Here is a 47,334-nt window from a genome sequence, read left to right on the forward strand (position 1 = left end):
GCATGTCGGGGTTGGCCAGGATGACGTTGGCGTGGTCCCGGATCCAGCGTCGCGACGCGGGGTCGGTATCGCCGTCGTATGTTTCCGCCCTGACAGTCGGGAGCCTCAGCGAGCGGATAGCGGCAAGCTGATCGGCGGCCAGGGCCTTGGTGGGGGAGAGATAAAGGGCCACGGCGCCGTCGTCGTGGATTTTTCCCGGCTCGGAAAGGACCCGCAGCTCGGAGCGGTGGATCGCGTCCAGCGCGGGCAGCTGATAGGCCAGCGACTTGCCGGAGGCGGTCCCCGTGGCGATCACTACATGCTCGCCACCGTGGGCAAAGTTCGCTGCCTGAATCTGGTGACGGTACGGTTCATGGATTCCCAGGGAACCGTAGGCCTTGACGAGATCGGGGTGGGTCCATTCCGGCCACGGCTCGTTCACGGCCTGCCGGGCAGGAATGATGCGCACATGACGCAGCTGCTCCGGGTCCGGGCCACGGCCCAGCAGCGGAATCAGGGAGTCATGGAGGTTCACCACAATATTGTTTCATCCGGGCCCAAATCGCCCGGCACCCGCAATGCCGTCGGTGGATGGGCGTCAGCTGACGGAAAGGTCAGCGCCCTCTTCCGACGCGGACAACATCAGCACGTGGCACAGGGTTGTCCAGCCCAGGTGGGAGTACAGCTTCTGTCCGTCCAGCGATGCCAGCAACAGGCCGTTTACCACGTCGTGCTCGAAGGCCTGCGCCGCCAAGGCCTTCATGATGAAGCTTCCCAGCCCACGCCGTTGATAGTCGGGTTCGGTGACGATCTTGTCGAAAACGGCAGTACGACCCACCACGAACACGCGACCGCTCACCGCCACCGATTCGCCGGCGTGCACTACGGCATGGTGGACGCCGTCCTTCGTGAACGTGCTCAGTTTCAGGTCATCGTCCGACAGCCACGGATCTTCGGAGTCCTGCGTCTCCATGTCCACGATCATCATGGTTTGGGAAGCGGAGGTGACGTTCAGGCCCTGCTGCTGGGCCAGGTACGTATATCGCGCGACGTCATTGGTGAGGACGGTGAGGATCCGTGCCGGGGCTTCAGCCGTTTTCGCTGCAAGTTCAGCGAATTCAGTGTCCGAGGGATCGTGGGCGAAATATTCCCATTCCTTGGTGGTGTCCGCCCGCAGCGCGGCCGGGAAGCGGCCTTCTGTCCGCGTCTCGTAGCCGCGGCAACCGGCCCATCCGGTCACCCAGATCTCGACGAGGCGGGTGATGTCTTCAACCATGGCGTCTGGACTCATGTGACGAGAGTATTCCAGCCATGCCACAAGCAACAGGGGTAGGGTCCGGGAAGTGGGCTTGCTTATTGAATTGTGACCCGGGCCGGCGGCTGCGGCCAAGGTCCCGGTCCCGGCATCTGGTTCCGGCACCTGAAGGACCAAGTACCCTTAAATGTGGCTTTGAACCGAATTGTTCTCTTTTACGGCTTTACTCCGATCTCCGACCCCGACGCCGTGCGCCTGTGGCAGCGCGCCCTTTGCGAGAAGCTCGGCCTGACCGGACGCATCCTTATCTCGAAGGACGGCATCAACGCGACCGTCGGCGGCGAGCTGAACGCCGTCAAGCAGTACGTGAAGACAACACGCGAGTACAAGGGCTTCCATGGCATTGACGTCAAATGGTCCGACGGCGGAGCAGAGGACTTCCCGCGGCTCAGCGTCAAGGTGCGCGATGAGGTTGTCTCCTTCGGTGCCCCCGGGGAGCTTAGGGTGGACGCAAACGGCGTTGTCGGCGGAGGAACGCATCTCAAGCCCGAAGAGCTTCACCAACTGGTGGACGCCAAGAAGGAGAGCGGCGAGGACGTGGTGTTCTTCGACGGCCGCAACGCGTTCGAAGCCCAGATCGGCAAGTTCAGGGATGCGATCGTCCCGGACGTGGCTACCACGCACGATTTCATCAAGGAACTCGACTCGGGCAAATACGATTCCCTCAAGGACAAACCGGTGGTCACCTACTGCACCGGCGGCATCCGCTGTGAAGTGCTCTCCAGCCTCATGGTGAACCGCGGGTTCAAAGAGGTTTACCAGCTCGACGGCGGGATCGTCCGCTACGGCGAAACGTTCAAGGATCAGGGCCTCTGGGAAGGCTCGCTCTACGTCTTCGATAAGCGCATGCACCTCGAATTCAGTGAGGATGCCAAGACCATCGGCGAGTGTGTGCGCTGTACGGCCCCCACCAGCAAGTTCGAGAACTGCTCCAACCCCAGCTGCCGCACGCTCACGCTGTACTGTGCGGAGTGCGCCTCCAGCCCCGAGACTCTCCGCTGCCCCGAAGGCTGCGCCGCCTAGTTCAGGTTCCCTGGCTCCTCGGGGTCTCGCCCGGGGTTATGCGTCCGGTCCGGCACCGGACCCACGCGGCAGCCATGTCATTCAGATCCGGCTCACCCGGTAGGCGAAGTTCGCGGCGGACTGGGCGGCCACTTCCATGCTGAGCACGGAGTCCTCGGACACATGGATCACGTTCACCCTGGATGTGCCGCACCGCAGGCTCAGGTCCACCAGCGCAAACTCGCCGTCACGCACGGTGAAGGACACTCTGCGGGCGCTCTTGCAGGCCAGGGTCAGCGAGTAGGTTCCGCTGGGCAGATGCCCGGTGCTTTCGTGGCGTGTGGTGCCCGCCTTCAGCAGGCCGAAACCCGTGTGGAAAACCTGGCCGGCCGTCTCGGGGAGTACCTGTTCCACCCAGGCGTCGAGTTCCGCACCGGACACCGGCAGGTTCCGCCGCGGGTCCTGCGGCAGCGCCGCGTCCGTGAAGGTCGGGGCGGTAGCGCTTGGCAGCGGCCCGCGGCCGTCGTCGTACACATACTCGCAGCCGCTCAGCGCCGCCCCTGCGGCCAGCAGACCGGAAAGCACGACGGCGGCCGCCGCGGCCGTCCGCCGTGGCACCAGGGGTGCCTGCACGGTGTGCATACTCTGACTTTAGGCCTGCCGCCATCCTCAAACCAGAGCACGCCTCGGCAGCTTTCCTGGCCACTGAGGGCTGTATGTCGGAAGGAAATCGGTCAGGGCTGAGCAGAGGAAGAAGCTGCTGCGTCGCTGATACGCATCACACCACCAGCGGCCCGCAGGTGACCGTCCCCTACCGCCACCAGGCGGACAGTCAGGGGTCCCGGCCGGAGCTCAACGTCGCGGCTGAATACTTCGGCGCAGGGAGTGGTGAATTCCAGTAGTGCGTTGCTGGAAGGGGACCTGACCGACAGCGTGGCATGGGGCGAACCGATGCAGACGGCGGTGATTTTGTAGGTGGCCGTCTCGGTCACGCTGGTTGTGAATTCCAACCCGCCCTCGCTGTTTCCCTGCCCGCTGATTCCCCCGGCAGCTCCGCCCAGACCGATGGGCACCTCCACCAGGGCCAGTTCCAGAGCGGCCATGTTGCGGCCCAGTTCGGCTTCACGTTCCGGATCCACGGATGGCAGCGGCACCGCTGAGGCCACGCCGCTGCCCGTCCGGCTGGCGCCGCGTGACGGGTCCGCCCCGACGTCGTCCGCGTATTCACAGCCGGCCAGGCCGGCGACCATCAGGGTACCGGCCAGCAGCAAAACTGCGCGGTTTGGTGCCCGGTCCGCCATTACTGCCCGCTCCCGGCAGCTGGCAGCAGGCTGTACGCGGCCTGGAGGGGATGGTTGTTCGAGTCCACCATGACCATGACACCCTCGGGGCCCACCGGAAAGTCGGCCGAAAAGGGCCTGCCGCAGGGAAGGCTGCTGCCCTGGAACAGATCCTCACCCTTGGGTCGGAGAACGGTGACGTCCACCGTGGCCCGTCCCTCGCAGACGAACGTGAAGGTCAGTGTTCCCGGCTCCGCCGGAGGGCCGGAATGATGCCAATTTCCTGCCCACGGATAGCCCCGGAACTCACCGGCCTGCACAGGTCCGAGTTCTCCGGCCGCCCAGGCTGTTGTTTCGGCGGCCGAGGGGCCGCGGGGCGCCGGATCCGGATCCAGCTTGACGCCTGTGAAGACGTACGGCGAGTCGGCCGGCGGCACAACTTCAGCGCTGATCCTGCCGCCCTTGTGGTCCAGGTACACCACTTTGCCCATTCCGCACCGGAACGACGTGCGTTCCGGCTCAGCGTTCCCCAGGCGCACCACCAGTTCGGCCCCCGCCGCCGCAACGCAGGCCGCCGTCAGGAAGTATTCGCCGGTGGGGACCTCCTCGGTCCACGAGGCCGCACCCCCTGAGGCGTAGGGCAGCCCGTTCCCGTCCGGGGGGCCCAGAACTTCCGCCAGCGCGTCGATATAATCCTGTGGGTCCTGTGGGTCCGACCGGTTGGGCGGCGTGCCCCGGTTGTCAGTGCTGGTGCTGGGGCTGGCGCTGGACGGCGGGCCGGACGCTGCGTCCCTCGGCGTGTCAACGTCGGTGCTGTATTCGCAGCCGCCCAGGCCCGCACCGAGTACGCACAGAACCGGCACAACCGCAGCGACGCGAACTATCCGCTTCCCCCAAAGAGCTGACATGTCCCTGAGCATACGCACCGCCGCCCACGGCGCAAGTCACAGCTAGCTTCCTGCCGCCAGATGATAGGCGTACAGGAGCGGAGCGTCCACGCTGGACGCGCTGATCTGCACGGTGCCGGCGGCAGGAACGGTGATTCTGGCGCGCTCGCGGCTGCCGTTGCAGGCGGCCCCGGCTTCCGCAATCTTGCTGCCGCCCGAGGTCACGGTAAAGAAGGCCTTGCCCCCGCCGTCGCACGTCATTGTGAGCGTGTAGGTCCCCGCCGGAACGTCGGCCGCGTCCTTCACCAGCGGCTCGCGGTTGAGGATCTTGCCGGCATCCTCAAGCACGGTTCCACTGGCCGTGGGCAGCGCCGTGGCCTTCCACTCCGGGACGTCGGCGTTTCCGATGGAAACCGCTGAGGAGCAGGCCGAGGCGGCCACTATGAGGCAGCTGCCTGCAACTGTTGTGCCGACGATGTGCCTCAGCGGAATCAGCCGTTGCGGCGCGAATAAACGTGAAAGCATACGTCCAACTTACCGGCTGGAGCCCGTGGGCTCGGACGCGTGCTTTGGCGCCCGGAGGCCTCCGGAAAAGGCTGGCCGGCTATCAGTTCCATGGGGCCACGGTGGGCCGTGGTGCACCGGCAAGGACCGGAGCCGCGACCTTCCGCAGCAGGGCTCGCCACAGCGGTGCAGCTACACGAGCTCATCCAGACGGCGCCAGAATGCTGCCCGGATGGCCTTGCGGATGTCCTGGAGGTCCGTCTTGGCTTCGCCGATCTTCGCGGCACAGTCCTTGATGAGCACCCGGTCAATGGTCGGCGGGAGGAGCGGCCGCTCGGCCAGGAGCTCGTTGAGTTCGCGCTGGGTGACGCTGCCGTGCCAGTTGTCCGCCAGGCTGACAGCCACCGCTTCTGCACTTTCCACCAGGTCGAACCAGGGGCTCTGGGCCGCCGGGGCCCCGGTTTCGGTCGAATACACAGGCTCGCGGCGAACGGAGCCGGCGTTCGGCACCGGCCGCACGTCCGGCTGGACGCGCCTGGGGCCCGGACTGGGCACCGGCCTCCCTCCCGTGCCGGCCGGACCTGCCGTGCCGGCTGGACCTGCCGTGCCGGCTGGACCTGCCGTGCCGGTTGCGGGAGGGGCGGGGGGACCGGCCGTCCCCGAAGCTTCGGACGCGCCGCCGGACAGGGCGCCGGCATTGGACGAGCCGGCTGCCGACGCTGCCCCTGCCGCAACCGGACCCGAACCCGCACCGGCACTTGCACGAATACCGGAACCGGCGCCTGCCATACCGGGGAGGGCACCCGGGCGGGGGACCGGACGCGGCCCAGGAACTGAACTGTGACCGTTGGCCACGATACTGCCCGCAACCGGCGGGGCGGCGTACGCCGCCACGTCAGCCTCAGTGGGAAAATCAGCAGCCGCTCCGGCGGCACCGGCCCGGTCGGCGGCGTCGCCAGCCGCTTCCCCCGGTTCCGCGATGGCCCAAGCCGTCATCGGCGCAGCCTTGGCAAAGCAGCGGTCCAGGAGCGACTGCGGCAGCGTGGCGATGTCGTCAACCTGCAGCGCCAGGTGCTCCGCTACCGCGGTGACTCCCAGCCGGTGACCCTGGTTTTCGATCCCCAGCAGCACCACCTTCATGCCGAGGTCCTGGGCTGCTTCCACCGCCTCGGCCAAGTCGTCGTCGCCGGACAGCAGGTAGGCGACGTCGGCCGAACGGTTCCGGGCGACACCCACCAGGTCCAGCCCGAGCTTGAGGTCAACGCCCTTCTGCTCGCCGTTGTAGGACATGCGCCCCAGCCGGACCTTGACTCCGGGAAGGAGGCCGATCCGCTTGTGTTCGTCACTGAAAAGGCCGTCCTTGGCGGCGTCATACCAATACATCCGCAGCAGGTCCCGGCTGTCCCGGTCGCTCACAAAATCCTGGATTCCGTCCACCAGGCTCTTGTACTGGACGGAAAACGCCGAACGCAGTGAGTTCCCGGTGACCCGCAGCCCGCCCGTGGCCAGGAGGAACCCTGCGTCAACGAAGATCACACTTTTGCGGCTCATGCTCAGAAGCATAAGTGGTGCAGCCGACAATCCGGCCGCAGACGGGTCACAGCATGGCCACCACAACTGGCGCCCTCCTGATAACCCAGCCAACCCGCCGCCCGAAAACTCAGCATGGAGGGCGGCGCTGGAACCATAGACTTGCACGGTGACTGAAACACCTATGCACTTCACGGCCGGCAACACTCCCGACGCCCCCCGCAGCGACCTCCCGGAGCTGCTGTCCGCCCTCGCCAGGGACCTGCGCAACGCCGGATACACCGTGGACGGTGTGGCAGAGCTGCTCGGTGAGTCCGCCAACGCTGCCCTCGGCCGCGATCAGCTCATCCCGGCGTTGATTGCCACCGAAGCCGCCGAGAAGGGTGACCGGCACGCCGCGGCGCTTGCCGCCGTCGTACGCCTTTGGCTGCTGGCTGTGCCCCAGCGCGCTGACGTGCTCGACGCCGCCCTTCCGGAGATCCGCACGGAGGGCCTCCTGGCGCTGGGGCTGGTCGAAGCGGCCGAGACCGGTTCTGATCCGGATGTGGTCAGGGCGAAGGCCGACCTGCGGCCGTACGGCTGGAGCGGTGACGCCACAGGTGACGCCACAACTGACACGGACGGCAGCGGCGGCGCCGACCTCTGGGTAGCCAGCGACCTCGCGGCGCACCAGCAGCCCGGTGTCCTCCGCCACGACCATGTCCTGGGGATCGGACAGGCCTCCACCACCCTGGTGCGGACCACGATCCGCCGGCCCGTGGCGAGGGCACTGGACCTGGGCACCGGCTGCGGCATCCAGTCCTTCCATCTGCTGCACCACGCGGAGCACGTGACAGCCACGGACATCTCCGCCCGCGCGCTGGCCTTTACCCGTTTCAACCTGCTCCTGAACGCCGAGGCACTGCACATCGATCCGGCCAGCCCCGAAAGCCGGGTCAGCCTGAGGCTGGGCTCGCTGCTGGAACCTGTGGCCGGCGAGACTTTCGACCTCGTGGTCTCCAACCCGCCGTTCGTCATCACGCCCCGGAGCCTCGGCGAGGCTGCCGCGGACCAGTTCACGTACCGCGACGGCGGCCTGCCTGGCGACGATATCGTCGCCTCGCTGGTCCGGGCACTGCCGTCGGTCCTCGCTCCGGCCGGAACAGCCCAGCTCCTGGGCAACTGGGAGGTCGCAGCGGGAACGTCCTGGTCGGAACGGCCGCAAAGCTGGGCCGGTCCGGATGTGGATGCCTGGTTCATCCAGCGCGAACTGGTGGGGCCGGAACAGTACGCCGAGACGTGGCTGCAGGACGCGTCCGAAGCCCGCGACCGTCAGCACTACCAGGATGCCTACGCCGCCTACCTTGACGACTTCGCCTCGCGGAACGTGACGGGGATCGGCTTCGGCATGATCTACCTGCGGCACCCAGCAGACGGCGCCCGGCCAGTCATCAGCCGGTTCGAGGAAATTACGTATCCCATCGAACAGCCCGTGGGCCCGCATCTGGGCGCAGCGGTGGAGCGGGCCGACTGGCTGGCTGCCAACGAGCTGCACGACGCGCACCTGCTGGTGGCAGAGGACGTCACCGAGGAACGGCATCAGCGGCCGGGAGCGGAACACCCTGGCGTGATCCTGCTGCGACAGGGCGCCGGGCTCCGCCGCACGAACCTGCTGAGCACTGAGCTGGCAGGTTTCGTGTCAGCGTGCGACGGCGACCTGTCCGTCGGGCAGATCATCGGCGCCCTCGAAGCGCTGCTGGGTGGGGGAGACGGGTTTGACGGGGACGCATTCCGTGGCGGGCTTCTCGCCGAGGTGCGGAACCTGGTCCGCGACGGATTCCTGCTGCCGGCCTGAACCGGGAGCCGCGTCGCCCGAAACCGCCGTGCCCGCTGGACTGTCCCCCTCGGGGCGGGGCCCCGCGGGGCTGGCCGCCGCGGCGCCGCTGGGAGCGGGGCCGTCCGGGTCATCGGTGTCGGAACCAGTTTGGCCGGCATCGCCCGGGCGGGCCGGTGCCAGGTCCTGGGAACCGAATCGCAATAACACGGTGATGGCGATGGCCAGCGAAACAACCGCGCCGGTTCCGCCGATCAGCAGGAAGCCGGAGCGGACGGGCAGCAGCGCGCCCAGGAGCCCGCCGAGGGCCAACGCCGCAATGGTGACCGCCCGGGTGAGGCCTCCGATCATGGACATTGCCTGGCCCCGGCCTTCTTCGGGGATCCGGAGGATCACGATCGCCCCGAAGCACGCGTTGAGGACGCCGCAGGAGACTCCCATCCCGGTGTAGGCGACAAACATTATGCCCATGCTCGGCACCAGCCCGATGCAGGCCAGAACCGCAGACGTCAGTGCCATGGATCCCAGCAGGATGCGGAGCCGGGCCGGGGGAGTTTTGATCAGGCCGGCCAAGGCGGCCCCGGCAGACATTCCCAGGGCAAAAGCGGCAACGAGCAGGCCGTATTGCGTTTCCGAGGCGCCCATCTCGCCCCGGACCAGGAACACCTCAAGGACGTTGGTCGCTTCCCCCACGGCAATGAAAAACAGGGCGCCGATCACCAGCGCCCACACCAGGCGGTCCCGCCGGATAAGTCTGAGCCCGTCCATCAGGGCGGGCCGGTTCCGGCCCGCGAGATCGGACGCTGTTCCCCTGCGCGTCCGGATGAGGAGGGCACCCAGCCCCATGGCGACATAGCAGGCGCTCGCCACGGAAAACACCAGTACAGATCCGCCCCAGCCGCTCAGCAGCCCTCCCGCCGCAGGTCCGGCCATCCCGGCGATCATGATGGTCGCCTGCATGGTGCCGACCGCGCGGGGTGTCCGCTCCTCACCGACGATCCGGGGCAACAGCGCCTGCCATGTGGGCCCTGCCACCGCCTGGCAGGCGTTGAGCACGAGAGTGAGCGTGAAGAGCGCGGAAATGTAGTTCTCCAGGTAGTGCATGCTCAGGCCCATGCCTGCCACGGCGGCGGCGCTGCCGGCGGAAGCCGCCGTCGCGAGCATCCGGGAATCCCGGGTGTCCGCCAGCCTGCCGGCCCACGGGGCGAGGACCACCAGCGGCAGGGCGGAACACAGAAGATAGAGGGCAACCAGCCAGGAGCCCGCCAAGTGAACCGTTCCGGCCGCGTCAGCCGCCTGCAAATGCAGCATCACGCTGACAAGAACCGCCCCCATGCCGGCGGCAGCCAGGAAGCGGGCGCTGCTTGCCAAAAGGAAGTCCCGGTTTCGCCAGAGCGGTGCATTTTCGCGAAGTAAGGCAGGCGATTGCCCGGACGAGTCCCCCATGTCCGCGAAACTACTCCCCGCCCCATAAGAATGTCAAGCGTTTCTTTCAGAGTTGGCCGATGATCGATAGAATAGAGGAGTGAACGCAGAAACTCCCGAGATGGAGCCAACCGCGCAAGAGGGCGCCAAACGCAGGGTGCGGCCGGAGAAGAAGGTGGAGATAACCGATCCGAAGGCCATCCGCGCGCTTGCCCATGCGGCACGGCTCGAAGTGATCTCGGAGCTGTATTCCACGCAGGTCAGCCGGACTGCCACGGAGCTTGCCGCGCAGACAGGCCTGACCCCGAGCGCCATGAGCTATCACCTGCGCGCCCTGCAGAAGTGGGGCATCGTGGAACCCGCGGCCACCGCAGGCGATGCACGGGAACGGCGATGGCGCGCTGCCGGGTCGGAGTTCACCATCAATTCCGGCGGGGGAGTGGCCAGCCCCGAGTTTGCCGTCCTCGACCTGGAGCTGGATGCCTTCAGGCGCAGGGTCAGTGCGTACGCCAAAGTTAGGGACCAGCGCAGGAAGGACAGTGAGCTGACCGAATCCACGGGCCTCGTGGTGCTGTCCAGCAACCTGCTGTACCTCACCCCGGCACAGCGCTCGGAACTGACCGCGAAGGTCTTTGGACTGCTCAAGGAATACGAGCTTGAAGATCCGGACCACGTCCCTGAAGGGGCTGAACGCATGGCCACAATGTGGTCCTTGATTCCGGACGACCGTAAGTGATTCCCGGCACCTGTTTTCCACATGAATGCGCATCATCCTCCAAAATATGGTGAACTAGGCGAGTATGGGCTCATCTGCCCGAGCCAACCTTTTTCTGTAGGAGCACCGTGCCAAGCAAGGCCAAAACCGGCAAGAAACTCGTGATTGTGGAGTCTCCGGCCAAGAGCAAGACCATCGCCAAGTACTTGGGCGAGGGCTTCATCGTTGAGGCCTCCATCGGTCACATCCGCGATCTGCCGCAGCCTTCGGAACTGCCCGCCGAGCTCAAGAAAACCTCCATCGGCAAGTTCGCCGTCGACATCGAAAACGACTTCAAGCCGTACTACGTGGTGTCCCCGGACAAGAAGAAAAAGGTGACTGAGCTCAAGGCGGCGCTCAAAGACGCCGACGAACTTTACCTCGCAACCGATGGGGACCGCGAGGGCGAAGCCATCGCGTGGCACCTGCTGGAAGTGCTCAAGCCCAAGGTTCCGGTGTACCGGATGACGTTCGGCGAAATCACCAAGGAAGCCATCCAGCGTGCCATGGGCAACCTGCGCGACGTGGATTCGGCGCTGGTGGACGCCCAGGAGACCCGCCGCGTCCTGGACCGCCTGTACGGCTACGAAATCTCCCCCGTCCTGTGGCGCAAGGTGGCGCGCGGCCTGTCCGCCGGCCGAGTCCAGTCCGTGGTCACCCGCATGGTGGTGGACCGCGAACGCGAACGCATGGCATTCAAGGCGGCCTCCTACTGGGACCTCACGGGCCAGTTCGGCGCAGACGCCGGCTCCTTCAAGGCCAAGCTGGCAGCCGTTGACGGTGCCAAGGTGGCCAGCGGCCGTGACTTCAACGACGACGGCGTCCTCACCTCGCGCAATGTCGCGCACCTGAACGAGGAACTCGCCACTTCCCTCGCGGCGGGGCTGCAGGACGCGGAGTTCCGCGTCCGCTCCGTCGACACCAAGCCGTACACCCGCCGGCCGGCCGCCCCGTTCACCACCTCGACTCTGCAGCAGGAAGCCGGGCGAAAGCTGCGGTTCTCCTCCAAGAGCACCATGCAGGTGGCCCAGCGCCTTTACGAAAACGGCTACATCACCTATATGCGTACGGACTCGTCCGCGCTGAGTGACGAAGCCGTGACGGCTGCCCGCCGTCAGGCCTCGGAACTGTACGGCCCGGAGTACGTGCCGCAGTCGCCCCGCGTCTACACCAGCAAGGCAGCCAACGCGCAGGAAGCCCACGAGGCCATCCGCCCCGCTGGTGACTCCTTCCGCACCCCCGCGCAGGTCGCCAAGCAGCTTTCCGGCGACGAATTCCGGCTCTACGAGCTCATCTGGAAGCGCACCGTCGCCTCCCAGATGGGTGACGCCAAGGGATCCACGGCCACCATCCGCCTCGGCGCTGTGGCTGTGGGTGGCACGGCTGACGGCAAGGACGCGGAGTTCTCGGCCTCCGGCACCGTCATCACCTTCCCCGGCTTCCTCGCCGCGTACGAAGAAGGCAAGGACGAAAGCCGCGGCGACGACGATTCCGAGGAAGCCCGCCGCCTCCCGAACGTGGCCAAGGGCGATTCCCTCACCGCCGCGGACATCATCGCCGTGGGCCACGAGACTTCGCCGCCGCCGCGCTACACGGAAGCGTCGCTGACGGCCGAGCTGGAAAAGAAGGGCATCGGACGCCCGTCCACGTATGCCTCCACCATCTCCACCATCCAGGACCGCGGCTATGTGCGTAAGCAGGGCTCCGCGCTGGTGCCGAGCTGGATCGCCTTCTCGGTGATCCGGTTGCTGGAGCAGCACTTCCATGACTACGTGGACTACGAGTTCACCGCAGACATGGAAGGTGATCTGGACAAGATCGCCAACGGCCAGGCCGTTGGCGCCGCCTGGCTCAAGCACTTCTACTACGGTGAAGACGCAGACCCCGGGCTGCTGAGCATCGTGAACAACCTTGGCGAAATCGACGCCCGGGAGATCAACTCGGTGCCCATTGCCGAAGGCATCACGCTGCGGGTCGGCAAGTTCGGCCCGTACCTTGAAAGCACCGTCCCCACGGTGGACCCGAAGACCGGTGAGGTTGTTGAGTCCGCCCGCGCCAACGTCCCCGAGGACCTGGCACCGGATGAGCTCACGGCTGCCAAGGCCATCGAGCTGATGGAGACCGCCGCTCCGGAAGAACGCGTCCTCGGCGAGGATCCGCACACGGGCCACACGGTTGTGGCGAAGAACGGCCGCTACGGCGCCTACGTCACGGAGATCATTCCGGAGATGACCGAGGAGCAGCTGGCCAACCAGCCGGTGGAGTACTACAAGAACGGCAAGCCCAAGCCGCCGAAGAAGCCCGTCAAGGCCAAGCCCCGCACGGGTTCGCTGTTCGCGTCGATGACCGTTGATTCCATCACCCTTGATGAGGCGCTGCAGCTCATGAGCCTTCCGAGGGTCCTGGGCCAGGATGCCGAGGGGAACCCGATCACGGTGCAGAACGGCCGCTTTGGCCCGTACCTGAAGAAGGGCACGGACTCGCGCTCCATCGGCTCCGAAGAGGAGATCTTTACCATCACGCTGGAGCAGGCGCTGGAGATCTACTCGCAGCCCAAGCAGCGCGGTGCCCGTGCCGCCGTCCCGCCGCTCGCCGAGTTCGGTCCGGACCCTGTTTCGGAGAAGAACATCGTGGTGAAGGAAGGCCGCTTCGGCCCGTACATCACGGACGGCATCACCAACATCACCGTTCCCCGTGCCACGTCCCTCGAGGAACTGACCCGGGAACAGGCCGTGGAACTGCTGGCGGAGAAGCGTGCGAAGGGCCCGGCCAAGCGTCCCGCCGCCCGCAAGGCCCCGGCAAAGAAGAAGGCAGCCGCCAAGAAGTAACGGGAGGCCCCGGATGGGATGAATCCTCCCCACCGTCTCCCTAACCTCGCAGGCTCGGTTAGGGAACCCCGGACGGTGTGGGCCCAGGCGTGCTCGCTCGTTCGCCCCATCGTCTCCCTTGCCTCGCAAGCTCGGCCAGGGAACCCGGACGGTGTGGGCCCACGCCTGACGTCCCGCCTGCCGGATTCTTCCCATCCGGCAGGCGGATGGTGATAGGAATTGCGCCCCGCCCGGGAAACGTGGTCGAGTAGATGTATGACTGAACAGCCTGCACCCGCGGAAATCCAGCCCCTGAACGACCTCGAAGAGAAGCTCGCCACAGGTGACCACCCGGATGCCAACCCGGTGGACGTCATCCTGTCCTTCCTCAACAACGAGGTCTACATCATCAGCTCTGACGCCCTCGAAGGCGAAGACGCGCAGGTCGAACCTCTGGTGCTGTCCAACGCCGAGGGCAAGCCCGTGCTGGCCGTGTTCTCGCACCCCAGCCGCGTGGACCAGCAGTTCCTTGACGCGGCCCCCAACGTCCTGGGCACCCAGGGCGCCGCCATTATCGGCAACCTTGGCGACGACCTCGGTATGGTGATCAATCCCGGCAGCGCGTTCGGCTTTGAAATCGACCCCGAGGGCGTGGCCAACATCCGGCGCGACTTCAAGCGCGCGGACCAGCCTTCCGACGGTTCCGACGAAGCAGCAGCCGAGTAACAGCAGCTGTAATCCCGACCCGGACAAGCGAGCCGCCGACGCATTTGCGTCGGCGGCTCGCTATCGGTGAATAATGGCAGAATGCGTCTAGGCGTCCTCGACATCGGTTCAAACACTGTCCACCTGCTCCTGGTTGATGCGCATCCCGGCGCGCGGCCGGTGCCCTTCGCCTCACATAAACGCCCGCTCTCGCTGGTGCAGTTCCTCGATGCCGAGGGAAACATCAACGACGCCGGCCAGCATGAACTCATCGAATTCGTCCTCGAAGCGTGGGAGTTCGCTGCCAAACACAAAGCCCAGGATCTGCTGGCATTCTGTACATCCGCCATCCGCGAAGCCACCAACGGGCCCGCCGTGCTGGCCCGGGTCAAGCACGAAACCACCGTCACGCTCCAGGAGCTCACCGGCAGCGAGGAAGCGTCCATGACGTTCTTTGCCGTCCGGCGCTGGTACGGCTGGGGTGCCGGCCCCATCCTGAACCTCGACATCGGCGGCGGTTCGTTCGAAATGGCGCTGGGCCAGGACGAGCTGCCGGAGCTGGCCACCTCCGTTCCGCTGGGGGCGAGCCGCCTGACCCGGGACTGGCTGGACGAGGATCCGCCCTCGGCGAAGAGCGTCAAGGAACTCCGGCGCTACATCCGGGCAACCCTCAAACCTGCCGTCCGGAGCTTCAACGAGCTGGGCAGGGCCAACGTGGTGGCCGGGACATCCAAGACCTTCCGTTCGCTGGCCCGGATTGCAGGGGCGGCGCCCAGCGTGGCCGGACCGTACGTCAAGCGCGAACTGGGTGCAACGGACCTTGGCATCTGGGCGCAGCGGATTTCGGCCATGAAAACGGAGGACAGGCTGCACCTCCCGGGCGTTTCCGAAGCCCGCGCCAACCAGCTCCTAGCGGGAGCGCTCGTGGCTGAGGCGGCCTTGGAGCTTTTCGAATTCAAGAAGGTCAAGATCTGCCCCTGGGCGCTGCGCGAGGGACTCATCCTTCGCCGGCTGGACCAGTTGATCTTCGAGGGACCCCTTGAGCCGGCATCGCACACCGCGCTTCCGCCGGTTGCTGCCGCCCCGGCTACGTCCGGCACCGCCGCGGTACCGGCCCCGGCAACCGCAGCGGCCCCGGCCCCGGCCGCCGTCTCGACCTCCGTCTCCGACATCCCGGCCCCGGCCGCCGTCGCCGACATCCCGGCCCCTGCCGCCGCCTCAGGCGGGAGGGCCGACTGAGATGAGCGACGGCGTTGAACTTTCCCCTGAAGAGAACCCCACGATCCCGGTGGCGCTGTCCAGCTCCTCTGTCTACCCGCTCAGCGTGCACGATGCTTTTGCCGTGGCGCAGGACCTTGGTTTTGACGGGGTGGAAGTGATGGTCACCAACAATGCCACCAGCCAGAGCCCGCATTCCCTCCTGGAGCTCAGCCACCGCTACCGGCAGCCGATCGTCTCCATTCATGCGCCCACGCTGCTGCTGACCCAAAAGGTGTGGGGATCGGCCTGGAACAAGATCGAAATGTCCTGCCGGATGGCCAGGGAAGTGGGATGCGGCACCGTGGTGGTCCACCCGCCGTTCCGCTGGCAGACCAACTATGCGGAGAATTTTCCCGCCGGCATCCGCCAGCTCGCCGACATGTACCAGGTGCGGATCGCTGTCGAAAACATGTACCCGTGGCGGGTGCGCGGCCGGGAAACCGTTGCCTACCTGCCGCACTGGGACCCTCTGGGGCAGGATTACGACGACGTCACGTGGGACTTCTCGCACGCCGCCACCGCGGGGGTCAACAGCGTGGAGGCCATAAAGGCCCTGGGCAGCAAACTCCGGCACATCCACCTGACGGACGGGTCCGGCTCCGGGCGGGATGAACATCTGATTCCCGGGCGCGGCAACCAGGGCTGCGCCGAGGCCCTGCAGCACCTGGCCGGCAGCGGATTCGACGGCGTGGTGGTGGCGGAGATCTCCACCCGGCGGGCGAAGTTTGCGGGGGAGCGCGAGCAGTGGCTGAACGAAACACTGAGGTTTGCCCGGCAGCACCTCAGCCGCCCGCTGGTCGGTGCGAGGGACACCTAGGCAAGGTATCGCGGGAAACATGCCTCGGGTGTCGACGAAAGTGTCAACGTTGGGTGTCGATACGGGCAGGGCCCGTTCGTATAGAAGGTGAGACGCCGGCACCCGGCCGGCCGAATCCTCAAGGAGGAAACCCAAATGTCACAGTACCTGCTCAGCATCTACCAGCCCGACGGTCCCGCACCGGATGCGGAGTTCCTGGAGCCCATCATGCGCGACCTGGAACGCCTCAACCACGAGATGAAGGCGGCCGGCGCCTGGGTGTTCGCCGCCGGACTCCATCCCGCGGATACCGCCACCGTCCTGCGAAAAGAAGGGGACGACGTGCTCATCACGGACGGGCCCTTCACCGAGGGCAAGGAACACCTCGGCGGGTTCACCGTCATAGATGTCGATGACCTCGACGCCGCACTTGATTGGGGACGCAGGCTGGCGAAAATCGTCACTTTGCCGGTCGAAGTCCGCCCCGTCCAGCACTAGGCGTTCGGGCGCACCCGAATGACCGGACCCGGTTCCGCGGGCGATTCCTCAGCTGAGATATCCCGCATCTTCCGCAGGGAGTACGGCCGCGCCGTGGCAGTCCTGGTCCGCGTTTTCGGCAACATCGACATCGCCGAGGACGCAGTCCAGGACGCCTTCACCGCGGCGGTACAGCGCTGGCCGTCCGCCGGCATCCCGCCCAGCCCGGCGGGATGGATCATCACCACCGCCCGGAACCGGGCCATCGACCGGCTCCGGCGGGACGCCGCCGGACACGACAAGTATGCCCAGGCCGCCCTGCTCCACTCCCGCACGGGAGAGGCCTCCGGCATGGCGCCCGAGGACTGCTGCGGGATGAGCCGGCGGAGGAGGCTGAGATGCGCGATGACACGCTGCGTCTGATCTTCACGTGCTGCCACCCGGCCCTCGGAACCCCCGCGCGAGTGGCGCTGACCCTCAGGCTCCTTGGCGGGCTGACCACCGATGAGATCGCCCGGGCTTTCCTGGTACCCGAATCAACCATGGCCCAACGGCTGGTCCGGGCCAAGGCGAAAATCCGGGATGCCCGGATTCCCTACCGTGTGCCCACCGGCGCGGAGCTGCCGGAACGTTTGACGGCCGTGCTCGCCGTCGTCTACCTCATCTTCAACGAGGGCTACAGCGCGAGCTCCGGCGGGGCGCTGATCCGGGAAGAGCTCTGTGCGGAGGCGGTCCGGCTGGCGCGGCTCCTTGTTTCGCTCATGCCGGACGAATCCGAAGCCCAGGGGCTTCTTGCCTTGCTGCTTTTGATTGAGGCCCGGCGCGCGGCCAGGCTGACGCACGACGGCGGTCTGGTGCTGTTGGCGGACCAGGACCGGCGGCTGTGGAACAGGGAGCTCATCGCCGAGGGCCAGTCCATCGTGCGGCAATGCCTTCGCAGGAACCGGCCGGGACCGTACCAGGTCCAGGCCGCCATCAACGCGGTCCACAGCGACTCCGCGTCAGCCGAAGCAACGGACTGGGAGCAGATCCTGGCGCTGTACGATCAGCTCCTGCAGTTCTCACCCGGTCCCGTGGTGGCGCTCAACCGGGCAGTGGCCGTTGCCGAAGTGCATGGTCCGGCAGAGGCCCTCGGGCTGGTGGAGGGGCTGGACCTGGCAGGCTACGGGCTTTTCCACGCCGTACGGGCGGACCTTCTTCGGCGCCTGGGCCGCGTCCGGGAAGCGAGGGTTGCGTACCGTGACGCCCTGGGACTGGCAGGAAACGCGGCTGAGCGGCGCTTCCTCGAGGGGCGGCTCCACGAGCTGCCTGATGGGGACTGAGCCCAAAAGCCTGGCTTAAAGCGAAAACGCCGGGCGGTCCTGCCGAAGGAATTGGGGGAACCCTTCGGCAGCCGCCCGGCGCCGCGCCGGTTCCGTGGAACCGGCTGTCATCACTCGCACCGGTGAGGCACTTTCCAAGCTACAGAGGCAGTTTGGGTGTTCCAGCAAATTTCCCTGTGCGTAGGCTGGCAATACCCGGCGATGTCTTAGGCAAGCGCTAAAAAGCGAAAGCACCGCTTAAAAGCGAAAGCACCGGCGGCCGTGGCAGGAAAATGGGGGAAACCTGCTGTGGACCACCGGTGCCGGGCAAACATCCCCATGCTTGCCTCATCACTCGCACCCTCAATGAGGTAAGTACTACGGTAGGGGCGCACTTTGTGAGGAAGCTGCGGCAAGCATGTGAGCCACCTGTGAATGGGGCCCGCGCCGCCCCCCGCCCACGGCGGCCGCGGGTCCAGAGAGCAAACCCCGGATGCGACAACCCGGGCCGAACTGCAATGATGGACCAATGAGCAACCGAATCGCATTCCTTGGCTGTGGATCCATGAACGAGGCCATCATGAGCGGCATGCTGGAGGCAGGAACGGACCCGGCTGACATCGTGGCGACCGTCCGGCGTGCGGAGCGTGCGGCCGAACTTGCCCAACGCCATCACGGCATTACGGCCATCGCAGGCGAAGAGGAGCCGGACAACAACAAGCAGGCGGCCACCGGCTCCGACGTCGTGATCCTCGGCGTCAAGCCTGTGGGAATCACCGATCTGGCGCGGGAGATCAGCGGTTCATTGTCCCCGAAGACCATCGTTCTCAGCGTGGCCGCCGCGGTGTCCATCGCACAGCTTGAGGCGGCCCTGCCGGCCGGCCAGCCGGTGATCCGCACCATGCCGAACACTCCCTCCAAACTGGGGCGGGGCGTCGTGTCCGTATCCCCGGGAACCAGCTGCTCGGCCGAGCAGCTGCAGCTGGCCAAGGACATCCTCAGGGGTGCCGGGACAGTGGTGGAGGTGCCCGAGGAGCAGGTGGATGCCCTGTCAGCCATCAGCGGGTCGGGGCCTGCCTATGCCTTCTACCTGGCCGAGGCGATGGCAGCCGCCGGCGTCGAACTCGGGCTTGATCCTGATTTGTCACTGCTGCTGGCCCGGGAAACCGTGGCGGGCGCCGGCCTCATGCTGGCAGAGCCCGGGGCGGACCCGTCCACCCTGCGGAAGGCCGTGACCAGCCCGAACGGCACCACCGAACGCGCCATTGCCACGTTCGACGAGCGCGGCATGCCGGCGATCATCGCCGACGGCGCCCGCGCTGCGGCAGCCCGCGCAGCCGAGATCACCACCCAGCTCGCGTAACCGGGTCGCCCCTGCTGGGTTTTTTGTCCGGATACTGAGGCCAAAACGGGGGTTCCGAGTCTCTATCCGGACAAAAACTACGGCCCGGACAAAACTACGGCCGGGCGGCGAACCGTTCCAGCAGGTCCACGTGCCCGGACACAATCAGCATGTCCCGGGAGGACACCTTGGTTTCCGGCCGTGCGTAGGTGAAGTCCTCGCCGGGTGATTTCACGCCAACAATGGTGACGCCGTACTTGGACCGGACCTTGGATTCGTCCAGGGTAAACCCGACAGTCTCCCGGGGCGGGTACATCTTCACGATCGCGTAGTCGTCGTCGAACTCGATGAAGTCCAGCATCCGCCCGGACACCAGGTGCGCGGCACGAACACCGGCGTCGGCCTCCGGGTAGATCACATGGTTGGCGCCGATCCGGGAGAGGATCTTGCCGTGTGACGGGGTGATGGCCTTGACCCAGAGGTGCTGGATCCCGAGGTCCACCAGGTTTACGGTGATCAGCACCGACGACTCGATGGAGGTGCCCACCCCCACGACGGCGGAGCTGAACTCCTGCGCGCCGAGCTGTCGCAGGGCGTCGATGTTGGTGGCATCGGCCTCGACCACGTGGGTGAGCACCGGGGCCCACTTCTGCACCAGGGTGCGGTCGCGCTCGATTGCCAGAACTTCGCGCCCCTGCTTGACCAGCTGTTCGGCCGTGGACGAGCCGAAGCGGCCCAGCCCGATCACCAGCACGGGGGCGTTGTGGGCGGGGCGGTTTACGGCGCCTGAGGAATCAGCCAATGATGGGCCTCTCTTCCGGGTAGTGGTACAGCTGGCTGCGCTGGCGGAGGGCCAGGGCAGCGGCGAGGGTAACGGTGCCCACGCGGCCGGCAAACATCAGCGCGGACAGGACATAAACGCCCGACGGCGGGAGTTCAGCACTGAGGTTGGTGCTGAGGCCCACGGTGGCGAAGGCTGAGATGGTCTCGAACAGCACCCGGTCCAGGGAAGCGCCGCTGATGTGCAGCAGCATGAAGGCTGAAACGGAAACCAGCGTGGCGCCGGCTACGATCACGGAGATGGCCACCCGCATGGTTCCCTGCGGAATGGTGCGGCCGTAGACCTTCACATCGGCGTCGCCCCGGGCTTCGGCCACGATGGCCAGGAACATCACGGCAATGGTGGTCACCTTGATGCCGCCGGCCGTGGACGCCGAGCCGCCGCCGGCGAACATGAGCGCATCGGTGAGGAGCATGGTGGTGGATTCCATGTGGTTCTGGTCCACCAGGTTGAAACCGCCGGACCGGGTCATGACGGAGGCGAATAGCGAGTGCGTAATTTTGTCGCCGACGTCCATGGACCCGATGGTCCGCATGTTTTCCCACTCCATCAGCCCCCACAGCACGGTTCCGGCCACCAGGAGGATGAACGACACCTGGATGGTCAGCTTGGTGTGCAGGTTCCATTTCTTCCAGTTCAGCCCGTTCTGCTGCAGCACCATCACCACCGGAAAGCCGAGGCTGCCCAGGAAGACACCGAGCATCAGCGGGATCAGGATCCACAGGTCCGTCTCGTAGGGAACGATGCCGTCCGAGTGCGGGGTGAAACCGGCGTTGTTGAAGGCGGAGATCGAATAGAACACGCCGTGCCAGACCGACTGGGGGAAGCTTTCGCCCAGCGTCAGGAACCGGGGGATGAGGGCAATCGCGAGGATGGCTTCGATGACCACTGAGGTGGTGATGACGATCCGCAGCAGGGTGCCCACTTCACCCAGGCGGCCGGCGTTGTTCATGGCTTCCTGCGCGATCAGCTTGCCGCGCACGCCGAGCTTCTTGCTGACCATGAGTGCCAGCAGCGAAGCCAAAGTCAGAGTGCCCAGGCCGCCCACGAAAATGCCGATCAGGATGACCAGCTGGCCGAAGAAGGACCAGTGCACAGCGGTGGATACGACAGTCAGGCCGGTGACGCAGACTGCGGACACGGCGGTGAAGAGGGCCTGGTGCAGCGGGGTGAAGTCGCCGGTGGCGGAAGACGCCGGGAGGGACAGGAGCGCTGTGAAGACGAGGATGACGACACCGAACGCAGTCAGTGCCAGCCGTGCCGGCGACGTGTTGGCGATATTGTCGATGAAGTCGCGGATGCCGGTGAAGATCCACAGGCCTTCACGCTCCGGCATGCCGGGATGCCAGTTAGCCGGGCTCTTGGACCTCGGCTGGCTTTGCGTCATGTGCGGCTTTTCCTCGGTTGAAACTGCTTCCTTCAGTAGTAAACCACTATATTCCGCGCGATGACCGGGAATATCGGCTACCAGGCTCGGGTAGCCTGTCCTTGATGACATTCCTGCCCGGACTCGCTCAGCCCGCCCTGCCAACGACGGTGGTGTGGGACATGGCCATGACTGCGTACAACTTCGGCTACGGGCACCCGATGGCCCCGGAGCGCATGGAGCTCACTGCACGCCTGGCCCAAAGCCTGGGCCTGCTGGACTTGGGGCACGTCACCGTGGCTGCCCCGGACGTGGCCGGCGACGACGAGCTGTGCACCGTTCACAGCCCCGAGTTTGTGGCGGCAGTCCGGCGCGTCAGCTTGAACCCCGACGTCCCCGACCCGGAGCGCGGCCTCGGCACGGAGGACGACCCCGCTTTCTCGGGGATGCACGAGGCAAGTGCCCGGCTTGCGGGCGGTTCACTGCTGGCGGCCCGTGCGATCCTGGACGGCAGCGCCGTTCGGGCAGTAAATTTCGGCGGCGGCATGCATCACGCGTCCCGGGACCACGCCAGCGGCTTTTGCATTTATAACGACGCCGCCCTGGCCATCCGGAAACTGCTCGACGGCGGTGTGCAGCGGGTGGCATATATCGACGTCGACGCCCACCACGGGGACGGGACGCAGAGTATCTTCTGGGATGATCCCCGGGTCCTCACCATCTCCCTGCACGAGACCGGGCTGACGCTGTTCCCCGGTACGGGCTTCGCCAACGAGATCGGCGGCCCCAACGCGCAGGGCAGCGCGGTCAACGTGGCCCTGCCCTCAGGAACGGGTGACGCCGGTTGGCTGCGCGCGTTCCATGCGGTGGTGCCGCAGCTGATCGGCGCGTTCGAACCCGAGGTGATCGTCAGCCAGCACGGCTGCGACTCGCACCGGCTGGATCCCCTTACGCACCTCAACATCAGTGTGGACGGCCAGCGCGAAGCAGCCACCGCCGTCGGGAATCTTGCTGCCCGCTACTGCGGCAACCGCTGGATTGCCACGGGCGGTGGCGGCTACAACGTGATCGGCGTGGTGCCGCGCTCCTGGAGCCACCTGATTGCGGTCGCCGCCGGCCGGCCGGTACCGCTCCGCACCCCGGTTCCCGAGGACTGGCGGCAGTATGTCCAGGACAAGTACGGTGTGTCCGCGCCCGAGCTCATGGGCGACGACGTGGACCTGTGGTGGCGTTCGTGGGAGGTCGGCTTCGATCCCAATGACGAAGTGGACCGCTCGGTGATGGCCACGCGCAAGGAAGTGTTTCCGCTGTACGGCCTGGACCCCTGGTTCGACTAAGTCCCGGTTTGAATAGTTCCTGGTTCGGCCAGGTCCTGGTCCCGGGTTGGGCTAGGCGAGCGGCTTCTCCGTCTGGAACACCACTCCCGCGGCGCCGATGAGCCAGCCCAGCAGGGACAGTGCGAAGGCGCCGATCAGGTCCGTGGACGCGGTTCCCTTGAACAGCCAGAGCACCAGAACAAGCAGTCCCATCACCATGTAGACCACTACCGCCGCCACGATCCGCCCGGACAGCCGGGCGGTGACTTCGGCGGCATTGACGGCAACGCCAGTGTCCGCGTCGCCGGGTTGGAGGTCACGGCGGGTTTCTTCGTCGCGGCGGACCTCGGCAATAGTGAAGCCCAGGGCGGACGCCGTCAGTGAACTCAGCGACGTGGCCAGCACCCCCGCAGCGGTGACCAGCGCCCCGTTCAGCGGCGGTGCGACCGTCCTGCCGTCCGGGACCCAGAACCCCACGCGCAGCAGCACGGAGCCCCAGACCGCCACGAACAGGCCCAGGAACACAAAAGCGATGATGTTGAACAGCTGCTGGCGCAGGAAATCCATGGCCACCCACCCCTCATGTTTGTGCGGCCGCAGCCGGACAGCCCGGGGCAACCGTGAGTCCGTTCTAGCACCGCGGCTGGTAGGGGGCAATGGCCTTTGTGCGCGGGGCGAAATAGTGGATGCCATCCGGCGTATATGTCGCTAGGGTGGATCACATGGTGACAGACGACGTATTTGCCGTCATTGCTGAGGCAACCCGGCGTGACATTCTGGTATCCCTCCGCTCGGGGGACAAAGCAGTGGGGGAGCTGGTACAGGAACTGGATGCCAGCCAGCCCACCATCTCCAAACATTTGAAGGTGCTCCGCGAAGCCGACCTCGTCAGCATGCGCGCCCAGGGCCAGAAGCGCTACTACGCGCTGAACCCCAAACCGCTGGCGGGCGTCGCCAGCTGGCTGGAAACGTTCGACGTCGGCCCGCGTGCCGCCGTCGTCAGCCCACCGGCCGCCAGTTCGCCAGCCGCCCGCATCCTGGAGGAAAAAACCGGGCAGGCTGCCGAGCCCGCGGCGCCGTCGCCCGTACCCGCCGCTGGCGGCGCGGTCCGCCCGGCTGCCGCTGACGTGCCAGGGCTTTCCGCGGGCGGGCAGCTGAGCCCGGCCGTCGCCATCCCGGTGGCCACCGCCGGGGACGACTCAGTGCCGCAGCAGATCGGCCGCACCGTGGGCCGGGCTGCCACGAAGGCCGCCGACCTCATCGCCAACCTGCCGAAGTTCGGCCGCAAAAAGTAGCCCTCAAACCCAACTAGGTAGCAGCAGGTGTCGTTTTGAGCCCTCAAAACGACACCTGCTGCTACCTGGCTGGGCAGGGCGGCGTCGAGTCTCCGATGGCTGCCGGTCCCCCCAATGGTGATCGGCAACTGCAAAGAAGTGCGTTCACGGACCCGGCGTCCACCCGAATCGGGTCGGCACGGGAGGGCGGGCCGTCTGGTCCGAGATGTGGGACGTCGCAGCGCTTTCCCGCACAGCCTCGACACCTTCCACCGCGGCGGAAATGTCGGGATAAGTCCGGGAGAGGGCCAGCACCGTCCCGTTCCCGTCAACAAGCCGTACGAGGAACCCTCCATCGTCGACGCGGACGATCTCAAACGTACCGGGCGTTGAGCGCCAGGGAAGTTCATCGACGGGAACGGCAGCGGGCCCCGCAGGCGCCGGGACAAGTGGGCGATCCCGGTACACGTGTGCACCTATAGCGGCGGAGGGCAGATCCGGGGAAGACTTCGGCATGGTAGCTCCACAATGAGGTTCCAATGGCCGCGTCCTGACCTCGTCTGACTATACGCCCCCAAGACAGCGCCGGGACGTGGGGACCGGCGCATGGGACAGCGCGACAGGCCATTGCTGCGCCGTCGCAGCCGCTCAGCTGTCGGCAGGGAAGAGCCTCGGCGCGACAAGTTCCCCGCTGCTGGCAAGGTGTTCGGCAATATCCCGGAGTTTGATATTGGATCTGGAGCTGGCCCGGGTGAGGAGGAGGAAGGCCTGCTCCGCGGTGAGCTTGTATCGCTCCATCAGGATGCCTTCCGCCTGTCCAATCAGCTGCCGGGAAACCAGCGCTTCGCCGAGCTGATTGATTTTCTGGGAGCCCGCGAAAGCAACGGCGGCGTGCGCGGCAACAAGGAGGCCGACCTGCTCGGATTCGCTGTCGAAGGCATTCGGGTCGGCCCCGTAGAGGTTCAGCGCGCCGAGCCGATCACCTTCAACAAACAACTGGAACGAAAGCATGCTCCGTGCCCCGAGTTTCACGGCGCCCTGAGAGAATTCGGGCCAGCGGTCCTCCCGGCTGAGGTCTGGAACACGAACCACACGGTCCCGGTAAGCCGCGTCCAGGCACGGCCCTTGCCCTGTGGAGCTCTGCAGGGCATCGACACGCCGGGCCAGATCCCCCGACGCGACTTCGGAATCAATCTTCCTCCGGCCCGTGACGAGGCTAATGGAGGCATGCGCGGTACCCGGGATCAGGTCCAGGGCAGCCTGGACGATGCCGGACAGGACGGCATGGACATCATCGTCCTGCTGCAGCTCCCGTGCGAGCTCACTGAGCTGGGCAGCCAGCCCGGACCTGACACGGCCGTTTCCCTGCCCGGTGTTGCTTACCTCTGGTCGGTTCACGCCCATCGCTGGCCTCCGCTGCTCCGTGTGATTCCACAGCGCCCCGCTTTCAGGCATGACATCCGTCGGTGCGCGAAGGCAGATAGCGGTGTGAAAATCTCCTCATTTACAGGGTAGGCCACATCCTTCGAACGAGCCCGGCGGTTCCGGCCGGCCTACTTGCCGAGGATCCGAACGTGGTCGGGGGTGAGCTCGGAGAGTTTGCTCACGCCCAGCAGCGCCATGGTGCGCGTCATGTCCTTCGCCAGGATCTGGATGGCCCGGTCCACACCGGCCCGGCCGCCGGCCATGAGGCCGTACAGGTAGGCGCGGCCGATCAGCGTGAAGTCGGCGCCCAGGGCCAGGGCGGCGATGATGTCCGCTCCGCTCATGATGCCAGTGTCCAGCATGATGGCGGCCTCGGACTTGTCTTTGGTGAAGGCTTCCTTGACGTCGGGCAGCAGGTGGAACGGGATGGGGGCGCGGTCCAGCTGGCGTCCGCCGTGGTTGGAGAGCACCACGCCGTCGGCGCCGTGGTCCACTACCTTGCGGGCGTCGTCCACGGTCTGGATGCCCTTGACCACCAGCTTGCCCTTCCAGGTTTCGCGCAGCCAGTCCAGGTCCTCGAACGTCAGGGTGGGGTCGAACATGGAGTTGATCAGGTCAGCCACCGTGCCGGTGTACCGCGAGAGCGACGCGAAGGTCAGCGGCTCGTGGGTGAGGAAGTTGAACCACCAGGCCGGGCGGTAGGACGCGTCCAGCACGGTCTTGAGCGTGAGGGCCGGCGGGATGGTCATGCCATTGCGGACGTCCCGGAGGCGGGCGCCGGCGACGGCGGTGTCCACGGTGACCATCAGGGTGTCGTTGCCTGCCTTCGCGGCGCGGTCGATCAGTTCGAGGGAGCGGTCGCGGTCCGTCCACAGGTAGAGCTGGAACCAGTTGCGGCCGTTGGGTGCGGCCTCGGCCACATCCTCGATCGACGCGGTGCCCATGGTGGAGAGCGTGTACGGAATTCCGCCGGCCTCGGCGGCCTGGGATCCGGCATACTCGCCTTCGGACTGCATCATCCGGGTGAAGCCGGTGGGTGCGATGCCGACCGGCAGCCGCGACGGCTTGCCCAGGATGTCAGTGCTCAGGTCGATACTGGAGACATTTCGGAGGATACCCGGCCGAAACTCGATGTCCAGGAAGGCTTCGCGGGCCCGGCGCAGGGTGATCTCGGCTTCCGCGGCGCCGTCCGTGTAGTCGAAGGGCGCCTGCGGGGTGCGGCGCTTGGCCAAGTCCCGCAGCTCCCAGATGGTGCTGGCACGCTGCAGCTTCGCGGCGCGGCTGAACTCGGGCTTCTTGAACTGCATGAGCGGGGCCAGGTCGGAGTACTTCGGCACACGGCGCTTCAGGGCAGCAGGCACAGCGGCGGCTGCCCGGTTCACTGCGCCGGTCAGCGAGGCACCGGCCGGGGAGCCTGAGGGTGCGGTGCCGGTGGTGCCGGGCACGTCGGTCGCGTCGGGTGCCGGCGTGGTCTCCGGGTTGTTGGGCTGGATGGTGTGCGTCATTGCTGCCTCCGGGGCATAGGGCTGTGGTGGCTCTGGAAAGGGCGGTTCAGAACAGGAGAGGTTCTGTGGTCTAACCACACTCTAAAGGATGTGGTCCAACCACATCAAGTACCATTGGCACATGCGTACCCACCAATTGGTCCTGCAGTGGATCGAAAACCAGCTGTCGACCGGCGAGTTGGCCCTGGGTGGCCGGCTGCCAGCGGAGCGCACGCTGGCCGAGCAGCTGCAGGTCTCGCGCACGTCCGTCCGGGAGGCGATCCGGGTCCTCGAGGCCATGGGCGTGGTGCGCGCGGGGGTGGGTTCGGGGCCTGAAGCCGGCACCGTGGTGATCGCGGACCCGACGGCGGCGCTCGGCTCGGCGCTGCGCCTGCACGTGGCTACGTCGCACCTGCCCGTGGCGGATATCGTGCAGACGCGGATCCTGCTGGAGTCCTGGGCCGTAGCCCGTGCCCGCACGGACTCCCCGGCGCTGGCCGAGGCGGCCGCGCTGCTGGAAAAGATGGAGGCATGCCCGGATACGGACGAATTCCTGGCGCTCGACGTCCGCTTCCACCTTGCCCTCGCCGAAGCTGCCGGGAATGCCGTGGTCAGTGCCATGATGGGCTCGCTGCGGGAGGCCATCCAAAGCTATGCCGGCAAGCTCACGGCCAACCTTCCTGACTGGGATGCCACCGCCGCCCGCCTCCGCGCAGAGCACCGCGAAATCCTGGCAGCCATCCACAAGCACGACGGCGGCACGGCCGCCGGGCTGGTGGCAGCCCACATCGAGGGGTACTACAAAGAAGCCGGGCTGGGTCCGAGGGATTCGGACCCAGCCCGGCAGTAGCCATAGGAAGGGGAGCCAGCAGGAAGGCGAGTTAGCGCAGTTCGATCTCCAGCACCTGGAAATCGTCTGCCGCGTGCCGGCCCACCAGCAGCCGGAACGTGCCCTGCTCGAACTGCCACCCGCCGTCGTAGTGCCCGAAGGCCTTCGCCGGAATGCGGACTTCCACGCTGTCCGTTCCGGCCGGGGCCAGGTGCGTCCCGGCAAAGCCGGCGAGCCAGCGGACCGGGCGCTCCACGGCAGACTCCGGGCGGTCGAGGTACACCTGGACCACTTCGCGGCCGGTCCGGGGGCCGGTGTTGCGGACCGGAACGTGCACCACCACGTCCTGTCCGGCCGGAACCGACTGCGGTGCGTGGGCGGTCCCCAGTTCGAACGTGGTGTAGCCCAGTCCGAAACCGAACGGCAGGGCCGGGGCCGCTCCGCCTTCGGCTTCCTGCTTCAGCCACGCCCGGTAGCCCACGTGGATCCCCTCGGAATAGACCACCTTGCCGTCAACGGGAGTGGTGTTGAGCACCGGCACGTCGGCCAGTGCGGCGGGCCAGGTAGTGGGAAGGCGACCGCCCGGCTCCTCGGCACCCAGCAGGATGTCGGCGATGGCGCTGCCGAATTCCTGGCCGCCGAACCAGCCCAGCAGCACAGCGCCCACTTTGTCGAGCCAGGGCATCAGCACCGGCGAACCGGAGTTCACCACCACCACGGTGCGCGGGTTCACCGCGGCCACAGCCTCCACCAGCCGGTTCTGCAGGCCCGGAAGATCAAGGTCCTTGCGGTCGAATCCTTCGGACTCGATGGCCGCGTTCGTTCCCACCACGACCACTGCGACATCCGCGGTGCGTGCTGCTTCAACGGCGGCGTCGATCTCCGCCTGGGGATCGGCGACCACCGTTTCCTCGCCCAGCAGGATGGCGGTGAACGGGATGACCTGCTGCTTCGGCAGCTGGTATTCGGCCTCGATCCGCACGCTCTGACCGGCCGCGGTCTCGATGGCGTGGACGGTCTTGGGCGGATCGAACAGTGCAGCGCCGAGGACGTCCGTGTCATCCTCGAGCTCGCTGTTGAACACCTCCGCGCCGTCGAGGGTGAGGCGGATCTGCCCGACGGTCCCGATGCCCAGGTGGTGGACGCCAGCCGTCTCGGCAGTCCAGTCGGCCTGCATCCGGATGGCCGCGGCGCCGTCGGGGATGCCCACGCCGAACCAGATCAGGTGCGAGGCGAGGCGGTCCTCGCCGGAAATCTCGGAACCGTCCCCGGCGAGGAACGTGACCCGGATCCCCGGAACGCCGGACACAGGGTTGCGCAGTGAGTTACGGGGGAACGCCTGCAGTCCCTCGGCCACCTTGGCGCCGCGCACATAGGTGACGTCGACGTCGTCGGGCAGTGCCTGCCGCAGCCCTTCCAGCGGCGAGACGGTGTACTTGGGCATCACGGTGGCACTGCCGCCGCCCTGGGTGCGTGCTTCCTCGGCGTTGTGGCCGATCACGGCCACGCTGCCCAGCTTGGCGGCCTCAAGCGGCAGGATGCCGTCTTCGTTGCGGACCAGCACTGCGCCGCGGACAGCCACTTCACGGGCGACGGCGGCGCCGTTCAGTTGCGCGGGAAGCTCTGTCACGGCCGGGGTGAATCCCTCGAGCGAGCCCACGCGCGCTGCCAGCCGCAGGATCCGGATGGCTTTCGCCAGGATGGCGTCCCGGCTGACCCGGCCGTCGTTCACGGCGGCCAGCAGCTTGGGTCCCCAGTGGCCCCCAGGGCCCGGCATTTCCAGGTCCTGGTGGGCGTTGGCCGCATCCACGGACCGGACGCCGGTCCAGTCCGACACCACCACGCCGTCAAAGCCCCATTCCGTGGACAGCGGGGTTTCAAGCAGCTTGTTTTCGCTGGCCGTGGTCCCGTTGATGGAGTTGTAGGAGCTCATTACCAGCCACGCGCGGGCCTCAGTGATGGCGTCCTCGAAGGCCGCCAGGTAGAGCTCGCGCAGGGGGCGCTCGTCCACCACGGAATCCGCGGTGAACCGGTCCGTCTCGGCCTCGTTGGCCAGGTAGTGCTTGGGGGTGGCGCCGATGCCCATGGACTGCACTCCGGACACGTACCCGGCGGCCATGGTTGCCGTGAGCCGCGGATCCTCGCTCATGCATTCGAAATGGCGGCCGCCCAGCGGAGAGCGGTGCAGGTTGATGGTGGGGCCGAGGACGGCGTGCACACCCTTGCGGCGCGCTTCCTGTCCCAGGACCCGGCCGTAGCGGCGGGCCGTTTCAATGCTCCAGGTGGCGGACAAAGCGGACGACGACGGCAGGGAGACGGAGTCGTGGCGCTCGTCGAAGTCTTCGCCGCGGACGCCGGACGGCCCGTCAGACATCACCACGCGGCGCAGCCCGATTTCAGGGATGGCATGCGTGGCCCAGACGTCCGCTCCGGTCAGCAGCTGGACCTGCTGCTCGAGGGTGAGGCTTTGGGCGAGTTCGCGGATCCGTGCCTCGGCGTCAGGGGAATCCGGGGCCGGGGCCGATACAGCCGGTGAGAGTGCGGGGTTCATTTACTTGACTCCTTTGATGCGGATGACGAGGATGGCGCCGATGATGCCGACTGCTGCGCCGCCGAGGAACAGGGCGGGGTAACCGCCGAAGGCAATGACCGGGAAGGCGACGGCTGGGACCAGGGACTGGGGCAGTGCCTGGGCGATGTTGAAGACACCAAAGGTCTTGGCGTTCTCTGACTGGTTTCCGGGCAGGAGGTCGGCAATGAGGGCGACGTCCACGGCGCCGAAGCAACCGAGGCCGAGCCCGGCGATCGCCTGGCCCACAAGGACCTGGTCGGTGGTGCTGCTGGTGGCGATGACGATGAGGCCCACCATCATGATCAGCGCCGAGGCGATGACCATGCCCTTTCGCTTGCCGATGCGGTCACTGATCCACCCGCCGGCAAGGCTCGTGGCAACCGTGCCGGCCGAGCTGACCAGGGTGGCCTGGAACACCAGGCTGGTTACCTCGGTTTCAGCTACGTGGAGGTGGTCGGTGAAGAAATACGGCAGGTACAGCAGCCCGGCGCAGTAGCCGATGTAGACCATGAACTTGGTGAGCCAGGCCCAGCCCAGTCCGGGGTAGGTGCGGGGGTTGAAATAGAACGAACCCAGGATCTCCTTGAGGTTCAGCGGGGCCGGCTTTTCGGTCAGGACCCGGTCCTTGAACGTGAAGGCAAAGGCAATCGCCACGGCGGTGCCAACCACGCCGGGCACCACGGCCATCTGCAGGGCGTTGTCGAAAAGCTGCGCGAAGAAGGCTGCTGCGACCAGTCCCACGGGAAGCGTCATGCCGATCAGCCCGGACAGGCGCCCGCGCTCTGCCGGAGCGGCCTGGTCGGGGAGTGTTGCCACCAGTGCCGCGAGGGCGGCATTGAAGCCGAGCTGAGCAACGACCCAGGCAATCAGGACCGTGGCGACGTTGGTACCGGAACCCAGCAGGAAGAGCGAGGCCAGACCCACGAGGGAACCGCCGACGATCCAGGGCTTGCGCATGCCGAACCGTGACATGGTGCGGTCGCTGAGCCTGCCAAAGAACGGGTTGGCGAGCAGGGCCACCATGGCGCCGACGCCGGCCACGAGGCTCAGCGCCCCTGCCCGGGTGTCCGGTGTGGTGATTTCGGAAACCTTGATAGCGAGCACCACGAGGGCCGGCGCCAGCACGGCCATCCACAGGCCTGCGCTCGCGATGGGCATGCCGATCACATAGGCGCGGGGAGCCTTGGCCGGTGCCCCGCCCGGTGCCGCCGGCGTCGTGCCTGAAAGGGTGCCGCTTGCGGCGCTTGACAGGGCGGCTGCTGGCGTACTGCTGTTGGGGGTTCCGCTGGCCGGAGAAGCAGCGGAATCCTGGGGAATGGTCTTGACGGCCACATTGCCTCCTGACGAAAAGTGACCCTCCGTTGGGTCCTGACAATGATGGTAGCGACAAAAACCGAGTCTGACTAGATTTTTGCAAGACAAAGTGAAATACACTGACTCAATGTCATCGTCGAAGCCACGCGGCCAGTACGCAAAGGGAGCGGAGCGCCGCGAACAGATCATCCAGACGGCCACTGATGTTTTTGCCACGGAGGGCTTCGAGGGCACGGCGCTGAAGCGCGTGGCCGAGCTCGTAGGGGTCAAGGAAGCAACCCTGTTCCACTACTTCCGCGGCAAACAGGAGCTCCTCACCGCGGTCCTCGCGGAAAGGGACCGGCGCAGCCTTGCGGTGGGCGACCAGGCGGAAGTGGGCCTTCGGCTGATGGCGCCGATCGCCGAACGGAACCGCGAGGAGCCAGGGCTGACCACGCTTTATGCCGTCGCGTCGGCCACCGCAAATGACCCCGGTCATGATTCGCACCCCTATTTCCAGGAGCGCTACGCCCTGGTGGTGGAAGAGCTGGCCGAGGACATCATGCGCCGCCAGGAGGCCGGCGAGGTGCGGCGGGATGTGCCCGCGAAGAAGCTGGCGCGGCTGGTGGTGGCCGCATTTGACGGCCTCCAGCTGCAGTGGCTTTACGACAAGGATGTTGACATGGCGGACGGCCTGACGCAGCTCATCGACGTCCTGTTGGCCCCGCCCGCGCGCTAAGGCTTCGCGGGTCCCGTGCTGCTGCGGCCTTCCAGCCGGGGCTGGAACACCGTTGGCCCTTGGGCGACTGCGTCGGAGGGAACGTTGCGGATCAGGTCCCGCATCCGGTGCCACGCCTGCTGGCCCAGTTCGGTGATGGGAACCGCTGCCGTGGTGAGCGTCGGGGTGGTGTACCGGGCAAACGGGATGTCGTCGAAGCCGGTTACTGAAATGTCCTCCGGGACCCGGATGCCGCGTTCGTGGAGTCCGCTGAGCAGCCCCATGGCCACAAGGTCGTTGAAGGCCAGGACGCCGGTTGCTCCGCTCGCAAGGACGGCATCCACTGACTCGTGCCCCACCTCGAAGGTGGAACCGCCGTCGAGCATCTGGAGGTCAATCTCCGGGTGGGCGGCCGTGAACTTCTCCAGCCCCAGGAGGCGCAGGCCGTTCGACGCACTCCGCTCGGGGCCGGCCAGGAAAGCGAGCTTCGTGTGGCCCAGGCCCACGAGGTGCTCCGCGAGTTCCTGGATGCCCTGGCCGTAGTCCACCATGAGGCTCGGCGCGCGCGTGTCCATGGTGGTGCGGTTGATCAGCACCATGGGATGCAGTGACGGCGCGAGCTCCTCCAGTTCGGCGTCGCTCATGCGCGGCGCGCACAGCACCAGGCCGTCACAGCGGCGGCGAGCCTCGCCGGCGAGGATGGCTTCCTCGCTGGAAACCTCGGAGGAATCGGCGATCAGGACGCGGTAGCCATCCTGGGCCGCAGCCATGCTGAGGCCGCGGAGGATGGCCTGGAACGTGGGGTTGGAGAGGTCCGGGACCACAATGCCGATGGTGTCTGTCTTGCCGAGCGCCAGGCTGCGGCCCACCGGGTTCGGCTGGTAGTTCAGCTCGGTGGCTGCTGCCCGGACCCGGGCGGCAATGGTGGCGTCAACGGTGAAGTTGCCGTTCATGACACGCGACACCGTCGCGTGCGAAACACCAGCCTTGAGTGCGACGTCGGCAATGCCGATCCGCCGTGTGGTAGCTCTCCTGCCCATGGGGCCCCTTTCCGGGCTTCTTCGACTCCTCCCGCCCGGTCTGCCGTTCAGGTCTTCCCGTTCGGGCAGATGGTTGACGTGACCGCCAGAGTCTTGATACAAAGCTTATAACGCTCCGAGAAAACGCTTTCTCATAATTCTCACCGCACTCCTCCCGGCCGTCAAGCGGCCAGCGTTCCTGCCTTCCGAAAGGGTTACACCGCCATGGGCAACACAGCCAACACCGTCAATCCGGGCAGCGCCGTCGCACCCGACGACGCAACTGTCGATGACAGAACCGCCGACGAGGCCACTGCCGACGCCGCCCGCTCCGCGAACCCCGCCCGCAAGGCACGCATCGCCCTGATCGGCACCGGCGGCCGTTCCGAGATGTACATCCGCGCAATCTTCGGCAAGCACTCGGACACCGCCGAGCTAGTGGCTTTCTCCGACGTCAACCCCGGCCGCGTGGAGTTTTACCAGAAGCTCATCCAGGAATTGGGGGCACCCGGTCCTGTTGCGGCCTTTGATCCCGCCGAACTCACCGCCTTCATCCGCGACAACGATATTGACCGCGTCGTGGTGACCACGCCCGACTACACGCACGCCGACTACATCGTGGAAGGCCTTGAAGCCGGCGCTGACGTGGTGGTGGAGAAGCCGCTGACCATCGATGCGGAAGGATGCCGCCGCATCACCAAAGCCGTTGAGGAAACGGGCCGGAACGTCGTGGTCACCTTCAATTACCGCTACTCACCGCGCAACAGCGCCCTGAAGGAGATCATCCAGAGCGGCGTGATCGGCAAGGTCACGTCCATCGACTTCAGCTGGGTCCTGGACACGGTCCATGGCGCAGACTACTTCCGCCGCTGGCACCGCGAAAAGAAGAACTCCGGCGGCCTGCTGATCCACAAGGCATCCCACCACTTCGACCTGGTCAACTGGTGGATCGACGACGTCCCGGAGCGGGTTTTCGCCTCCGGCGGCCTGAGGTTCTACGGCGACAGGAACGCCGCCGAGCGCGGGCTCGGCCCGCGTCCGGAGCGGGGCACTCCCGACGCCGGTGCTTCCGCCGCCGGAACCGGCACCGCCGAAAGGGACCCCTTCGCGCTGGACCTGCGTGAGGACGAGCGGCTCAAGGCCCTCTTCCTGGACAACGAGCACTTCGACGGATACCGCCGGGACCAGGACGTGTTCACGGCAGGCATCACCATCGAGGACAACCTGGCGCTCGTGGTCGACTACCAGGGCGGCCCCACGCTGAGCTACTCGCTCAACGCCCACAGCCCGTGGGAAGGCTACCGCGTAGCAGTCAACGGCACCGAAGGCCGGGCGGAACTCGAAGTCGTTGAACGTGCGGCCGTGGTGCACAGCACCGACAAGAAGACCGTGGTGGACCCCTCGGCAACGCCGGTCGAAGAGGAGGACGCGGTCCGGCGCAACGGCGAACGCCTGGTGGTCCAGCGGCACTGGGAGCCTGCCTACGAGGTGCCGATCGTCAACGGCGAAGGCGGCCATGGCGGCGGCGACGAACTCCTCCTGTCCGATCTTTTCAACGGCCCCGGCGAGGACCCCCTGGGACGGCCCTCCGGATACCTGGACGGACTGCGCTCCGTGTCCGTCGGCATCGCGGGCAACGCCTCCCTGGAATCCGGGCTTCCCGTCCGTACCGCGGACCTGGACCTCGGCGCCGACCTCCGCCGCGGCGCCTAGCCGGCGGCCGACAACCTAAGGAAACAACATGAGCAGGATTTTTGTGACCGGCGGCTCCGGCCGGCTGGGACGAAGTGTCGTGGCCGGCCTCGCCGGCGCAGGCCACTATGTCATCTCGGTGGACCGCGACGCCGTTCCCCCGGCCCAGCTGCCCGGCGGCGTCGAGCAGCGCACTGCCGACCTTCTGGCGCCGGGAGAGGCGGAACGCCTCCTTCGCGATACAGCGCCCGACGCCGTCGTCCACCTTGCCGCGATCGCCGTACCGTTCAGCGCACCGGAAGACGTCATCCTCAGCACCAACACAAGGCTGGCCTACGCCGTCATCAGCGCAGCGACTGAATTGCGCATCGGCAAGATCATCACGGCAAGCAGCCCCACTGTGCTGGGGTACGGCTCGCCCGCGGGCTGGCTGCCGGAGAGCTTCCCGGTGGACGAGGAAACCACGCCCCGGCCCTGGAACGCCTATGCATTGTCCAAGCTCATCGCCGAACAGACCGTGCAGATGTTCGCGGCCGCTCAGGGAGATGCCATCCGCTACGCGGCCTTCCGCCCCTGCTATGTGATTTCGCCGGAGGAGTGGGCGGGTGCGCTCACCCAGCAGGGCCACACAGTCCGCGAACGGCTGGCCGATCCGGCCCTGTCCGCACCCGCACTCTTCAACTATGTGGATGCGCGCGACGTGGCGGACTTCCTGGACCTGCTGCTGGCCAAGATGGACACCATCCCCAACGGCCAGACCTTTTTCGTGGGGGCCGCCGACGCGCTGGCTACAGTTTCGCTTGCCGAGCTGATGCCGCGGTTCCTGCCCGGCAGCGCCCAACTTGCCGCCGGGCTGACGGGCACCAGCCCGGCATTCTCGATCACCAAGGCCCGGGAGCTCCTCGGCTGGCAACCCACGCGAAGCTGGCGGACCGAACTGAAGACTGAAAGCACCCTCAATGACGAGACCCCTGCCGCGCTGGTCGCGGCCGGCACAGGATCCAAGGAGACCCCATGAAATTCGACGGCGTACTGTTCTTCCCTGTCACACCGTTCACCCCGGAAGGCACTGTTGACGTGGAGCTCCTCAAGGAGCACATCGGCTCGAGGCTCCCGTTCGGACCCGGCGGCGTGTTCCCCGCCTGCGGCACCGGTGAGTTCCACGCCCTGAGCATCGACGAGGTGCGCACCGTTGTGACGGTCGCCGTCGAGGTTGTGGCAGGCAAGGTGCCGGTGGTCGCCGGTGCCGGCGGCCCGCTCGGCCATGCCCTCGCCGCTGCCCGGGTGGCCGAGGAAGCGGGAGCCGACGCACTGCTGGTCCTGCCGCCGTACCTCGTCACCGGCCCCACCGACGGCCTGGTGGCCTACATCGAGGCCGTGGCCGCGGCCAGCAGCCTGCCGGTGATCGTCTACCACCGGGGGAACGCCAAGTACACGGCCGCCTCCATGGCGCGCCTGGCCGCCAACCCCAAAGTGATCGGGTTCAAGGACGGCCTCGGCGACGTGGGCCTGGCCCAGGAGATCGTCACCGCCATCGCCGCCAGCGGACGCGAGGATTTCCTGCTCTTCAACGGCCTGCTCACGGCAGAACTGACCCAGGGTGCCTACCGGGGCCTGGGCATCCCGCTCTACTCCTCGGCTGCGTTCGCCATGGCTCCCGAGATCGCCAAGGCCTACTACGACGCCTACATCTCCGGTGACGAGGAGCGCCGGCACGCTCTGCTGGAGGGTTTCTACGCGCCGCTGGTCCGCCTCCGCGACCAGACACCGGGCTTCGGCGTCTCCCTCATCAAGGCCGGACTCCGGCTGGGCGGCCTGCCGGTGGGCCCCGTGCGCGCACCGCTGGTTGACCCCTCCGACGAGCAGCTGGTTCAGCTCAAGGCCATCCTGGCCAGGGGCTACGAGCTGGCGGGCCGCTAATGAGTGTGCCCGTCGACGAAGCGGTCCGGACCGCACCCCTCATTACGGGTCTGTCCACCCGGCTCCTGACGGTTCCGCTGCGGCGCAGCTGGGGTGCGGAAGCGCCGGAGAACCACGTGATCGTCACCGAGATCCAAACGGACGACGGCGGGACGGGCCACGGGTTCTCCTGGACCCCCACCATCGGCCCGCAGGCGGTCAAGGCGCTCCTGGACTTCGACATCGCGCCTTTCATTGCCGGGCTTGCTGCGCACCCCGAAACGGTGTGGGACCAGCTGTGGAAGCGGCTGCACGAGGCCGGCGGCGGGGGACTCACCACCATCGCCATCGCCGGCGTCGACCTTGCCCTGTGGGATCTTCAGGCACGCCAGGCCGGGAGCTCGGTGAGCGGGCTGCTGGGCCAGCGCCAGGATTCCGTGGAGGTATACGGTTCCGGCGTTAACCTGCACTATTCCCTCGAGGAACTGGTGGCCCAGGCGGAACGCTGGGTGGCGGCCGGGCACCATGCCGTCAAAATCAAGGTGGGCAAACCGGACATCCGGGAAGACGCGGAACGCGTTGCCGCCGTCCGGCAGGTCCTGGGGCCAAACCGGAAGCTCATGATCGATGCCAACCAGCGCTGGGACCTGCCCGCCACCTTCCGTGCCTTGGACGTGCTGGGGGAGTACGGCCTCGACTGGCTCGAGGAACCCCTCCGGGCGGATGACCTTTGGGCGTACAGCAGGCTGCGGCAACAATCCCCGGTGCCCATCGCCCTGGGCGAGAACCTGCACAACATCTACCGCTTCCGCGATTTCGTCGAGGCGGGAGCCGTGGACATCATCCAGCCCAACATCATCCGCGTCGGCGGCATCACGCCCTTCCGGCGCATCGTGGAACTGGCCCGCGCACACAGCATCAGAGTCATGCCGCACCTGCTGCCGGAACTTTCCGGCCAGCTCGCGCTGACCATGGCCGAACCCACCCTGGTGGAGGACGTCGAGGACGCGTCCTTCGAACAGCTGGGGGTGCTGGACGCACCGTCGCCCGTGCGGGTCAGCAACAGCCGGCTCACCCTTACCGGCCGGCCGGGACTGGGTTTCGACTTCAGCGGGTCATCCGCCGACAACCAGAACAGGAAGCCACTGTGACAACAGCAACCCTCGAACTTACCGCCCTGACGGCAGCTGCCGCCCGGGCGGCCAAAGCCGCCGCAGCCGCGTCCGACGCCGAACGTGCCGGATGGCTCCATGCCGTCGCCGATGCCCTGGACGCCAATGTGACGGAACTGGTGGCCATCGCCGAAGCGGAAACCCGGCTGGGAACGGCACGGCTTACCGGTGAGGTGGCGCGCACCAGCGGACAGCTGCGGCTCTTCGCCACGGTGATCACCGAAGGGTCCTACCTCGAAGCGGTGATCGACCATGCAGACCCGTCGGCCACCCCGCCGAAGCCTGACCTGCGGCGGCTGCTAAAGCCGATCGGGCCGGTGGCTGTCTTCTCGGCGTCGAACTTTCCCTTCGCCTTCTCGGTGGCCGGCGGGGACACGGCATCGGCGCTCGCCGTCGGCTGTTCCGTGATTGTGAAGGCGCACTCCGGCCACCTCAGGCTTTCAGAGCGGACGGCGGAAATCGTCACAGAGGCACTGGCAGCCGCGGGCGCCCCGGAAGGCCTGTTCGCCCTCGTCAGCGGCCGGGACGCCGGCACGGCGCTGGTGCAGGATCCGGCTATCAAGGCCGTTGGCTTCACCGGGTCCATTCCCGGCGGCCGGGCGCTGTTCGACCTTGCCGTCTCCCGGCCCGATCCCATCCCGTTCTACGGTGAGCTCGGCAGCCTCAATCCCGTCGTGATCACGGCCGGCGCGTCGCAGACCCGGGCGGTTGAGCTGGCCGCAGGCCTCGCAGGGTCCTTCACCCTTGGCGCCGGGCAGTTCTGCACCAAGCCGGGACTGGTCTTCATTCCGGCCGGCACCGACTTCCCGGCCATGCTCGCGGAGGCGGTCAAGGACAAGGCCGCGGTGCCCATGCTCACGGAGCGTATTGCCGAGGCCTACCCGGACGGTTTGCGGAGCGTCGCGACCCTGACGGATGCTTTCGGCGTGGCCGCCGTCGATGTGATCAGCGGTTCGGTTGAGCAGGACGCGGCAACGGACGGTGCGGCGCCGGTCATCTTCAGGACGACGGCCGCCAACGTGCTGGAGCGCCCGGAGGAACTGCTGGAGGAATGCTTCGGTCCCACCACGCTGCTGATCGAGTATTCGGACCCGAACCAGCTGAGCGAGGCGCTTGCACTGGTGCCCGGCAGCCTGACCGCCACTGTCCATGCACAGCCCGACGAGGACGTTTCGGGACTCGTGGAACAGCTTGCCGGCCTGGCCGGACGCGTGCTGTTCGACGGCTGGCCTACCGGTGTGGCCGTGAACTGGGCCCAGCAGCACGGTGGTCCGTACCCTGCCACCACGTCGCTGTTCACCTCGGTGGGGGCGACGGCGGTGCGGCGCTACCAGCGCCCGGTAGCCTACCAGGACGCTCCCGAAACGGTGCTGCATCCTGCCCTGCAGGAAGCGAACCCGCTGGGCATTCCGCGCCGCATTGATGGTGTGCTGGTGCTGCCCTAGTTCGGCCCTGGTCCGGCCGCGTGCGTAAGCGACACAGGAACATCATCCTCCGGAAACGTCGCTGCAACCTTGCTGGAGGATGCTGATCTCAGTTGATGGCCGGCCTCACCTGAAGCCGGATTTCAGCGGATAAAGCGCCAGGGGAGGGGCTCATCGTGGATGCAGGCGGGAAATCAAACGTACGGACGTGTGAGGAGTTGTCGGCAGGTGAGGAAATCGAGGCCTGGCACAAAGGCAGGCTGTTCCACCGGGGCCGGGTGACCGAGACGATTCCGTCCACGGACCTGTTCTGGATCGTGGACTCACGAACGGGGGCGCGCAAGCTGCTGGACGTGGAGGCCCTGGAGATTGTCAGGGTGGAAAAGATCATCCCGGCTGAAACTGTCCGGGTTGAACCCCACGTTGTGTGGTTCTCCTCGGCCTGACGCGTGCCGGACGGCCGCATCAGGCCGGGGAGAAGCCAACGCCTGGCGTGACTTCACCCGCCATTAGCTCGCCACGCGGTGACTGCCTAGTGGCTGAGCGCGGAGGGGTCGAGGTGGCTGATGCCCTCCGGCGTAATCCGCAGGACCCGCGCCGTGGAGATGTCATAGAACAGCCCCACGACGTGCACGCGTCCGGACTGCAATGCTTCCTGAAGGCCGGGGTGGCGCTGGAGCCTGTCCAGCTGGACCGCAACGTTCACCATTGCCAACTGGTCCACGGCGCCGAACCCGGCGTCGGCTGCTGCCGCCTGGACCCTGTGGCCTTCGCGGAAGGCGGCCAGGCTCGGACGAGCGTGGTCGAGCCAGACATCGATGGCGCCGCGCGGCTCGGCCTCGGCACCCGCACTGTCCGGGTCGGCCCACAGCGCGGTCATGGCACCGCAACCCGAGTGCCCGCAGACCACGATGGATTCCACGGACAGCTCGCTGACGGCGAACTCCAGGGCTGCCTCAATGGACGCGTCGCGGCCGGTGTCGCCCACCACGTTTCCCACGTTCCGGACGGTGAACAGATCGCCGGGGCCGCTGCTGGTGATCAGGTTTGGCACCACGCGAGAATCCGAGCAGGCAACGAACAGGGTGCCCGGATCCTGGAACGAGGACAGCTCCTGGACATGCGGTCGCACCAGGTGGGCGTTCCGCCGGTGGTAGTTGTCCACGCCGGTCAGCACGGAGCGCAGCGGCGCGGGGACCTCCGGGCCGGCAGGGGCATGGCCGCCGGCAGCGTGCCCGCCGAGGATCCGCCGCTGCCAGCTCCGCCACGGGGCGAATCCGCTCCGCAACGCGGAGCGCGAGCTGCCGCGGCTCGGCGGACCGGCCTGGGCATCGTGGAGCGTGGCAGTTCCGCTTTCCTCGATGATCACCGTGCCGCCGTTGACTACATGCCGGTTGCGCCAGGCGTCCAGGGTGTCGTGGACGGGATGGTCGAGGAAGTCCACCTCCAGCTCAACAGTGACGTGCGCGCCGGCAGGGACCGAAGCCAGCACAGTGCTGAGGCGCGGGAGTGAAAGGAAGCTGCAGGATCCGTCGATGACAACGCGCCAGCGGTTCCCGCCGTCGGTTCCGACGGGCTCCGCGTGGATGCTGGCCCGAGCCACACGCCAGACGACCAGCGCAACGGCGAGGACCAGGCCGGTGAGGACTCCGGCGAGCAGGTTGACGAACACCACGCAGAACAGCGTCACTCCGTAGACCGTCAGGTCCCCGGTCCGGCGGGCCGTCCTGATGTCGGCTGTCCGGACCAGGCGCGAGCCGATCACAATCAGCAGGCCGGCGAGGACCGCCTGGGGAATGAGCTGGATCAGGCCCGCCAGCAGCAGCGAGAAAACCAGCACCCATACGCCGTGCAGTATGGCCGACTTGCGTGTACGCGCGCCGGCCTCCAGATTGGTGGCGCTCCGGACGATCACGCCGGTGACGGGCAGGCCGCCCAGCATCCCGGAGGTCACGTTGGCTGCACCCTGCCCCATGAGTTCACGGTTGAAGTCGGTCCGCTGTCCGTGGTGCATCTTGTCCACGGCCACCGCGGAGAGCAGGGATTCAACGCTGGCGATCAGTGCAATGGTCACAACGCCAAGGACCACTGCGGTCCAGTTCCCGTCGGGGAGCTCGGGCAGGGCAATCGCGCCCAGCAGCGACCCGTCGAAGCTGATGCGGTCCACATTGAAGGGCAGCGAGAGCGCAGTGGCTGCGATGACTGCAACGAGGGGGCCGGGAATCCGGCGGACAGCAGCGGGAAGGTGCTTCCACCCAAGGAGGAGGGCGATGACGACGGCGCCCAGGACTGCCGCGGCGATGTCGGCGCCGAAGATGCTGGCCGGGAACGCGGTGATGTTTTCCCAGGCTTCACTGGCGGACTCTGCGCCGAGCATCACGTGGACCTGCTGCAGCACAATGGTGATGCCGATGCCCGCCAGCATGGCGTGGACCACTACCGGTGCGATCGCCAGGGCAACGCGGCCCACCTTGGCCAGCCCCAGCAGGGCCTGAAGCACGCCGGCCGCAGCAGTGATGGCGCAGGTGACAGGCCAGCCGAACTGTTCGATCAGGCCGGCCACGATGACGGTCAGGCCGGCGGCGGGTCCGCTGACCTGCAGCGGCGAACCGCCCAGCGAGCCGGCCACGATTCCGCCGACGGCCGCCGCGATCAGGCCGGCCATGACAGGGGCGCCCGACGCAGCTGCGATGCCGAGCGACAGGGGTACGGCCACGAGGAACACCACCAGCGAGGCCGGCAGGTCCCATCGGAGTCCGTCGGTCAGGAACGACTTGATGGTTTTGGGCCCGTGTGGTTCCGGCAGGGCCTGCCGGCCCGGGACGGGGTCCTTGTCAGTGCGGGCAGGGTCAGTGCGGGCAGGCGGGTCCGTTTTGGCGGGTGCTGATGGCATTGCAGTCCTTCGCTGGTACGTCGCGGTCCCGTGCCACGCTATGGACGCCCCGGTTCAGCCCGCAAGGGGACCGACGGTGAGATAAAACACGCGAAAAATTCGCTCGACGCCACGTAACGGTGGCTCAACAAACCGATTGCTGCGGAATGCGGGGCCATTCATTTCCCTGAGGCCGGGAGCCTGCGGGACCCCACCGAATCCGACTCGGGTTTCAAGTCAAATCCATTCGATGGGGCATCGAATCAGCCATCAAGGACGGAAAAACTGGCAACGGTTTTCCACGAAAGTGCCCACCGGTCTATACCAGTGACGCCGTATTGCGAGGACAATTTGGGGCGCGTTCCCTGCTGTGCAACTGCTGGGAAGCGAGCCTCACAGCTGCAGCGTCACGGGCCGGGCGATGCCGTTCACTGCGGCGGTTGGCCAGCGGGGATCCACAGTGAGCACGATAATGCCCGCCTCCGTCAGCTGCACTGTGTCCTCGATCTTCACCCCCGGGCCTGAGGGGTTCCAAGTGAAGGTCTGGTTGCGGACCACGGTGTCGTCCGTGGCGGGCGTTGCCCGGGGATCACGGCCCGCATACCCGGCCGGCCCGCCCTGGTGGTGGAGGGTCCATTGGCCCGCGCCGAAGCCGTGCCGGGAATATGCTTCCTGGATTTCCGCGAAAATGCCGTCAAGCCGGGCGCCGGGAACCGTTGCGTCAAAGATGTCCGCTTCCACGGCGGCAATCCGGGCTTCGGCGTCGCGCTCGGCCGGGCTGCCGGCGTCGAACCGCACCCAGCGGGTCACGTTGGCCACGAGCCCGTTGCGCCGCGCGCACACCACTGCCATGGCCCGCCGTCCGATCGGCGCATGGGTGGGCAGCGGATGCCGGAACTCGCTGCGGCCGGCGCCGTTGCAGAGGAGGACCAGCGGCTCGGCTCCTATTGCCACGATGCGGGCTGCCAGGGCAGAGGCCAACGCGAACTCCGTGGTTTCCGGTGTTGCCCCGGACAGGACGTCGGTCATCGCGGCAGCGGCCTCGGCGCAGAGCCTGGCGTATCGGGCGCTTTCGCCCGGGAGGAATTGTTGGCGGGCGGCCCGGAGCTCTGCGGTAACCTCTGCCTCCGGCAGCGGGTTTCCGTTGGGGGCGAGCATGGCTGCGGCGGCATGCAGCTGTCCGTGCCAGGGCACCGTGTGAAGGGCGACGCCGTCGGGCAGTTCCTCTGCCGCTATCCGCGCCGCCTCGTTGCTGAACGTGACCAGGTGGTCCCCGTCACGGTCAACCAGCATGGCCGCGATGGGGTCGCCGGCGAGGCTGATGTGGACCCGGCTGCCGTCCAGGTACCAGGTCAGCGCCGTGTTGGTGGTCAGCAGCAGCGATTCCCGGCCAGCGGCCTCCAGGATGTCCAGGACGCGCCGCCGTTTGACGGCGCGGTCGGCCGGGTTGCCCGGTGCGGTTCGTTCTACTGCTGCGGCTTCCAGTTCCTGCCGTGCCTGCTGGGTAGCGGTGTTCATAAGGATTCCCCCAATGTATTGATGAGCTGTTCGATGTCGCCGGTGGACAGGAGGCCGTCGGCCACCAGCACCGTGACGGTTCGGTGAAGCGGGCTGGCGTGGCTGGCTGTTGCTTCCTGCTCCCACGCCAGGGAGAGTCCGACGCCGGGATACCCGGCCACGCGGACGAACCAGGGATCGCCGGGCTGCTTTGCGCCGGCGCCGGCCAGGAAGGCACCGGGCAGGAAGACCAAAGTGGCCGGACCGCCGTCGGACTCTCCACCCCTGAAGGTGCCGGACCACGCCAGCCATGGTGCCGCGGGGGAGGGGAGGGTTCCATGCACAGCGTCCTCTCCGTCCGCGGACGCGGTCGACACCGCGGCTCCGTGGACCGCAGGCAGGCGCCAGAAGAAGCCGCCATAGCCGCCCTGCGGACGGCCGTTCGAGCCCGGACTGCCGAGTCTGACCGGGTCCGGACCGGACGGGGTGAGTTCGAAGTCGAGGGTCAGCCGCCACGTGGAGGCGTCTACGGCGGCCCAACTCCATGTCCGGCGTTCGTTGAGGAGGGGCGATGCGTCCGGCGCCAGCCAGCTCAGGGTTTCGGTCTGCGAGCCATCGCCGTTTTCCACTGCGCGCGTGACGATTCGTCCGTGGTCCTTCCGCCAGACGTAGCCGCCGGCGTCGCGGGTGTAGGTCCGTCCGCCCCAGAAATTCACGCCGTCCACGTCCTGGATGGCAATTCCCACACCAAGGTGCCACACGTGGTCCTCCGGAAGATGGTCGGTCACCACGGTGCCGGCGAGGCTGCTGACCGGATGCAGGTACGGGCGGGGCGACGACGTGGGTGCTATCCGGCTGCCGTCTGCCGGCTTCGCCACTACTTTCCCGTTTACCGTGAACGGAGTCTGAGCGCCGACGTCGGGCAGTTCACCGGGCAGTTCCGCCGTCAGTTCACCGGGCAGGTCACGGGCCCAGGGCACGCCGAGTTCCGCAAAGGTGGCCTGCGCCGCCGCGGCCCGGCGCATGTGCTGGCGGATGCCGTGGACAACGGGGTGGGCGTCGTCGCCTTCGCCTGCCCAGGTGATGTGCCGCGCGTCAATGGCGCGCGGCTGCTCAGCTGTCCGAATGGCTTCCAGCACCTTCATGAAGGCACCGTTGCCTGCCAGCGGACTCAACAGTCCGTCTTCCCCGCCCGGGGAACGGCGACAAGCGAGGAGGTTTTCCAGCAGATCCGTACGGCCGAACATCTCGGTGCGCTCGCCGTCGGGCGTGGTGACCGTCAGCCGGTCCTCGGTGTAGAAGAATTCGGCGCGCCCCAGCATGCCGTGGACAGTGACCGAGGGTGCGGTCTGTTCATCGGCACACAGCGTCAGGGCGCACAGCAGGACGGTGCCGTGAGCGGTCCGTACGCGGATCACCGACGTGTCGTCGCTTTCGGTGGGGTGGGCCCGGTAGAGGTCCGTTTCCACGGATGCGACATCCGTGGCCAGCGAGGCACCGGCGATTTTCAGCCCGGTGGCCACGGCATGCGCCAGGGCGTTGGTGGCCACTCCGTCCACGACGTCGGTTCCGTCCAGGCTGCGTTTTCCCGCCCATCGCGAGCGCTTGAAGTATCCCGTGGTGCGCACCCAGGTGCCCACGGCGCTGACACCGCGGACCTCGCCGATTTCGCCGGACGCCACCACGCGCTCGAGAGCCGGCAGGGCATGGGAGCCGAGGCTTTGGAAACCCACCTGGACCAGCCGGCCCGACTGCTGGGCGGCGGAGAGCACGGCGTCGAACTGGGCCAGGGATGCCATAGGCGGCTTCTCAACGTAGACGTCAGCGCCGGCGGCGATTGCGGCGAGTGCCAGCGGCGCATGGGTCTGGATGGGTGTGGCCAGGATGACGACGTCCGGCGCCGGACCGGCGGCCAGGAGCTCCGCCAAGGAGGGGAACGTCGTTACTCCGTCAGGCAGAGTGCCATCCGCCGGTGGGCGGGGGTCCGCAACCGCTACGAGCTCCACGAGGCCCAGCTCGGCCAGTCGGGCCAGGTTGTCGAGATGGCGTGCGCCGTAGCCGTGGGCGCCCACGAGGGCAACCCGCTGTGCCGGGCCGGTACGTGCTGAGCCGGTTGCTGTCTGTTCCTGCCGGCTGGCGGAGTGGGTGCTGAAAGTGTCGGCTGTCATGAGGGTCCGTTCTGGCGTGCGAAGACCTGGCGAGCTGGGGAGAGGGATTCGAGGAGGAAGCCGGCGGCTTCCTCCTGCATGTCGGTGGTGAAGGCGTGACCGCCCGGCCGGAAGCTGCCGGTGTAGCGGCCGGATGCATTTTGCGCACGGAGCAGGGCATCGGCGTCGCGCATTCCGTCTTCCGGGAACAGTTCGTCAGCGAGCGCGTACTGCACCAGGAAGCGGTCCGCCGTCGAACGGGCAGCGAGCTCGGGATAGTCGCCCAGCCGCGATAGGCCCGGGGTTTGCAGGAGCCACGAATGGGCGTCCACGTACGACGGGAACAGAGAGCGGTACGTGGTCATCATGCAAGTGACCACGAAACTGCGGACGAGTGGGCTGAGGGCGGCCAGCATCAGGGACCGGCCGCCTCCTCCGGAGAAGCCGACTGTGCCCAGCCGGGCGGCATCCACGCCCGTGAGACCCGAAAGGACGCGGAGGGCCGCGAGGTCGTCGTGCGCCACCATTCCGGCGAAGCTCGTGCCCAGGAGCCCGGCTGCTTTCGCAACAGTGTCCTCGTGCGCTGCCGCCGCGGCGTCATACAGGTCCGCTTCGGAAGGTACGACGCCGGCCTCCCGCCAGAGTGCCTTGCGGCCGTTGACGACGGCGGCCGTCCGCCAAGGGGGCGTGTCCAGGTCGAACCGGCGGCTGCCCCAGGAGAAGGCGTCGTGGGCAAGGACGGCGAAACCCCGGGACGCGAGCCAGGTGGCGAAGGGGCGGCCACCGTAGAGGTTCTGTTGGAGGGCCGATATTTGTATGCCGGAATCTACCAGGCGTGGATCCACCAGGCGTTCGGCGCCGACTGACTTGATACCGGCGTGGCAGTGGAGCGCCAGGATCCCCGGCAAGGGGCCGGCGGGGCCGGCTGGGCGTAGGAACCAGGCGCGGGTGCGTGGACCGAAGCCCAACTGCCAGCTGACCCGTGAAGTAGTGACGCCGTCGTGCGTCTCCTCCGACTCCAGCGCAACTGACCCCAGCACAAGGCCGGAGTTGGCCGCGGCGGCGGGAACACCGAGGGCATCCGCCAGTTCCTGCCCCGCCGGGGAGTCCGCGATGTGGCGCGGATGCCAGCGCAGGTAGGACGGCCAGTCCTCATAGCCGCCAATGGCGCTGGGCCGTGTCGGTGTGTCCGTAGGGCCGGGATCTCCGGTGCCCGTACTCTTGGTGCCCGGATCTTTAGCGTCCGGAACGCTGGTGCCCGGATCTTTAGCGTCCGGAACGCTGGTGCCCGGATCTTTAGCGTCCGGAACGCTGGTG

The 47,334-nt window shown here is 67.0% G+C and carries 41 protein-coding genes and 1 pseudogene (1 of these 42 cut by a window edge); 21 read left to right on the forward strand and 21 right to left on the reverse strand.

Translation table 11 applies throughout. From position 1 onward, the window contains the following. Positions 1-514, reverse strand: the beginning of a protein-coding gene (locus J2805_RS22605) for a DEAD/DEAH box helicase (RefSeq protein ID WP_309980269.1). The gene continues 1,901 nt to the left of window position 1, outside the view; only the first 514 of its 2,415 coding nucleotides appear in the window; its start codon is at positions 512-514; its stop codon lies beyond the left edge, outside the window. 63 nt (positions 515-577) lie between these two features. Next, on the reverse strand, positions 578-1,270 hold the full coding sequence (locus tag J2805_RS22610) for a GNAT family N-acetyltransferase (RefSeq protein ID WP_309980270.1): 693 nt from the start codon (positions 1,268-1,270) through the stop codon (positions 578-580). Between the two features lie 153 nt (positions 1,271-1,423). Here J2805_RS22610 and trhO point away from each other — a divergent pair, with 153 nt between their 5' ends. Then, entirely contained in the window at positions 1,424-2,317 is an 894-nt protein-coding gene (gene trhO / locus J2805_RS22615; RefSeq protein ID WP_309980271.1) for an oxygen-dependent tRNA uridine(34) hydroxylase TrhO, read from the forward strand. An 81-nt stretch (positions 2,318-2,398) separates the two neighbouring features. Here trhO and J2805_RS22620 read toward each other — a convergent pair whose 3' ends face one another. The 5 genes from J2805_RS22620 to J2805_RS22640 all read right to left on the reverse strand — a co-directional run bounded on the left by J2805_RS22620 (position 2,399) and on the right by J2805_RS22640 (position 6,518). Beyond that, positions 2,399-2,938 (reverse strand): DUF6023 family protein, encoded by a 540-nt coding sequence (locus tag J2805_RS22620; protein ID WP_309980272.1) that lies wholly within the window; start codon positions 2,936-2,938, stop codon positions 2,399-2,401. A 92-nt stretch (positions 2,939-3,030) separates the two neighbouring features. Further along, positions 3,031-3,597, reverse strand: coding sequence for a hypothetical protein (locus tag J2805_RS22625; RefSeq protein ID WP_309980273.1), 567 nt, complete (start codon positions 3,595-3,597; stop codon positions 3,031-3,033). Next, positions 3,597-4,484, reverse strand: a complete 888-nt coding sequence (locus tag J2805_RS22630; RefSeq protein WP_309980274.1) for a hypothetical protein — start codon at positions 4,482-4,484, stop codon at positions 3,597-3,599. The genes J2805_RS22625 and J2805_RS22630 overlap by 1 nt, the downstream gene beginning before the upstream one ends. A 42-nt stretch (positions 4,485-4,526) precedes the next feature. Then, positions 4,527-4,988: a hypothetical protein gene (locus tag J2805_RS22635; protein ID WP_309980275.1), complete on the reverse strand. Its 462-nt coding sequence runs from the start codon at positions 4,986-4,988 to the stop codon at positions 4,527-4,529. 171 nt (positions 4,989-5,159) lie between these two features. Beyond that, entirely contained in the window at positions 5,160-6,518 is a 1,359-nt protein-coding gene (locus J2805_RS22640; protein WP_309980276.1) for an NYN domain-containing protein, read from the reverse strand. Positions 6,519-6,681: 163 nt separating this feature from the next. Between J2805_RS22640 and J2805_RS22645 the strand changes: the two genes are divergently transcribed. Further along, positions 6,682-8,331 (forward strand): DUF7059 domain-containing protein, encoded by a 1,650-nt coding sequence (locus J2805_RS22645; RefSeq protein WP_396134467.1) that lies wholly within the window; start codon positions 6,682-6,684, stop codon positions 8,329-8,331. Between the two features lie 162 nt (positions 8,332-8,493). On the opposite strand, the pseudogene J2805_RS22650 reads toward J2805_RS22645, so the two are convergent. Beyond that, positions 8,494-9,756 (reverse strand): annotated as a pseudogene (locus J2805_RS22650) (MFS transporter); the annotation flags it as partial. Between the two features lie 79 nt (positions 9,757-9,835). Here J2805_RS22650 and J2805_RS22655 point away from each other — a divergent pair. From J2805_RS22655 to proC, 9 genes are all read left to right on the forward strand, one after another. Continuing rightward, positions 9,836-10,471 (forward strand): ArsR/SmtB family transcription factor, encoded by a 636-nt coding sequence (locus J2805_RS22655; protein WP_309980278.1) that lies wholly within the window; start codon positions 9,836-9,838, stop codon positions 10,469-10,471. 107 nt (positions 10,472-10,578) lie between these two features. Next, a complete protein-coding gene (topA, locus tag J2805_RS22660; RefSeq protein ID WP_309980279.1) occupies positions 10,579-13,317 on the forward strand; it encodes a type I DNA topoisomerase in 2,739 nt (912 codons plus the stop codon). Positions 13,318-13,572: 255 nt separating this feature from the next. Beyond that, positions 13,573-14,022, forward strand: coding sequence for an SseB family protein (locus J2805_RS22665; RefSeq protein ID WP_309980280.1), 450 nt, complete (start codon positions 13,573-13,575; stop codon positions 14,020-14,022). 81 nt (positions 14,023-14,103) lie between these two features. After that, entirely contained in the window at positions 14,104-15,240 is a 1,137-nt protein-coding gene (locus tag J2805_RS22670) for a Ppx/GppA phosphatase family protein (protein ID WP_309980281.1), read from the forward strand. A 1-nt stretch (position 15,241) separates the two neighbouring features. Then, a complete protein-coding gene (locus J2805_RS22675) occupies positions 15,242-16,078 on the forward strand; it encodes a sugar phosphate isomerase/epimerase family protein (RefSeq protein WP_309980282.1) in 837 nt (278 codons plus the stop codon). A gap of 135 nt (positions 16,079-16,213) precedes the next feature. Next, on the forward strand, positions 16,214-16,555 hold the full coding sequence (locus tag J2805_RS22680) for a YciI family protein (protein ID WP_309980283.1): 342 nt from the start codon (positions 16,214-16,216) through the stop codon (positions 16,553-16,555). 18 nt (positions 16,556-16,573) lie between these two features. Continuing rightward, positions 16,574-16,957, forward strand: a complete 384-nt coding sequence (locus J2805_RS24020; protein WP_396134464.1) for a sigma factor — start codon at positions 16,574-16,576, stop codon at positions 16,955-16,957. Further along, positions 16,933-17,856 (forward strand): RNA polymerase sigma factor, encoded by a 924-nt coding sequence (locus J2805_RS22685; RefSeq protein WP_396134465.1) that lies wholly within the window; start codon positions 16,933-16,935, stop codon positions 17,854-17,856. The genes J2805_RS24020 and J2805_RS22685 overlap by 25 nt, the downstream gene beginning before the upstream one ends. A gap of 508 nt (positions 17,857-18,364) precedes the next feature. Further along, a complete protein-coding gene (gene proC / locus J2805_RS22690; protein ID WP_309980284.1) occupies positions 18,365-19,198 on the forward strand; it encodes a pyrroline-5-carboxylate reductase in 834 nt (277 codons plus the stop codon). 94 nt (positions 19,199-19,292) lie between these two features. On the opposite strand, the gene J2805_RS22695 is transcribed toward proC, so the two are convergent. Together J2805_RS22695 and J2805_RS22700 are read right to left on the reverse strand one after the other, a co-directional pair. Then, positions 19,293-19,979 (reverse strand): potassium channel family protein, encoded by a 687-nt coding sequence (locus J2805_RS22695; protein WP_309980285.1) that lies wholly within the window; start codon positions 19,977-19,979, stop codon positions 19,293-19,295. After that, positions 19,972-21,405, reverse strand: a complete 1,434-nt coding sequence (locus J2805_RS22700) for a TrkH family potassium uptake protein (protein ID WP_309980286.1) — start codon at positions 21,403-21,405, stop codon at positions 19,972-19,974. Before J2805_RS22700 ends, J2805_RS22695 begins: the two co-directional genes overlap by 8 nt. 104 nt (positions 21,406-21,509) lie before the next feature. Here J2805_RS22700 and J2805_RS22705 point away from each other — a divergent pair, with 104 nt between their 5' ends. After that, the gene (locus J2805_RS22705; RefSeq protein WP_309980287.1) at positions 21,510-22,721 is read left to right on the forward strand and encodes an acetoin utilization protein AcuC; all 1,212 of its coding nucleotides are present in this window, start codon (positions 21,510-21,512) and stop codon (positions 22,719-22,721) included. A 51-nt stretch (positions 22,722-22,772) separates the two neighbouring features. Here J2805_RS22705 and J2805_RS22710 read toward each other — a convergent pair whose 3' ends face one another. Beyond that, positions 22,773-23,267, reverse strand: coding sequence for a hypothetical protein (locus J2805_RS22710; RefSeq protein ID WP_309980288.1), 495 nt, complete (start codon positions 23,265-23,267; stop codon positions 22,773-22,775). Between the two features lie 155 nt (positions 23,268-23,422). Between J2805_RS22710 and J2805_RS22715 the strand changes: the two genes are divergently transcribed. Continuing rightward, positions 23,423-23,995, forward strand: a complete 573-nt coding sequence (locus J2805_RS22715; RefSeq protein WP_309980289.1) for an ArsR/SmtB family transcription factor — start codon at positions 23,423-23,425, stop codon at positions 23,993-23,995. Between the two features lie 144 nt (positions 23,996-24,139). Here J2805_RS22715 and J2805_RS24025 read toward each other — a convergent pair whose 3' ends face one another. From J2805_RS24025 to J2805_RS22725, 3 genes are all read right to left on the reverse strand, one after another. After that, on the reverse strand, positions 24,140-24,490 hold the full coding sequence (locus J2805_RS24025; RefSeq protein ID WP_396134466.1) for a YegP family protein: 351 nt from the start codon (positions 24,488-24,490) through the stop codon (positions 24,140-24,142). Between the two features lie 132 nt (positions 24,491-24,622). Beyond that, complete coding sequence (locus J2805_RS22720; RefSeq protein WP_309980290.1) at positions 24,623-25,372, reverse strand: GAF and ANTAR domain-containing protein; 750 nt, start codon at positions 25,370-25,372, stop codon at positions 24,623-24,625. 155 nt (positions 25,373-25,527) lie between these two features. Continuing rightward, positions 25,528-26,904, reverse strand: a complete 1,377-nt coding sequence (locus tag J2805_RS22725) for an alpha-hydroxy acid oxidase (RefSeq protein ID WP_309980291.1) — start codon at positions 26,902-26,904, stop codon at positions 25,528-25,530. A gap of 121 nt (positions 26,905-27,025) precedes the next feature. On the opposite strand from J2805_RS22725, the gene J2805_RS22730 reads away from it, so the two are divergent. After that, positions 27,026-27,733 (forward strand): FadR/GntR family transcriptional regulator, encoded by a 708-nt coding sequence (locus J2805_RS22730; protein WP_309980292.1) that lies wholly within the window; start codon positions 27,026-27,028, stop codon positions 27,731-27,733. 31 nt (positions 27,734-27,764) lie between these two features. Here J2805_RS22730 and J2805_RS22735 read toward each other — a convergent pair whose 3' ends face one another. Continuing rightward, complete coding sequence (locus tag J2805_RS22735; RefSeq protein ID WP_309980293.1) at positions 27,765-30,263, reverse strand: beta-glucosidase family protein; 2,499 nt, start codon at positions 30,261-30,263, stop codon at positions 27,765-27,767. After that, on the reverse strand, positions 30,264-31,616 hold the full coding sequence (locus J2805_RS22740; protein WP_309980294.1) for an MFS transporter: 1,353 nt from the start codon (positions 31,614-31,616) through the stop codon (positions 30,264-30,266). Between the two features lie 109 nt (positions 31,617-31,725). On the opposite strand from J2805_RS22740, the gene J2805_RS22745 reads away from it, so the two are divergent. After that, on the forward strand, positions 31,726-32,316 hold the full coding sequence (locus J2805_RS22745) for a TetR/AcrR family transcriptional regulator (RefSeq protein WP_309980295.1): 591 nt from the start codon (positions 31,726-31,728) through the stop codon (positions 32,314-32,316). On the opposite strand, the gene J2805_RS22750 is transcribed toward J2805_RS22745, so the two are convergent. Further along, entirely contained in the window at positions 32,313-33,335 is a 1,023-nt protein-coding gene (locus J2805_RS22750; RefSeq protein ID WP_309980296.1) for a LacI family DNA-binding transcriptional regulator, read from the reverse strand. The genes J2805_RS22745 and J2805_RS22750 overlap by 4 nt on opposite strands. Before the next feature lie 204 nt (positions 33,336-33,539). On the opposite strand from J2805_RS22750, the gene J2805_RS22755 reads away from it, so the two are divergent. The 6 genes from J2805_RS22755 to J2805_RS22780 all read left to right on the forward strand — a co-directional run bounded on the left by J2805_RS22755 (position 33,540) and on the right by J2805_RS22780 (position 39,947). Next, a complete protein-coding gene (locus tag J2805_RS22755) occupies positions 33,540-35,027 on the forward strand; it encodes a Gfo/Idh/MocA family protein (RefSeq protein WP_309980297.1) in 1,488 nt (495 codons plus the stop codon). A 28-nt stretch (positions 35,028-35,055) separates the two neighbouring features. Beyond that, a complete protein-coding gene (locus J2805_RS22760; RefSeq protein WP_309980298.1) occupies positions 35,056-36,024 on the forward strand; it encodes an NAD-dependent epimerase/dehydratase family protein in 969 nt (322 codons plus the stop codon). Continuing rightward, entirely contained in the window at positions 36,021-36,926 is a 906-nt protein-coding gene (locus tag J2805_RS22765; RefSeq protein ID WP_309980299.1) for a 5-dehydro-4-deoxyglucarate dehydratase, read from the forward strand. Before J2805_RS22760 ends, J2805_RS22765 begins: the two co-directional genes overlap by 4 nt. Further along, positions 36,926-38,056, forward strand: a complete 1,131-nt coding sequence (locus tag J2805_RS22770; protein ID WP_309980300.1) for a mandelate racemase/muconate lactonizing enzyme family protein — start codon at positions 36,926-36,928, stop codon at positions 38,054-38,056. The genes J2805_RS22765 and J2805_RS22770 overlap by 1 nt, the downstream gene beginning before the upstream one ends. Next, on the forward strand, positions 38,053-39,522 hold the full coding sequence (locus J2805_RS22775; RefSeq protein WP_309980301.1) for an aldehyde dehydrogenase (NADP(+)): 1,470 nt from the start codon (positions 38,053-38,055) through the stop codon (positions 39,520-39,522). Before J2805_RS22770 ends, J2805_RS22775 begins: the two co-directional genes overlap by 4 nt. Before the next feature lie 197 nt (positions 39,523-39,719). Continuing rightward, positions 39,720-39,947, forward strand: a complete 228-nt coding sequence (locus tag J2805_RS22780; RefSeq protein ID WP_309980302.1) for a hypothetical protein — start codon at positions 39,720-39,722, stop codon at positions 39,945-39,947. A gap of 86 nt (positions 39,948-40,033) precedes the next feature. Here J2805_RS22780 and J2805_RS22785 read toward each other — a convergent pair whose 3' ends face one another. From J2805_RS22785 to J2805_RS22800, 4 genes are all read right to left on the reverse strand, one after another. After that, positions 40,034-42,394 carry a bifunctional SulP family inorganic anion transporter/carbonic anhydrase gene (locus tag J2805_RS22785; protein ID WP_309980303.1) on the reverse strand — a complete coding sequence of 787 codons (2,361 nt, stop codon included), beginning with the start codon at positions 42,392-42,394 and terminating at the stop codon, positions 40,034-40,036. A 372-nt stretch (positions 42,395-42,766) separates the two neighbouring features. After that, a complete protein-coding gene (locus J2805_RS22790; RefSeq protein WP_309980304.1) occupies positions 42,767-43,891 on the reverse strand; it encodes a M24 family metallopeptidase in 1,125 nt (374 codons plus the stop codon). Further along, a complete protein-coding gene (locus tag J2805_RS22795) occupies positions 43,888-46,038 on the reverse strand; it encodes a DUF6807 family protein (RefSeq protein WP_309980305.1) in 2,151 nt (716 codons plus the stop codon). Before J2805_RS22795 ends, J2805_RS22790 begins: the two co-directional genes overlap by 4 nt. Continuing rightward, positions 46,035-47,183: a dienelactone hydrolase family protein gene (locus J2805_RS22800; RefSeq protein ID WP_309980309.1), complete on the reverse strand. Its 1,149-nt coding sequence runs from the start codon at positions 47,181-47,183 to the stop codon at positions 46,035-46,037. Before J2805_RS22800 ends, J2805_RS22795 begins: the two co-directional genes overlap by 4 nt. Between the last annotated feature and the right edge of the window lie 151 nt (positions 47,184-47,334).

Origin of the sequence: Arthrobacter oryzae (assembly GCF_031454875.1) — a bacterium.
In the GTDB taxonomy this organism is placed as follows: domain Bacteria; phylum Actinomycetota; class Actinomycetes; order Actinomycetales; family Micrococcaceae; genus Arthrobacter; species Arthrobacter oryzae_D.

Excerpts from the sequence above, each read along its gene's own strand:
- J2805_RS22710 (WP_309980288.1), bottom strand. The coding sequence starts at position 23,267 with ATGGATTTCCTGCGCCAGCAGCTGTTCAACATCATCGCTTTTGTGTTC.
- J2805_RS22765 (WP_309980299.1), top strand. The coding sequence starts at position 36,021 with ATGAAATTCGACGGCGTACTGTTCTTCCCTGTCACACCGTTCACCCCG.
- J2805_RS22745 (WP_309980295.1), top strand. The coding sequence starts at position 31,726 with ATGTCATCGTCGAAGCCACGCGGCCAGTACGCAAAGGGAGCGGAGCGC.
- J2805_RS24025 (WP_396134466.1), bottom strand. The coding sequence starts at position 24,490 with ATGCCGAAGTCTTCCCCGGATCTGCCCTCCGCCGCTATAGGTGCACAC.
- J2805_RS22610 (WP_309980270.1), bottom strand. The coding sequence starts at position 1,270 with ATGAGTCCAGACGCCATGGTTGAAGACATCACCCGCCTCGTCGAGATC.
- J2805_RS24020 (WP_396134464.1), top strand. The coding sequence starts at position 16,574 with ATGACCGGACCCGGTTCCGCGGGCGATTCCTCAGCTGAGATATCCCGC.
- J2805_RS22730 (WP_309980292.1), top strand. The coding sequence starts at position 27,026 with ATGCGTACCCACCAATTGGTCCTGCAGTGGATCGAAAACCAGCTGTCG.
- J2805_RS22725 (WP_309980291.1), bottom strand. The coding sequence starts at position 26,904 with ATGACGCACACCATCCAGCCCAACAACCCGGAGACCACGCCGGCACCC.
- J2805_RS22670 (WP_309980281.1), top strand. The coding sequence starts at position 14,104 with ATGCGTCTAGGCGTCCTCGACATCGGTTCAAACACTGTCCACCTGCTC.
- J2805_RS22770 (WP_309980300.1), top strand. The coding sequence starts at position 36,926 with ATGAGTGTGCCCGTCGACGAAGCGGTCCGGACCGCACCCCTCATTACG.
- J2805_RS22735 (WP_309980293.1), bottom strand. The coding sequence starts at position 30,263 with ATGAACCCCGCACTCTCACCGGCTGTATCGGCCCCGGCCCCGGATTCC.
- J2805_RS22635 (WP_309980275.1), bottom strand. The coding sequence starts at position 4,988 with ATGCTTTCACGTTTATTCGCGCCGCAACGGCTGATTCCGCTGAGGCAC.
- J2805_RS22645 (WP_396134467.1), top strand. The coding sequence starts at position 6,682 with ATGCACTTCACGGCCGGCAACACTCCCGACGCCCCCCGCAGCGACCTC.
- J2805_RS22625 (WP_309980273.1), bottom strand. The coding sequence starts at position 3,597 with ATGGCGGACCGGGCACCAAACCGCGCAGTTTTGCTGCTGGCCGGTACC.
- J2805_RS22620 (WP_309980272.1), bottom strand. The coding sequence starts at position 2,938 with ATGCACACCGTGCAGGCACCCCTGGTGCCACGGCGGACGGCCGCGGCG.
- J2805_RS22750 (WP_309980296.1), bottom strand. The coding sequence starts at position 33,335 with ATGGGCAGGAGAGCTACCACACGGCGGATCGGCATTGCCGACGTCGCA.
- J2805_RS22785 (WP_309980303.1), bottom strand. The coding sequence starts at position 42,394 with ATGCCATCAGCACCCGCCAAAACGGACCCGCCTGCCCGCACTGACCCT.
- J2805_RS22675 (WP_309980282.1), top strand. The coding sequence starts at position 15,242 with ATGAGCGACGGCGTTGAACTTTCCCCTGAAGAGAACCCCACGATCCCG.
- J2805_RS22715 (WP_309980289.1), top strand. The coding sequence starts at position 23,423 with ATGGTGACAGACGACGTATTTGCCGTCATTGCTGAGGCAACCCGGCGT.
- J2805_RS22640 (WP_309980276.1), bottom strand. The coding sequence starts at position 6,518 with ATGAGCCGCAAAAGTGTGATCTTCGTTGACGCAGGGTTCCTCCTGGCC.
- J2805_RS22665 (WP_309980280.1), top strand. The coding sequence starts at position 13,573 with ATGACTGAACAGCCTGCACCCGCGGAAATCCAGCCCCTGAACGACCTC.
- J2805_RS22680 (WP_309980283.1), top strand. The coding sequence starts at position 16,214 with ATGTCACAGTACCTGCTCAGCATCTACCAGCCCGACGGTCCCGCACCG.
- J2805_RS22790 (WP_309980304.1), bottom strand. The coding sequence starts at position 43,891 with ATGAACACCGCTACCCAGCAGGCACGGCAGGAACTGGAAGCCGCAGCA.
- J2805_RS22755 (WP_309980297.1), top strand. The coding sequence starts at position 33,540 with ATGGGCAACACAGCCAACACCGTCAATCCGGGCAGCGCCGTCGCACCC.
- J2805_RS22630 (WP_309980274.1), bottom strand. The coding sequence starts at position 4,484 with ATGTCAGCTCTTTGGGGGAAGCGGATAGTTCGCGTCGCTGCGGTTGTG.
- J2805_RS22760 (WP_309980298.1), top strand. The coding sequence starts at position 35,056 with ATGAGCAGGATTTTTGTGACCGGCGGCTCCGGCCGGCTGGGACGAAGT.
- J2805_RS22685 (WP_396134465.1), top strand. The coding sequence starts at position 16,933 with ATGCGCGATGACACGCTGCGTCTGATCTTCACGTGCTGCCACCCGGCC.
- J2805_RS22700 (WP_309980286.1), bottom strand. The coding sequence starts at position 21,405 with ATGACGCAAAGCCAGCCGAGGTCCAAGAGCCCGGCTAACTGGCATCCC.
- J2805_RS22795 (WP_309980305.1), bottom strand. The coding sequence starts at position 46,038 with ATGACAGCCGACACTTTCAGCACCCACTCCGCCAGCCGGCAGGAACAG.
- proC (WP_309980284.1), top strand. The coding sequence starts at position 18,365 with ATGAGCAACCGAATCGCATTCCTTGGCTGTGGATCCATGAACGAGGCC.
- J2805_RS22705 (WP_309980287.1), top strand. The coding sequence starts at position 21,510 with ATGACATTCCTGCCCGGACTCGCTCAGCCCGCCCTGCCAACGACGGTG.